The 56479-nt window shown below is 53.0% G+C and carries 56 protein-coding genes and 1 riboswitch (2 of these 57 running past the window's edge); of the genes, 10 read left to right on the top strand and 46 right to left on the bottom strand.

The window, feature by feature from the left end; translation table 11 throughout:
- Positions 1 to 680, bottom strand: partial view of a MerR family transcriptional regulator gene (locus FYJ53_RS07690; protein ID WP_073382579.1) — the 5' portion only. The gene continues 79 nt to the left of window position 1, outside the view; 680 of the gene's 759 nt are visible here — the first part of the coding sequence; it begins with the start codon at positions 678 to 680; its stop codon lies off the left edge, out of view.
- A 135-nt stretch (positions 681 to 815) separates the two neighbouring features.
- Here FYJ53_RS07690 and FYJ53_RS07685 point away from each other — a divergent pair, with 135 nt between their 5' ends.
- Complete coding sequence (locus tag FYJ53_RS07685; RefSeq protein WP_013379983.1) at positions 816 to 1817, top strand: DUF3089 domain-containing protein; 1002 nt, start codon at positions 816 to 818, stop codon at positions 1815 to 1817.
- Between the two features lie 43 nt (positions 1818 to 1860).
- On the opposite strand, the gene FYJ53_RS07680 is transcribed toward FYJ53_RS07685, so the two are convergent.
- Positions 1861 to 3024 (bottom strand): NADP-dependent malic enzyme, encoded by a 1164-nt coding sequence (locus tag FYJ53_RS07680; RefSeq protein ID WP_013379982.1) that lies wholly within the window; start codon positions 3022 to 3024, stop codon positions 1861 to 1863.
- Between the two features lie 421 nt (positions 3025 to 3445).
- Here FYJ53_RS07680 and FYJ53_RS07675 point away from each other — a divergent pair, with 421 nt between their 5' ends.
- Positions 3446 to 3871 (top strand): hypothetical protein, encoded by a 426-nt coding sequence (locus FYJ53_RS07675; RefSeq protein WP_013379980.1) that lies wholly within the window; start codon positions 3446 to 3448, stop codon positions 3869 to 3871.
- A 192-nt stretch (positions 3872 to 4063) separates the two neighbouring features.
- Here the strand turns inward: FYJ53_RS07675 and FYJ53_RS07670 are convergent, their stop codons facing one another.
- The 12 genes from FYJ53_RS07670 to FYJ53_RS07620 all read right to left on the bottom strand — a co-directional run bounded on the left by FYJ53_RS07670 (position 4064) and on the right by FYJ53_RS07620 (position 13821).
- A complete protein-coding gene (locus FYJ53_RS07670; RefSeq protein ID WP_013379979.1) occupies positions 4064 to 4807 on the bottom strand; it encodes a GH25 family lysozyme in 744 nt (247 codons plus the stop codon).
- A gap of 82 nt (positions 4808 to 4889) precedes the next feature.
- Positions 4890 to 5015 carry a hypothetical protein gene (locus tag FYJ53_RS21645; RefSeq protein WP_013379978.1) on the bottom strand — a complete coding sequence of 42 codons (126 nt, stop codon included), beginning with the start codon at positions 5013 to 5015 and terminating at the stop codon, positions 4890 to 4892.
- 11 nt (positions 5016 to 5026) lie between these two features.
- Positions 5027 to 5191, bottom strand: a complete 165-nt coding sequence (locus FYJ53_RS07665) for a hypothetical protein (protein WP_013379977.1) — start codon at positions 5189 to 5191, stop codon at positions 5027 to 5029.
- Positions 5192 to 5544: 353 nt separating this feature from the next.
- Complete coding sequence (trpA, locus tag FYJ53_RS07660; RefSeq protein ID WP_013379975.1) at positions 5545 to 6345, bottom strand: tryptophan synthase subunit alpha; 801 nt, start codon at positions 6343 to 6345, stop codon at positions 5545 to 5547.
- A complete protein-coding gene (trpB, locus tag FYJ53_RS07655) occupies positions 6338 to 7522 on the bottom strand; it encodes a tryptophan synthase subunit beta (RefSeq protein WP_013379974.1) in 1185 nt (394 codons plus the stop codon). The genes trpA and trpB overlap by 8 nt, the downstream gene beginning before the upstream one ends.
- Positions 7519 to 8148: a phosphoribosylanthranilate isomerase gene (locus FYJ53_RS07650; RefSeq protein WP_013379973.1), complete on the bottom strand. Its 630-nt coding sequence runs from the start codon at positions 8146 to 8148 to the stop codon at positions 7519 to 7521. The genes trpB and FYJ53_RS07650 overlap by 4 nt, the downstream gene beginning before the upstream one ends.
- Positions 8145 to 8933, bottom strand: coding sequence for an indole-3-glycerol phosphate synthase TrpC (trpC, locus tag FYJ53_RS07645; protein WP_013379972.1), 789 nt, complete (start codon positions 8931 to 8933; stop codon positions 8145 to 8147). Before trpC ends, FYJ53_RS07650 begins: the two co-directional genes overlap by 4 nt.
- On the bottom strand, positions 8920 to 9948 hold the full coding sequence (gene trpD, locus FYJ53_RS07640) for an anthranilate phosphoribosyltransferase (RefSeq protein ID WP_013379971.1): 1029 nt from the start codon (positions 9946 to 9948) through the stop codon (positions 8920 to 8922). The genes trpC and trpD (FYJ53_RS07640) overlap by 14 nt, the downstream gene beginning before the upstream one ends.
- The gene (locus FYJ53_RS07635) at positions 9945 to 10526 is read right to left on the bottom strand and encodes an aminodeoxychorismate/anthranilate synthase component II (protein WP_013379970.1); all 582 of its coding nucleotides are present in this window, start codon (positions 10524 to 10526) and stop codon (positions 9945 to 9947) included. The genes trpD (FYJ53_RS07640) and FYJ53_RS07635 overlap by 4 nt, the downstream gene beginning before the upstream one ends.
- A complete protein-coding gene (gene trpE, locus FYJ53_RS07630) occupies positions 10526 to 11992 on the bottom strand; it encodes an anthranilate synthase component I (protein WP_013379969.1) in 1467 nt (488 codons plus the stop codon). Before trpE ends, FYJ53_RS07635 begins: the two co-directional genes overlap by 1 nt.
- 751 nt (positions 11993 to 12743) lie before the next feature.
- Entirely contained in the window at positions 12744 to 13238 is a 495-nt protein-coding gene (locus FYJ53_RS07625; protein WP_013379967.1) for a hypothetical protein, read from the bottom strand.
- Positions 13239 to 13263: 25 nt separating this feature from the next.
- A complete protein-coding gene (locus FYJ53_RS07620; protein ID WP_013379966.1) occupies positions 13264 to 13821 on the bottom strand; it encodes a lipoprotein in 558 nt (185 codons plus the stop codon).
- A 126-nt stretch (positions 13822 to 13947) separates the two neighbouring features.
- Here FYJ53_RS07620 and FYJ53_RS07615 point away from each other — a divergent pair, with 126 nt between their 5' ends.
- Positions 13948 to 14493 (top strand): phosphatase PAP2 family protein, encoded by a 546-nt coding sequence (locus tag FYJ53_RS07615; RefSeq protein WP_013379965.1) that lies wholly within the window; start codon positions 13948 to 13950, stop codon positions 14491 to 14493.
- Here the strand turns inward: FYJ53_RS07615 and FYJ53_RS07610 are convergent.
- Complete coding sequence (locus tag FYJ53_RS07610; RefSeq protein WP_013379964.1) at positions 14477 to 14998, bottom strand: GDSL-type esterase/lipase family protein; 522 nt, start codon at positions 14996 to 14998, stop codon at positions 14477 to 14479. The two genes, FYJ53_RS07615 and FYJ53_RS07610, sit on opposite strands and share 17 nt — an antisense overlap.
- Positions 14999 to 15250: 252 nt before the next feature.
- On the opposite strand from FYJ53_RS07610, the gene FYJ53_RS07605 reads away from it, so the two are divergent.
- Both FYJ53_RS07605 and FYJ53_RS07600 read left to right on the top strand, forming a co-directional pair.
- Complete coding sequence (locus FYJ53_RS07605) at positions 15251 to 15691, top strand: LytTR family DNA-binding domain-containing protein (RefSeq protein WP_013379963.1); 441 nt, start codon at positions 15251 to 15253, stop codon at positions 15689 to 15691.
- A 10-nt stretch (positions 15692 to 15701) separates the two neighbouring features.
- Complete coding sequence (locus tag FYJ53_RS07600; protein WP_013379962.1) at positions 15702 to 16157, top strand: DUF3021 domain-containing protein; 456 nt, start codon at positions 15702 to 15704, stop codon at positions 16155 to 16157.
- A 192-nt stretch (positions 16158 to 16349) separates the two neighbouring features.
- Here FYJ53_RS07600 and FYJ53_RS07595 read toward each other — a convergent pair whose 3' ends face one another.
- Entirely contained in the window at positions 16350 to 17774 is a 1425-nt protein-coding gene (locus FYJ53_RS07595) for an ATP-binding protein (protein WP_013379960.1), read from the bottom strand.
- A gap of 210 nt (positions 17775 to 17984) precedes the next feature.
- On the opposite strand from FYJ53_RS07595, the gene FYJ53_RS07590 reads away from it, so the two are divergent.
- The gene (locus FYJ53_RS07590; protein ID WP_013379959.1) at positions 17985 to 19133 is read left to right on the top strand and encodes a 1-deoxy-D-xylulose-5-phosphate reductoisomerase; all 1149 of its coding nucleotides are present in this window, start codon (positions 17985 to 17987) and stop codon (positions 19131 to 19133) included.
- A 72-nt stretch (positions 19134 to 19205) separates the two neighbouring features.
- Here the strand turns inward: FYJ53_RS07590 and FYJ53_RS07585 are convergent, their stop codons facing one another.
- The 12 genes from FYJ53_RS07585 to FYJ53_RS07530 form a co-directional block, all read right to left on the bottom strand.
- Positions 19206 to 19970, bottom strand: coding sequence for an electron transfer flavoprotein alpha/beta-subunit (locus tag FYJ53_RS07585; protein WP_013379958.1), 765 nt, complete (start codon positions 19968 to 19970; stop codon positions 19206 to 19208).
- A 231-nt stretch (positions 19971 to 20201) separates the two neighbouring features.
- A complete protein-coding gene (locus tag FYJ53_RS07580) occupies positions 20202 to 22403 on the bottom strand; it encodes an ABC transporter permease (RefSeq protein WP_013379957.1) in 2202 nt (733 codons plus the stop codon).
- Positions 22404 to 22405: 2 nt separating this feature from the next.
- Complete coding sequence (locus tag FYJ53_RS07575; protein ID WP_041690155.1) at positions 22406 to 23095, bottom strand: ABC transporter ATP-binding protein; 690 nt, start codon at positions 23093 to 23095, stop codon at positions 22406 to 22408.
- 32 nt (positions 23096 to 23127) lie between these two features.
- Entirely contained in the window at positions 23128 to 23799 is a 672-nt protein-coding gene (locus FYJ53_RS07570; protein WP_013379955.1) for an ABC transporter ATP-binding protein, read from the bottom strand.
- 70 nt (positions 23800 to 23869) lie between these two features.
- Positions 23870 to 24892 carry a sensor histidine kinase KdpD gene (locus tag FYJ53_RS07565; protein WP_013379954.1) on the bottom strand — a complete coding sequence of 341 codons (1023 nt, stop codon included), beginning with the start codon at positions 24890 to 24892 and terminating at the stop codon, positions 23870 to 23872.
- A 1-nt stretch (position 24893) separates the two neighbouring features.
- Positions 24894 to 25565 carry a response regulator transcription factor gene (locus tag FYJ53_RS07560; RefSeq protein ID WP_013379953.1) on the bottom strand — a complete coding sequence of 224 codons (672 nt, stop codon included), beginning with the start codon at positions 25563 to 25565 and terminating at the stop codon, positions 24894 to 24896.
- Between the two features lie 341 nt (positions 25566 to 25906).
- Positions 25907 to 26218, bottom strand: coding sequence for a hypothetical protein (locus FYJ53_RS07555; protein WP_013379950.1), 312 nt, complete (start codon positions 26216 to 26218; stop codon positions 25907 to 25909).
- A 249-nt stretch (positions 26219 to 26467) separates the two neighbouring features.
- A complete protein-coding gene (locus tag FYJ53_RS07550) occupies positions 26468 to 28270 on the bottom strand; it encodes a YfjI family protein (protein WP_013379949.1) in 1803 nt (600 codons plus the stop codon).
- A 252-nt stretch (positions 28271 to 28522) separates the two neighbouring features.
- Entirely contained in the window at positions 28523 to 29464 is a 942-nt protein-coding gene (locus tag FYJ53_RS07545; protein ID WP_013379947.1) for a radical SAM/SPASM domain-containing protein, read from the bottom strand.
- Between the two features lie 445 nt (positions 29465 to 29909).
- Complete coding sequence (locus FYJ53_RS07540) at positions 29910 to 31667, bottom strand: ATP-binding protein (RefSeq protein WP_013379945.1); 1758 nt, start codon at positions 31665 to 31667, stop codon at positions 29910 to 29912.
- On the bottom strand, positions 31664 to 32365 hold the full coding sequence (locus FYJ53_RS07535) for a response regulator transcription factor (RefSeq protein ID WP_013379944.1): 702 nt from the start codon (positions 32363 to 32365) through the stop codon (positions 31664 to 31666). Before FYJ53_RS07535 ends, FYJ53_RS07540 begins: the two co-directional genes overlap by 4 nt.
- A gap of 183 nt (positions 32366 to 32548) precedes the next feature.
- A complete protein-coding gene (locus FYJ53_RS07530; RefSeq protein WP_013379943.1) occupies positions 32549 to 33019 on the bottom strand; it encodes a hypothetical protein in 471 nt (156 codons plus the stop codon).
- A 123-nt stretch (positions 33020 to 33142) separates the two neighbouring features.
- Positions 33143 to 33318, top strand: a riboswitch (cobalamin riboswitch).
- 95 nt (positions 33319 to 33413) lie between these two features.
- Here FYJ53_RS07530 and FYJ53_RS07525 point away from each other — a divergent pair.
- The 3 genes from FYJ53_RS07525 to FYJ53_RS07515 are packed head-to-tail and all read left to right on the top strand — an operon-like array spanning position 33414 to position 35796.
- Positions 33414 to 34451, top strand: coding sequence for an alcohol dehydrogenase catalytic domain-containing protein (locus tag FYJ53_RS07525; protein ID WP_013379942.1), 1038 nt, complete (start codon positions 33414 to 33416; stop codon positions 34449 to 34451).
- Between the two features lie 24 nt (positions 34452 to 34475).
- Positions 34476 to 35585 carry an anthranilate phosphoribosyltransferase gene (gene trpD / locus FYJ53_RS07520; RefSeq protein ID WP_013379941.1) on the top strand — a complete coding sequence of 370 codons (1110 nt, stop codon included), beginning with the start codon at positions 34476 to 34478 and terminating at the stop codon, positions 35583 to 35585.
- Between the two features lies 1 nt (position 35586).
- The gene (locus FYJ53_RS07515) at positions 35587 to 35796 is read left to right on the top strand and encodes a hypothetical protein (RefSeq protein WP_013379940.1); all 210 of its coding nucleotides are present in this window, start codon (positions 35587 to 35589) and stop codon (positions 35794 to 35796) included.
- A gap of 42 nt (positions 35797 to 35838) precedes the next feature.
- On the opposite strand, the gene FYJ53_RS07510 is transcribed toward FYJ53_RS07515, so the two are convergent.
- The 5 genes from FYJ53_RS07510 to FYJ53_RS07490 all read right to left on the bottom strand — a co-directional run bounded on the left by FYJ53_RS07510 (position 35839) and on the right by FYJ53_RS07490 (position 40481).
- Positions 35839 to 36300 carry a GNAT family N-acetyltransferase gene (locus tag FYJ53_RS07510; protein WP_013379939.1) on the bottom strand — a complete coding sequence of 154 codons (462 nt, stop codon included), beginning with the start codon at positions 36298 to 36300 and terminating at the stop codon, positions 35839 to 35841.
- Positions 36301 to 36356: 56 nt separating this feature from the next.
- Positions 36357 to 37676 (bottom strand): ribosome biogenesis GTPase Der, encoded by a 1320-nt coding sequence (gene der / locus FYJ53_RS07505; protein WP_013379938.1) that lies wholly within the window; start codon positions 37674 to 37676, stop codon positions 36357 to 36359.
- An 11-nt stretch (positions 37677 to 37687) separates the two neighbouring features.
- Positions 37688 to 38986 carry a DUF512 domain-containing protein gene (locus FYJ53_RS07500; RefSeq protein WP_154557243.1) on the bottom strand — a complete coding sequence of 433 codons (1299 nt, stop codon included), beginning with the start codon at positions 38984 to 38986 and terminating at the stop codon, positions 37688 to 37690.
- Between the two features lie 101 nt (positions 38987 to 39087).
- Positions 39088 to 39765: a DUF975 family protein gene (locus FYJ53_RS07495; protein ID WP_070081172.1), complete on the bottom strand. Its 678-nt coding sequence runs from the start codon at positions 39763 to 39765 to the stop codon at positions 39088 to 39090.
- 23 nt (positions 39766 to 39788) lie between these two features.
- Complete coding sequence (locus tag FYJ53_RS07490; RefSeq protein WP_073382426.1) at positions 39789 to 40481, bottom strand: 4Fe-4S double cluster binding domain-containing protein; 693 nt, start codon at positions 40479 to 40481, stop codon at positions 39789 to 39791.
- A gap of 87 nt (positions 40482 to 40568) precedes the next feature.
- Between FYJ53_RS07490 and FYJ53_RS07485 the strand changes: the two genes are divergently transcribed.
- Positions 40569 to 41099, top strand: a complete 531-nt coding sequence (locus FYJ53_RS07485) for a DUF4364 family protein (RefSeq protein ID WP_013379932.1) — start codon at positions 40569 to 40571, stop codon at positions 41097 to 41099.
- Between the two features lie 47 nt (positions 41100 to 41146).
- Here the strand turns inward: FYJ53_RS07485 and FYJ53_RS07480 are convergent, their stop codons facing one another.
- The 13 genes from FYJ53_RS07480 to FYJ53_RS07420 form a co-directional block, all read right to left on the bottom strand.
- On the bottom strand, positions 41147 to 43834 hold the full coding sequence (locus FYJ53_RS07480; RefSeq protein ID WP_013379931.1) for a calcium-translocating P-type ATPase, PMCA-type: 2688 nt from the start codon (positions 43832 to 43834) through the stop codon (positions 41147 to 41149).
- A gap of 389 nt (positions 43835 to 44223) precedes the next feature.
- Positions 44224 to 45480: an ABC transporter permease gene (locus FYJ53_RS07475; protein WP_013379930.1), complete on the bottom strand. Its 1257-nt coding sequence runs from the start codon at positions 45478 to 45480 to the stop codon at positions 44224 to 44226.
- On the bottom strand, positions 45467 to 46195 hold the full coding sequence (locus tag FYJ53_RS07470) for an ABC transporter ATP-binding protein (RefSeq protein ID WP_013379929.1): 729 nt from the start codon (positions 46193 to 46195) through the stop codon (positions 45467 to 45469). The genes FYJ53_RS07475 and FYJ53_RS07470 overlap by 14 nt, the downstream gene beginning before the upstream one ends.
- Positions 46185 to 47174, bottom strand: a complete 990-nt coding sequence (locus tag FYJ53_RS07465; RefSeq protein ID WP_013379928.1) for an efflux RND transporter periplasmic adaptor subunit — start codon at positions 47172 to 47174, stop codon at positions 46185 to 46187. Before FYJ53_RS07465 ends, FYJ53_RS07470 begins: the two co-directional genes overlap by 11 nt.
- Positions 47175 to 47345: 171 nt before the next feature.
- Entirely contained in the window at positions 47346 to 48365 is a 1020-nt protein-coding gene (locus FYJ53_RS07460) for a HAMP domain-containing sensor histidine kinase (protein ID WP_013379927.1), read from the bottom strand.
- Complete coding sequence (locus FYJ53_RS07455; protein ID WP_013379926.1) at positions 48355 to 49059, bottom strand: response regulator transcription factor; 705 nt, start codon at positions 49057 to 49059, stop codon at positions 48355 to 48357. Before FYJ53_RS07455 ends, FYJ53_RS07460 begins: the two co-directional genes overlap by 11 nt.
- A 90-nt stretch (positions 49060 to 49149) precedes the next feature.
- Entirely contained in the window at positions 49150 to 51786 is a 2637-nt protein-coding gene (locus FYJ53_RS07450; protein WP_041690150.1) for a valine--tRNA ligase, read from the bottom strand.
- Between the two features lie 166 nt (positions 51787 to 51952).
- On the bottom strand, positions 51953 to 52378 hold the full coding sequence (gene fabZ, locus FYJ53_RS07445; RefSeq protein ID WP_013379923.1) for a 3-hydroxyacyl-ACP dehydratase FabZ: 426 nt from the start codon (positions 52376 to 52378) through the stop codon (positions 51953 to 51955).
- Positions 52379 to 52380: 2 nt separating this feature from the next.
- Positions 52381 to 53616 (bottom strand): beta-ketoacyl-ACP synthase II, encoded by a 1236-nt coding sequence (fabF, locus tag FYJ53_RS07440; protein ID WP_013379922.1) that lies wholly within the window; start codon positions 53614 to 53616, stop codon positions 52381 to 52383.
- On the bottom strand, positions 53613 to 54350 hold the full coding sequence (gene fabG / locus FYJ53_RS07435; protein ID WP_013379921.1) for a 3-oxoacyl-[acyl-carrier-protein] reductase: 738 nt from the start codon (positions 54348 to 54350) through the stop codon (positions 53613 to 53615). Before fabG ends, fabF begins: the two co-directional genes overlap by 4 nt.
- Before the next feature lie 14 nt (positions 54351 to 54364).
- Positions 54365 to 55282 (bottom strand): ACP S-malonyltransferase, encoded by a 918-nt coding sequence (gene fabD / locus FYJ53_RS07430; RefSeq protein ID WP_013379920.1) that lies wholly within the window; start codon positions 55280 to 55282, stop codon positions 54365 to 54367.
- Positions 55279 to 56364, bottom strand: a complete 1086-nt coding sequence (locus FYJ53_RS07425; protein ID WP_013379919.1) for a nitronate monooxygenase family protein — start codon at positions 56362 to 56364, stop codon at positions 55279 to 55281. Before FYJ53_RS07425 ends, fabD begins: the two co-directional genes overlap by 4 nt.
- Positions 56348 to 56479, bottom strand: the 3' portion of a protein-coding gene (locus tag FYJ53_RS07420; RefSeq protein WP_013379918.1) for a DUF561 domain-containing protein. The gene runs 825 nt beyond the window's last position; the window shows 132 of its 957 coding nt (coding positions 826–957); its start codon lies off the right edge, out of view; the stop codon is at positions 56348 to 56350. The genes FYJ53_RS07425 and FYJ53_RS07420 overlap by 17 nt, the downstream gene beginning before the upstream one ends.

Genomic DNA, 56479 nt, shown 5'->3' with positions numbered 1-56479 from the left:
AAACGTTTATCTTCTGTGTACATCTGGACCAGCCCGCGGTGTGCGTCCGGGCTGTAGCTTCCCCACGCCAGCGTAATCCACTGCTTATGAAGCCGGGCAATCTCCTCACCTTCCAGATTATCAATGGTTCCCAGCCGGGTTACTTCCTTTAAAAGGTCGAGGATTTTTTCTTCCAGGCCGGCAAATTCACTGTATTTTTCAGGTGACATGTTCTTAAACTGGGCGTTGCTTCTGTCAATCGCCTCATCGCCATATTTTTTGCGGATCTCCTCACCGTAACGGTTCTCATTTTCTTCAATCTTATTCTGGATAAAGCCTTTGAACTTTTCGTGATCTTTCATTATCGTTTTTCCTTCCCTGCTCTCAATCGTTTTGGTCACAGTATTGATCAAATCGTCAATTTGCTTCTTTTTAAGAAGGAGCTGTTCCCTGTGGGTTTTTAAAGCGGCCAGGCTGTCAAAGCCCGGGGCGTCCAAAACCTGCAGGATTTCTGCCAGCTCAATCCCCAGCGCACGGTAAAATAAAATCTGCTGAAGGCGGTCAACCTCATTCTTCCCGTAGATCCGGTAGCCTGAACTGTTGATACGCGCCGGCTTCAACAGCCCAATCTCATCGTAATAACGCAGTGTTCTCGGCGAAACCTTTGCCAGGGCCGCCAGCTTTTTAACCGTATATTCCATCATTCTGCTCCTCCTGCCACCCATTATAGACGTTGACGCCGCGTAAAGGTCAAGGCCTTTTTGATTTGCTGTAAAAAAATATTTAAGCTATAATAGATGCTGATAATACAATCCTATAAAATAAAAGGAGTCCGTATGAAACAGCATCCATATCTCCCTGATTTAGATACCCCGGTCGACTACAGCCTCACTCAAAACTGGCTGTGTCTTCCTAAAAAAATAGCAAAGCCTGACGACAAGCCCGTCGATATTTTTTACCTCTACCCCACAGCCTACTATAAAACCCCGCATGGCCCCAGTATCTGCGAGATAAACAACGAGGCCATGCGTATCCGGGCCACAGAGCATCTCCAGACAAAGGCCTCTGTCTTTTCAGCCTATGGCAATTTTTACGCGCCCGCGTACCGCCAGGCTGCCCTCGAATGCCTTCTTGACAATACGCCGGAAAACAACCTGCTCTTCACAAAAGGGCCTGTCACCTGCGTGCTGTCAGCCTTTGATTATTACATTAAGCACCATAACAACGGCCGCCCCTTTATTCTGGCCGGCCATTCCCAGGGCTCACTGCTGCTCCAGTTTATCCTCAGTCTCTATTTAAAAGAACATCCAGAGGTTCAGGAGCGTATGATCGCCGCCTATGTGATCGGCTATTCCATCACCCGGGGATATTTAAAGGACAATCCTCATTTAAGCTTTGCGCAGAGAGCAGAAGACACAGGCGTTATCATTTCATACAACACAGAATCCCCAGGTGTCACGGGCCACAACATCACCCTGCTCCCAGACGCGGTATCCATCAACCCCATCACTTGGACTCTTACCGGCAAAAAAGCCGAAGCATCCCAGAGCCTTGGCTCGCGCCTCGTCATACGTGACAGCGCCGGTGCGCTCGTCGGCATGCAGGACCTTCCCCACTATGCCGACGCGGCCCTTGACCTGGAACGCGGCACAGTGATCTGCAGCACCGCAGACCCCGATGCCTTTAGGGTCATCGGCCAGGAGGATGCCTTCCCTACCGGTGTTTTACACACCGGCGATTACCCGCTTTACTACTACGATCTCCAAAACAATGTCAAAACACGTATAAAATCCTACTTCTCAAGCCATTCTCAGACTGGCAGAAAATACGCTCTTTAATCAAAAAGCTCCCTCAGCCTGAGAGAGCTTTTTTCTTATTTTTTTATTTTACTTCCTTCATCCAGGCATCGTAAACAGCCTTTGCAACCGCCGGAGCCACACGTTTATCAAACGGGCTCGGCATCACATAGTCTTCATTCAGTTCCTCTGCGCTTACGAGGTCAGCAATGGCATAGGCTGCCGCTACCTTCATGCTTTCAGTGATGCGTGACGCTCTTGCGTCCAGCGCGCCTCTGAAAATCCCCGGGAACGCCAGGACATTGTTGATCTGGTTTGGAAAATCAGAGCGGCCAGTGCCAATGACACGCGCGCCCGCCTTTTTAGCCAGATCCGGCATAATTTCAGGAATAGGATTCGCCATGGCGAAAAGAATGGCGTCTTTATTCATGGAAGCGACCATTTCCTCTGTGACAATACCAGGGCCAGACACGCCGACTAAGACATCCGCGCCCTTGATGGCATCCTCCAGGCTTCCGGTAATGTGTTCCTGATTGGTGTGCTCAGCCAGCCAAAGCTTATGGCCGGTCAGGCCGTCACGGCTGATATCAATGATGCCGGTGCGGTCACACATGACGATATTTTTTACATTTAAGGACATCAGCATTTTTGCAATGGCTGTTCCAGCAGCCCCCGGGCCGCTGATGGCTACCTTGATCTCAGAAATATCCTTCCCAACAATTTTAAGAGCGTTGATGAGCCCAGAGGAGACAACAATGGCCGTACCGTGCTGGTCATCATGGAAAACCGGAATATCCAGGGCTTCCTGAAGCTTTTCCTCAATTTCAAAGCATTTCGGCGCAGAGATATCCTCCAGGTTAATTCCTCCAAAGGTCGGCGCGATATTGATGCCTGTCTGAATAATCTCATCAGCGTCCTGTGTACTCACACAGATCGGGAATGCATCGACATTGCCAAAGGATTTAAACAGCACAGCCTTGCCCTCCATAACCGGCATAGCGGCTTCACCGCCGATATTGCCAAGGCCTAAAACCGCCGAGCCGTCAGATAAAACCGCGACCAGGTTCCCCTTGGCGGTATATTTATAAACATCCTCTTTATTCTCCGCGATTTTGCGGCAGGGCTCTGCAACACCCGGTGTGTAGGCGATGCTCAGATCATCTTTATTTTCAAGTTTCATCTTAGAAACGACTTCTACTTTGCCTCTGCACGCTTCATGAGCTTTCAGCGCTTCTTTATTGTAATCCATATTTTCCTCCGGTTTCTACATTTATGTAATGAAATAACGGCCTTATTATAACATAACCCTATGTGGGTTTAAAGCCGATTTGCCAGAAACTTTCAATCTTACAAGCAGCAAAAGAAAAGGCTCGCTTGGGGATGCGAGCCTTTTCCGGGTTAGAACAAGTTATGAATGGTAAAAATTCATAAAATCAAGGAGTATAGTTGGAGTTAGAAAAATTAATTTGTTATGTTTAACTAACTTTAATTATATTATAGTGCCTTCTGTCTGCTTTGTCAACCCTATTTTTTAGAATTTTTTTAATTTAAGTTTCAGAGGCTTATCAAAACCTTATTGTTCATGAACAGAACCTGTTTTTTCTTTTTCTTTTAATAAACTTCTGGTATAATTAATAGAAACAAATAAAACACTTTTGATGAGAGGACACATGAAAAAGCGATTATTGATATTGTTAATGATTTTCACTACCCTGTTTACAGTGAGCAGCTGCGGCCAGTCCGAACCTCTGGTAAAATTCGATGAAGGCAGTGGGCTTTTTATCACCTATGGATTTGTCCCCGTCGATGCTAAGAACACGCAGATCATCAGTACAGCGGTCAACAATTCAGACTATGAGATTACAGACCTGAAGGTTACCTACGGCATTAAGGATTCTTCACACACCATTGAGGAGAGCACAGACAGCGTCAATTCCAAATCCAGCCGAGACCTCTCAAAGGTCACCCAGAGCTATGTGCATTCCCTGGATGAAGAAAAACTCTACATTTCTCAGATTGACTATACCGTAAAGAAAGATAAAAAGACTCAGAAAATCACTTATCATCCGGATTCCGACACCTACGACCTGAATTGAAAATACCCCCGGCGGGAAATGACCGGGGGTAAGCAAGAAGAGGTATCAGACTTGTTAGGAGATCACAGTAATAAAATCTGTCTTTACTGTTATACCCATCTGGCTGTTCTGTAAACATCTTGCACACGTAACCCATATTATTTTCTGTTACTTATCCAAACAAAAAACAGGCGTTTGACGCCTGTTTTCTTTTTATTCAAACTGTTTTTTAAATTGACGGAGGTCACCATTGTAAAGGTCCATATCAATAAACCGTTCCTCGCCGCTGTAGCCGTTGAGGATTTCTCTCTGGGAATACTGCCAGAACAGCCACTCATGGCCGCCCTTCAGATCAGGCTCCTGGTCCGAAATATCGCAGATCCAGATCGGAATCTCAGCGAAAGCGTCGGACAGATAGGTATTGTAGGTATTGTAATTGGTATAGATGATCGGTGTCTTTTCATAATAATCCTTAAACCTTACGATCATATCATTGACAATGGCCTGTACCTTGTTCTTATCCATCGGTTTATTCAGATAGTCCCCATAAAGCTCAAGGTCGATAACCGGCGGCAGACTGTCGTTTTCCTTGGGAACTGTATTGATAAAATGATCGGCCTGTGTTTTTCCATCCTGGTCAAAATTCACAAAATGGTAAGCGCCGACCTTCAGATGAGCCTTGCGCGCTTCCTTCCAGTTCTTCTCAAAATTTTTGTCCACATGGTCTTTTCCCTCTGTAGCTTTAATAAAGGCAAAGTATATGTCCTGGTCCGCCAGCTTTTTCCAGTCAATATCACCCTGATAGGCCGAAACATCTACACCCTTTACGTGATTTCCGCTGTTTCGCACACTGTTAATCGCAAAGAAAAGGACCACTGCCACCAATACCGCTGCGGCTGCACCAGCAACGATGATCAGGCCCTTTTTGCTCAAAAATGTTTGTTTAAATTTTTCCATATAACCGCTACTCCTTTAAATTCTGCATTACAGTATATCGATTCATTCTTAATATTAGCTGGTAAAAGCCCCTGCCGGCACCTTACCAGTGACGGTGATGGCGGTCTTCGTTGTCGTCATTGTCATCGTCCTTATGCTTGTTACGGTAAAAAATCGCAACACAAAAGCACAAAAGCACAACGCCCCACATCCATGCCGGTAGCTGCATTTTTCGCCTCCTCAGAACTCACGGTGCTGGCTTTCATCGATGGCGATGGCCTCCAGCTGTGTTCTCAGCCAATGTAAATATTCTGCCTTATTAGGGTCTGTCTCCTTGCGCTCCGCGTGGTTGACCACCATCACCAGTTTATCAAACTGCATTTGTATCTTAGGGAATTCTTCCACTTATTATGTTCCTCCTGTTCTCTATTTTCGGCTCTATTGTAACACAAGTTTTCCAAAAAACAAAGAAGATGTCACAGCCGGATGACACCTTCAGATGATTGAGAATATTGTAAGCAAGCTGTAAAGTTAAGATAAGAGGCGATTTTATAAATGGAGAATACAGAATTGAGAATGGAGAATTATATGAATCCTTTTCTACCTAAAAAGCGATTAAAACAGCGGCCTTTGGCCGCAAATCCAATCAAAAATGCGGCAGCATTTTGCTCCTGTAATTCTTCATTTTCCATTCTCAATTCTCCATTGACAATCCTCTCTTTAACGTTTCGCCTTCTCATGATAAAATTTAAAAAATTTTAACGCTTCAAATCATTGTTATTTTTCATGCAGGCTGCTTTCATTTTCCGGACGTACTCCTCGATAACCGGTCCTGCGGCTTCACCGTTCGCTTCGATCATCTTCACAATGGCCGACCCTACAATCACTCCGTCTGCGTATGCGCTGATGCTCTCTGCCTGCTCCGGCTCAGAGATGCCAAAGCCGACAGCTGCCGGTGTGCTGGTATTTTCCCGTATAACCCGGATCATCGACTGAAGGTCTGTTGTGATCTCAGACCGGACGCCGGTAACCCCGAGGGAGGATACCGTATAGATAAAGCCCGAAGCCTCCCTGGCAATTTGTCCGATGCGCTGTTCGGAGGTCGGCGCGATCAGCGAGATGACATCCACATCGTATTTCTCTGCGATGGGCCGTACCTCCCCGTTTTCTTCAAAGGGCAGGTCTGGAATGATGAGGCCGTCGATTCCCGCCTCCTGACACCTGGCGCAGAACCGGTCAATGCCGTAGGTAAAGATCGGATTGACATAGGTCAAAAAAACCAGCGGCACCTGAACCTTTTTACGCACCCGGGCCACCATGTCAAAAATTTTGTCGGTTGTGGCGCCCTGGCTGAGCGCGCGGATATTTGCCCGCTGGATCACCGGTCCCTCAGCGATGGGGTCAGAAAAAGGAATCCCCAGCTCAATGAGGTCTGCCCCTGCCCGCTCCATGAGCGTGATGAACTCCTCTGTTTTTTCAAGGGTCGGGTCACCCGCTGTAATAAAACCAATGAAGGCTTTTCCGTGGTCAAAGGTCTTTGCGATGCGATGGTTACTCATGTAAATCTACCCCCTTATAACGTGCGATGGCTGCCACGTCCTTATCTCCGCGGCCCGATAAACAGATAATGATGCTCTCATCCGCTGACATGGACGGCGCCAGCTTTCTGGCGTAAGCGACAGCGTGAGCGCTCTCAACTGCCGGGATAATCCCTTCTGTCCGCGAGAGGTATTCAAAGGCGCTGATGGCCTCGTCATCGGTGACTGGCACATACTCCGCCCTGCCAAGATCGTGCAGGTGAGCGTGCTCCGGGCCGATACCGGGATAATCCAGCCCGGCTGAGATGGAGTATACCGGGGCGATCTGGCCGTAGACATCCTGACAGAAATAGGATTTCATGCCGTGAAAAATGCCGGGTGTGCCCTTGGCGATGGTGGCTGCGTGTTTGTCGGTGTCCACGCCCTTTCCTGCCGCCTCACAGCCGATGAGCCGCACATCCCGATCTTCTATAAAATGGTAAAACATCCCCATGGCGTTGCTGCCGCCGCCCACACAGGCCAGAACTGCCGCGGGCAGTTTTCCTTCTCTTTCCAGAATCTGCTCTCTGGCCTCTCTGCTGATCACAGACTGAAAATCGCGCACCATCATGGGAAAGGGGTGCGGTCCCATCACTGAGCCCAGCACATAGTGGGTATCAATGATCCGGCTGGTCCATTCCCGCATGGTTTCATTGACGGCGTCCTTTAAAGTCATGGTGCCGCTGGTCACCGCGTGGACCTTTGCGCCGAGCAGCTCCATCCGGTAAACATTCAGAGCCTGGCGGTCGGTGTCCTCCTTCCCCATGAAGATTTCACATTCCATATCCATGAGCGCCGCGGCGGTGGCGGTGGCGACACCGTGCTGCCCGGCCCCTGTCTCTGCGATCACGCGGGTTTTGCCCATTTTCTTTGCCAGAAGCACCTGCCCCAGCACATTGTTAATTTTATGTGAGCCTGTATGGTTCAGGTCCTCACGCTTCAGATAAATCTTTGCGCCTCCAAGATCCCTTGTCATTTTTTCTGCATAGTATAGTAATGAAGGGCGGCCTGCGTAATTTTTCAGCAGGTCATTCAGCTCGGCATTGAAGGCCGGGTCCTTTTTATAATGCTCGTAGGCCTCCTCGAGCTCAATCACCGCGTTCATTAATGTCTCAGGGATATACTGGCCCCCGTGCTGTCCGTAGCGTCCTTTTGTCATTGATCGAATCTCCTTATTTTTTTAATGATTTCCTCTATTTTACCGGGGTCTTTGCGCCCGTTTGTCTCCACACCGCTGCTGATATCCACACCATATGGCCGGACGGTCCTTATGGCCGTTTCGATGTTTTCAATATTCAGCCCGCCTGCCAGGAAAAAGGGCTTACCGCTCGTATTTCCTCTCAGCAGCGCCCAGTTGAAAGCCCTGCCGGTGCCGCCGTAGGCGTTCTTATTATAGGTGTCCAGCAGCAGGTAATCCGCCTGGTCATAGGCTTTAAGCGCCGCCAGGCTTTCTTCTCCCCTGATTCTAAAGGCCTTTACCACCGGGCAGCCGGTCTCGCGGCGCACCCTCTCGGCAAAGGCTGGGGGCTCATCGCCGTGAAGCTGGACAATGTCAAGAATATCCCGGCTGGTAATGTCCAGAACCGTCTCCAGACTGGGGTTGACAAAAACACCCACACTCTGGATTTCCGGGTCGAGCTGTCTTTTCAGCGTGATGGCCTGCTGTGGTGTGAGGCGGCGTCTGCTCTCGGCAAATACAAAGCCGATATAGTCTGGCCGGGCCGCATTGACGGCCTCGACATCCTGTGGCCTTGTCAGGCCGCATATTTTAATCTTTGTCTTCATGCCAGACGCTCTCCCCGCAACCTTGCCAGCTCCTCCGCCTTGCGGCTGCTGCGCATCAGAGTCTCACCGATGAGCACTGCGTCGGTGCCGTTTTTCCTGAGCGCGTCAATATCCCCGGGGGTTTTAATGCCGCTTTCAGAGACAAAAGTGATATGCTCTGGCACCAGCTGCCTGAGTCGCGCACTGTTTTCGATGTCGACCTCAAAGGTTTTAAGGTTCCGGTTGTTGACGCCGATCACCCGGGCGCCTGCCTCAAGGGCCGAGCAGACCTCTGCCGCGTCGTGGGCCTCCACCAGGGCGGACAGGCCCAGTCTGTCGGCAATGCGGATATATTCCGTCAGGGCTTCTGTGTCAAGGAGCGCGCAGATCAGCAAAACAGCGTCTGCCCCGATGATTCTGGCCTCGTAAATCTGATAGGGGTCAATGGTAAAATCCTTTCGGATAACCGGAATGCTCACCGCCCTCTTGACAGCGCTCAGATAATCGTCACTGCCTAAAAAGTATTGGGGCTCGGTGAGGACTGAGATCGCGTCTGCGCCGGCAGCCTCGTAATCTCTGGCGATATGCACATAGGGAAAATCCGGAGCGATAAGCCCCTTTGAGGGGGACGCTTTCTTGACCTCACAGATAAAAGCAATGTCCTCTTTTTTTAACGCCTTTTCAAAGCAAAAGGGCTTTTCGGGCTTTATGGACAGGGCTTCCTCTCTTACGCTTTCCAAAGGCCGCTCTCCCTTTAACCGGTCGACCCGTACCCTGGCGCTGGCCGCTAATTTATCTAAAATCATCACGCTGCACCTCGTTGGACAAAGCGATAAAACGATTCAGCTGTTCCATGGCCTTGCCGCTGTCAATCAGGTTCTCCCCATAGCGCACACATTCCCGGAGGGTCATCTGGTTATAGGTCATATACAGGCATACCGCCGCGTTTAAGAGCACCACGTCGCGCTTGGGGCCGCGAACACCACTCAGGATCTCCCGGGCGATCTCAGCATTTTCCTGAGGGTCTCCGCCCACCAGCGCCTCCTTTGTGCAGCGCGCCAGCCCCAGCTGCTCCGGTGAGAGGAAAAAGCTGTTGAGCTGGCCATCGTTTATCTCGCAGATGGTAGTTGTATCGCACAGGGTAATCTCGTCCAGCCCGTCGTGTCCGTGGACCACCATGCCCCGTTTAACGCCAAGGTTTGAGAGCACTCTGGCGAGGGGCTCTACCAGATTCTCGTCGTAGACGCCCAGCAGCTGCATATTTGCGCCGGCCGGGTTGGCCAGAGGCCCCAGGATATTAAAAATAGTGCGGACTGCGATTTCCTTGCGGACTGGGCCGGCATACTTCATGGAGGCATGGTAAACCGGCGCAAACATGAAGCAGATGCCTGCCTCTCTCAGCATCCGCGCGTTCTGCTCTGCGTTCAGGTCAATCTTTACGCCCAGGGCTTCCAGGCAGTCCGCGGCGCCGCATTTGCTGGAAACACTCCGGTTGCCGTGCTTGGCGACTGGCACTCCGCCGGCTGAGACCACAATGCCGGAGACGGTGGAGATGTTAAAGGTGTTGGCCTCATCGCCCCCGGTGCCCACAATTTCCAGCACGTCCATGCCCGGGTCCAGCTTTGTGCATTTTTCACGCATCACCGCTGCACAGGCTGTGATCTCCTCAATGGTCTCGCCCTTCATCCGCATGGCGGTAAGGAAGGAGCCGATCTGCGCGTTGGTGGCCTTCCCCTCCATAATCTGGTTGAAGGCCTCTTTAGTGGCGTCCAGATCAAGATCATGTCCGTTTAAAACCGTATAGATCGCATCCTGTATCATTGTATTTTACCTCCCAGCGCTAAAAAATTTTCAATGATGATATTTCCCTGTGGTGTCAATATGGATTCCGGATGAAACTGAAGCCCGTACACATCAAAATCCCGGTGCTTGACGCCCATGACCTCATCGGCATTGTCCTCAGCGATGATGAGCAGCTCATCGGGCAGGCTGCTCCGACTGACTGCCAGCGAATGATAGCGGGCCGCGTCCATAATGGGCGGCAGGCCTTTGAACAGCGGGCTCCCGTTGGCAATGTGAATGCTGCTCCTTTTCCCGTGGATCAGCTCACTGGCGTAGGTGACCTCTGCGCCGAAGGCCTCACAGATGGCCTGATGCCCGAGGCACACACCTAAAACCGGAAGCTTTCCGGAAAACCGCCGGACCACCGCCTCACAGACTCCCGCGTCAGCAGGCCGCCCAGGGCCCGGGGACAGAATGATGTGGGATGGGTGCAGCGCCTCGATTTCGTCCACGCTCAGAGCGTCATTCCGGATGACCTTCAGGTCCGGGTTTACCCTGCCTACCTGCTGCACAAGATTGTATGAAAAGCTGTCGTAGTTATCTATGATTAAGATCATCAGTCCATTACCTCCACCGATTGTTTTACCGCTTCAACCACAGCCATGGCTTTGTTGATGCTCTCCTGGTATTCCTTTTCCGGATCGCTGTCTGCGACCACACCGCCGCCCGACTGGACATAGACCCGGCCGTCCTTCTTCACTGCTGTCCGGATGGCAATGCAGACATCCATGTTTCCGGTGAAGTCGATATAGCCGATGGCACCGCCGTAAATGCCCCGCCGTATCCCTTCAAGCTCGTTGATGATCTCACAGGCTCTTATCTTAGGCGCACCCGAGAGTGTGCCCGCTGGGAGAACTGCCGTAACCGCGTCAAGCTGATCCATGTTTTCTCTCAGCTGCCCGGTTACCACAGAGGTAATGTGCATGACATGGGAATATTTCTGGACTTTCAGATATTCCTGCACCTTAACGCTGCCGTACCGGCTTACCCTACCGAGGTCGTTTCGCCCCAGGTCTACCAGCATATTGTGCTCTGCCAGCTCCTTGGGATCTTTGAGCAGGCGCTCCTCAAGCTCAGCATCCTCCTCACTGGTTCTGCCCCTCGGGCTGGTACCGGCAATGGGAAAGGTTGAGAGCTCACCGTCCTGAAGCTTTACCAGCGTCTCGGGGGATGCCCCGGCGATTTCGAGGTCATCGCATGCGATATAATACATGTAGGGCGAAGGGTTGATGGTCCTCAGCACACGGTAGGTATTAAATAGGCTCCCCTCCATCTCAGCGGTCAGTCGGTTGGAGGGCACTGCCTGGAAAATATCGCCCTCGCGGATATAGCCCTTGGTCTTCTTCACGATCTCACAGTAGGCTTCCCTGTCAAAATGGGGCTTGAAATCGCTGAGCAGTCTTGGCAGCTGGCCGCTCGCCGGCACGTCGCTGTGGATCAGGCCCACCAGGTAATCCAGCTCCCTGACGGCCCGGTTATAGTTCACCGCCAGATGATCGGTTTTGATGGTAACCATAATCACGATCTTCTGCCGCAGCTGGTCAAAGGCAATGACTTTCTCAAACAGCATAAGGTCCAGATCGTTAAAGCCCGCGCTGTCGTCGCCGTCAAATCGCAGGGACGGCTCGCTGTACTTCAGATAGTCGTAGGAAAAATATCCGACAAAGCCGCCGGTAAAGGGCGGCAGCTCAGCCACCTTAGGGCTTCTGTACTCGGACAGGATGCGTCTTATCTCCTGTCCCGGATCATCGGTCTCTAACCTGACCGCCGTACCGTTTTTGATTTCCATGAGCCCGTCCTTGCACTTCACCTCGACCACTGGGTCAAAGCCGAGAAAGGAGTAGCGTCCCCACTTCTCAACACCCTCGACACTCTCCAGCAGGTAGCAGCGTGAGCTGATACTCTTTAATATTTTCAGCACCTGAATCGGTGTCTTGATGTCCGCAAAGATTTCGCAGCTGACAGGAAAGGCCGCAAAGCCCTCGGATTGTCGCTGTACTGTTTCTAATGATGGTATTTTCATGGGATACTCCTTTTATGATGATGATAAGATTGGTCATTAGCGGGCAAAGCGGTGTGAAGAAGGCTGGCTAATGGAGAATTGAGAATGCAGAATGGAGAATTTTTGAACCCTTTTACTCACGTAAAAGCGATTAAACAGCGGCCTACAGCCGCAATCCTAATCAAAATGCGCAGCATTTTGTTCCTGTAATTCTCCATTCTCAATTCTCAATTCTCCATTGAAAAATCCTCTTTCTTTGACTTTGAATCAAACTTCCACTTTCCTCCAACGCTCTCCCCCTGCCAATTTTTTTCAAAAATTGGACAAAACATCAAAAAAACACCCGCCCTGTAATATAAGCTCTATATTAAAGGACGAGTGTTGTAAGTTCTATGAAAACACCCGCGGTGCCACCTTTATTCACGGGACGCAAAAAGATCCCATGCTCTTTGCAGCGGTCCATCAACCGCCTCTTCAATAACGCAGAAGGTGCGTCGCAGAGTAATGGGAGCTTGCGCTCTGTTCACTGCGCCCTCGGTGATCCATTTAACAGGCTGCGTTCTGCCAAGCTCTCAGCATTCCCGGCTCTCTGTAAGTGCACGAACTGTTTTTATCTTCACGTCAATGGTTTTTAAGGCAAGTATTCAGTTGTTGTTTTAATTGTGATTTATTTTAGCACTCAAGATTTATGCTGTCAAGCTTTTATGGATTAAAGTTTTTGTTCTTTTTTTAGAGCAATCTTGTTTTTGGGCTTTAATCCCCCTTACCAAACTCAGTCATAGCGATAATACGCTTCGTACAAGCTGCATTTTTTGATTTCTCCGCGGTGGAAGGTGCCGGTCAGAAAGACGCCTGGCGTCTCTCTTTTTTCCTCTGATTCATAGAGATACAGCGTATCGCCGTCGATTTCATAATAGCGCTGAGTACGGTCGGGGTACGCTTCACGCATTCCGGACTGGTACAGATCGCTGTAGGAGTCGTCACTGGCATAGCCTGAGACGCCCGTGACGGTAAAGACCAGGTGGTTATCGGCGATGGCGTAGGTGCCGGAAGGGCCGTAACCGTAATAATCGTGTTTGCCAAACACAAAATTCCTGACAGCGTCGTACTTTCCAACATCATTGAATTTAATTTCCAGACTCTCCACTGGCAGCTCGCCGGCGTTATCCTTATGCCAGACACCCACTAAGGGGGATTTCTCAGGCACGCAACCCGCAAGCAGGGCCAGGAGCCCCACCATCACCATGATTAGCATTCCTCGTTTCATTTCAGCCTGCCTCCTCTCCATACCCTTATCGCACAAACGTATATATTCCATTGACCATACTGCCCTTCTCAACATTTACTTTTTTGCTCATAATGTAGAGCTTATTGCCCAGCAGCTTATAGTAAAATTCGCGATTATCCATTCTTCTGGCATAGTTCGTCAGGGCCAGTCCCTCGTCAAATTTACCGGGAGGCGCGTCGATCAGAGGCTTCTTCTCCCAATCGTCTGACCCTGTCATCTGCTTTTCATAAAACGCAGTCGCGTCCTTGTCAATAAACAGGGCTTCCTCAGACGGCAGGTAGGATATTCGGCTTAATTTCAGATAACCGGAGTCGGGATTGCTGCCGTAGCTGCCTTCAAAGGACAGAACTTTGTAGTGCCCGTCCACATTAACACCCCGTCCGTCTGAAAACGTTCCGTCGTCGTTGAACACGATTTGGTGGTTCTGCATATCATCCTTTATCGGGCAGGTCTTCTCAAAATATTCTTCCTTCCAGGTTCCGACGATATCGCCGCCCTGCCCGCACCCGGTAGAAACAAAGCACACAGCCAGCACCGCCATTCCAATCAACAGCTTTTTCATTCCGCTCACCCCTTTCCTTTCTCTCATTATAGCACATCTGAAAACGAACGTCATTCTGCTTTTAATGAAAACTTATCCATTTTCAGGTATAATGTGCTTTACGATATAAGGAGAATACACCACTCTATGAAAAACATCACGAAATTTGATCTTAAGATACTAAAAAAAATACAGAAAAACCTCTGCTCGCCGACGCTGGACAAGGTGATGATCGGGGCCACAAGGCTCGGGACTGCCGGCGCTGTCTGGATTGGCATCGGCGGCCTGATGATGCTCTCAAAAAAATACCGCCGTTGCGGGTTTACGCTCGCAGCGGCGGTATCCTTTGACGTTTTCGCCAACAATATTCTGGTTAAAAATCTTTTCCACCGCGCTCGGCCCTGTGACGTTGACCAAACAGTAGCTCTGAAGATCCGGCGCCCCTTTGGCGCATCCTTCCCCTCCGGCCATACACTGACCTCAGTGACTGCCGCCACCATTCTGACTCTGAACAAAAAGTCCTTTGGCCTTGGCGCCATTCCGCTGGCCGCACTCATCAGCTTTTCCAGAATGTACCTTTTTGTCCACTATCCCTCGGATATTGCGGCGGCTACCGCTCTGGGGATCGGGCTGGGTTCTGCGGCCTATGCCCTTGAGAAAAAGGCGCTGCCAGCCCCTAAAGAAGAGGCTTAAGCCTGCCTGCCCACAGCGTGTAGGCCGACGCTGTCAGGTGTACACCATCGGTGGTGTACTCGGGCAGCAGCTCTCCGTTTTTTGTCAGGACATCCCACAGATCGACGCATTCCGCGCCGTATTTTTTTGCCAGCCTTTCAATTTCCCGGTTGAGAGCTGTCACCCGGCTGTTGTCAAAAACAAAAAAAAGCTTTTCAGGACTGCAGGGCAGCGCCTTGTGCACAAAGACGGCGCTTTCAGGCGAGAGTGCCCTTATTTTCTCCAGGATCGCCTCGTAATTGCGGGCGATAAAGCCAGTGCTCTCCCCGCTGATGATGTCATTCACGCCGACCATCAGAAAGATTTTGCCCGGCTCCCGCTTCAGGCTTCTGCCGACGCGCATGAGCACGCCCTCTGTGGTATCGCCGCCCATGCCCCGGTTGATAACCTCTGTTCCCAGCAGATCGTCCCAGTCGCCGTATTCGATCAGGCTGTCGCCAATCATTAATATTTCATCGCTTTTCATTTCTCACCTCAGAATCCATTATCCGCGGCACTGCCGCTATACAGTATGACAAAAAAACAAAGCCTTTCTTATCTGGATAAAAGGCGCAGTCTGCGCACATCTGCTCTTAAAAGTTTACCCTACCCTCTGCCCGCCGTCAACCTGCCACTTACCGGCTGTTTACGACCATTTAGCGAAAAAGCCTTGCGTCCGGGCTGGTTTCACGTATAATTAAATCAACCGTTAACGGAAACACCAAGGAGGCTTCTCAAAATGGATGTTGAAATAAAAATTGACCCTGGGCTGCAAAAACCCCGGATAATCATCTGCACAAACGCCCTGACCGCTGAAATCACTGCCCTGGCTGAGCGCCTTTCGGCTGACCACCCCAGCATGATCACCGCAATTTCCGGCGACCGGATTTATTTGCTGGACAAAAAAGAGATTTTCCGTTTTTACACGGAGGAGCAGAAAACCTTTGTCCGCTGCGCACAGCAGACCTACCGGGTAAAGCTCCGGCTGTACGCGCTGGAGGAAATGCTGTCGGGCAGCAGCTTTGTCCGGATTTCCAACTCGGAAATTGTCAATTTCGGCCATGTCACTAGCCTGGACACCAGCATCAGCGGCACCATCAGCCTGCGGATGACCAACGGGGACAAGGCTTATGTGTCAAGGCGCTATGTCTCCAAAATCAAAAAATACTTAGGATTGTGAGGTAATTAAAATGACTGTAAAAAAAGCACTGGGCTTCGGACTTCTGGGCATCCCCATCGGCATTGCCATCTCCACGACCATCGCGCTGGCGATTTCTCTGTTCTTTGGCAGCTACTCCCCGGTATCCCCCCCGCTCATCGACCTGATGGGCGGCCTGATGAACGCGGCTCTTTTCCAGTACCTGGCCAGCGTAGCCCTTGGCTTTATCTGCGGGTTCGGGTCTGCCATCTGGGCAGTGGAGCGTTGGAGTCTTCTGAGGAAAACGCTCATCCATTTTCTGCTGCTGACCTTTACCCTGCTGCCCATCTCCATTGCCTGCCGCTGGGTAGCTCCCAGTTTTATCAGCATACTGATCTATTTCGTGGTTTTCGCGGCGCTCTACCTGATTATCTGGATTGTCCAGTACCTGATTATCCGGCACAAAATTTCCAAAATGAACGACCGTCTTTATGAAAAAAGGCCCTAAACGTGTTATAATAGAGGTATCTACTTTATCGAAATGAGGTGTTAAAATGAAAGTGGCATCCTTTGTGCTCAGCATTGTGGCACTGGCGGCGGGCACGACCGGTCTGGTTCTCAGCTGTGTGGCCCTTGGCAAATCCAAATAATAAACAAATAAAAAATACGCAGGCAGCTCCTGGGGCTGTCTGCGTGTTTTTTATTTTCTGGAATAAACCGTGATCCCGTTAAACAGATAGACATCGGAGGTGATCATGGCGTAATCCATAAGGGCGGGGTCAAAGGGGTTGGCGGTAAAGACGCCGTGTGTCCAGTCATAGTCCTTAAAGACCTTAAACTCTCTTATATCGCTGCAGTTTTCCACAAAATCATCGTAGGCTTCCATGGTATAGGGCTTGTTGCTGTACAGACAGTCGCCTAGAAAGATGCGCTTGCGCTGTTCATCCACTGCCACAATGTCCACGGTTTCCTCATTTTTGTTCCAAAATGTGCCGATGCGGTCAATTTTAAAGGGGATGCCCCCCTGCTTGCAGGCCGCAGCAAAAATCTCCTTGCAGGCTGTTTTAAACCAAAATTGGATATAACCTGGAAAAGCGCGCTTGATGGCTTCAAAAATCTGAAGCTCCTGGCCTGCCTCCAGGTGTTCTTTATTCTCAAAAATGAAGGTATACCAGAAATCCATAAAGGGATCGGAGAAATAGTACTGGACTTTGCGGTTAGAAGGACCAGCCTTTTTCTCGGTGATGGGCACTCTGGCCTCCAGGTAGCCAAGGACCGCCAGGTTGCTCAGGCAGTGGTTCACTGCGCCTGGCTTCATTTCCAGATACCTGGCGATATCGGCCGGGCGGTGGTAGTTGTCGGCTACAGCCTTTAACACCGCGTTGTAGTAGGATGGTTCCCAGACATCCCGCTCGATCAGGTTCATGGGCTCCTCGTATAAAAGGCTGTTTTGGTCCAGCATATCCTCACGGACCACGCCCATGTAGTCAATGGTCTTCTCGCAGGCGGCAAAGAATTCCCAGTATTTGGGAACCCCTCCCGCAATGGCGTACAGGGTCATGAGCTGGTTAAAATCCTGATGGGGGTAGTCCTTGATCATCTCTACAAAGCTGATGGGCTTCAGCTTCAGCTGGGTGGTCACGCAGCCGATCAGGGTGTTGCTCTTGCCTTCAAGATTGACTAAGAGGCTGTTGTTGGGCATTACCACGATCAGCATCACGGAAGCCTGCTTGAAGTAACGTTCCCACGCGTATTTTAAAGCTCTGGCAAAGGAAGGGTCTGCCAGCATCAGGTAAGCGACATTATCGATGACCAGCACTTTTCTGGAGGTCTCTACCCGCTCGGCAAAGGCCTTGAAAATTTCCTTCCAGTCCGGCAGCTTTGCCGAAGAGCTGAGGGTTTCTCCGCAATATTCTGCAAAAGTTTTAAGGAAGCGCCGTCGGCTTAAAACATCAACCTCTTCTTTCGCGGTAAAGTAAAGCGCCCGCTTGCCTTTCAAAAAATGACGGACCAGGGCGGTTTTGCCAACACGGCGCCGTCCGTTCACCATGACAAAGGCATTTTTACTGGTATACGCGTTTTCAAGAAGCTGAAGCTCCTGCTTTCTGCCTATAAAAGGTCTCATATTCGATGCCTCCTAACAAAAAATTATCCTATGATAATTATACGCTTAAACCCGCAGAGGTTCAAGGTTTTTATGGACTCTGGCGACATTTTAAGAGAAACACAAGCAATTCAGCCTCACTTAGCAGGATGAATTTTACATCTTTTTTACTAAGTGGGGCCACATTATGCTATAATAAAGAGATAAACAAAGATTATTCGAGGTGACACGATGAAAAATATCAGTATCATAGGCTCTACGGGGTCCATCGGCACACAGGCGCTGTCGGTGGTGGACGAATTTCCTGAGGAGCTGAACGTTGTCAGTATTTCCTGCTTCAACGAAATTGACGCCCTGGAGGAACAGATCCGCCGATACCAGCCTGAGCTGGTGGGCGTGATGGACCCGGACGCTGCTTTTGACCTGAGAAAGCGTATCCAGGCGGAGTTTCCGGACATCGAGGTGCTCTCCGGCATGGAGGGGCTCATCGCTGTAGCGACCTGCGACTCTGCGGAAATGCTGCTGACCGCTGTGTCCGGCATGGTCGGGCTGCGGCCCACGCTGGCCGCCATTGAGGCCGGGATCGACATCGCCCTGGCCAACAAGGAAACCCTGGTGGCAGGCGGCTCCATTGTCATGGAGGCTGTGGCGAAAAAAGGCGTGGCCCTGCTGCCTGTGGACAGTGAGCACTCCGCCATCTTCCAGTGCCTCATGGGCAATGCGCATGAGGAGCTGAAAAAGGTCATCATCACAGCCTCCGGCGGCCCTTTCCGCGGCAAGGACCGCGCTTATCTGGAGCAGGTGACCCTCGCCCAGGCGCTGAAGCACCCCAGCTGGTCCATGGGGCCGAAAATCACCATCGACTCCGCCACCCTGATGAACAAGGGGCTGGAGGTGATCGAGGCCAAATGGCTCTTTGACTTGGAGCCGGACCAGATTGACGTGGTGGTCCACCCCCAGAGCATTATCCACTCCATGGTGGAATATAAGGACCGCGCGGTCATGGCGCAGCTTGGCCTGCCGGACATGGCCCTGCCCATCCAGATCGCTTTCTTCTACCCCGGCCGTGTCGAAAACACCAAGCCGTCTCTCGATCTCGCCGAGGTGGGCACCCTGACCTTTGAAAAGCCGGACAAGGATACCTTCCGCTGTCTGGCGCTGGCCTATGAAGCCCTGAAGGCCGGCGGCTCCATGCCCGCGGCCCTGAACGCTGCCAATGAGGTCGCAGTCGCCCGTTTCCTGAAGGAGGAAATCGCCTTCCTGGATATTCCGAGAATCAACGAGGCGGTCATGCACCAGCACGTTCCGGTTAAAGCGCCGACCCTTGAGGACATTCTGGACGTGGACGAGTGGGCCCGGACCGTGGCTAAAAGCCTGTAAAACAGCATAAACCCTGCCGCACAGCATCATCCGGCTGTGCGGCAGGGCTTTTTATTTTTTCAGACGGCCCCGCTAGAGCAGGCCCTCGCCCCGGATAAAGGACAGCAGCTGGTCTGCCGCCGCCTGGGGGGACGGACCCCTCAGGATTTTCCCTTTTCTGCCGCGCTGGCGGTTCATGACCGTCTTTACACGGAGGGCTTCCTCCCCGGCGGCTTCTCCCTTATCTTCAAGGTGCAGCAGCGGCTTGCCGTAGGCTTCGCGGATGCCCGCAAAGGTGGCGTAGCGCGGCGCGGCCAGCTTATCCGTCACCGTGGCCAGGCAGGGCAGCGGCGCTTCCAGAAGCACCTCCCGGCCATCGAAAGGACACTGCGCGCGCACCTGCCCTCCCCTCATAGAAAGCCTCTGGGCCTGGGTGAGCTGGGGAATGCCTAGCGCCTCTGCCAGCAGCGCGGGGGTCTGGGCCACATCGCTGTCAATGGCCTGCCCGCCCATCAGGATCAGGTCCCAGCTCCGGTTTTCAAGAGCGGCCTTTAAAGCGCTGGCCGCCGCCCCGGCGAAGGCAGCGTCTGGAAATGGCACCTCTGCCCGGACTGCCTCGTCACAGCCCATGGCCAGAGCCTCCCGCAGGATTTCCTCTGCTTTTTCTGGGCCAGCGCAGAGGACCGCAACCGTGCCGCCACCGGCCTCCCTCAGCCGGAGAGCCGCCTCCACCGCCGCCTTATCGTCCGGGTTCATGGCACCCGGTGCGGACAGGGCTGTCATCTTTCCCTCCTTCTGATCGGCCTGCACAGGCACACTGTCTGAGAATGGCCGTATACACACCACACATTGGATCATTTCACGCTTCCCTCTTTCATCAGAAATTTGAAGCTTCGCTTAAAATAAACCCCTCTCTCTGGCCTTATGCCCCTTTTCCTGGCAGGGGCACCTTTAGTGGTAAGCTTCTTTTGTAATACTAATATTTTGCATGCTAATTGTCAAGAGGTTTTGATGGAAGCTGTAAAAGGAATACCAAAAAAGCTGAAGCTGTCCACAAAAACAGGATGTCGCTTCAGCTTTTTAATTTATCTAAAACAGGGTGTCGTCCCTGAGGGTATCTGCGATGTTGGCGCGGCAGATGATGCGCCCGCCGATCAGGTAGGCCAGGCCGACAGCGGCCAGCACCGCAGCTGCGGCGGCCAGCAGGGGCAGCAGGGGCATCCGCCCGATAAACATCGTCAGTTTAAGCTTGCTGGCTGTCACGGAAAAAATCACGAACAGCACATTCAGGGGAAGGCTGAGGAGGATGGGCCGCAGGCCGATGATCAGGGCCTCCATGAGCAGTACCTTATTGACGCTTTCAGGCGTCATGCCAATGGACTGATAACGGGCAAATTCCCTTTTGCGCTGGCCGATGTGCCCCAGTATGTTAGAAAACACATTGGCAATGCCGATGAGAGCCAAGAGCCCGCAGAGGATGCCCATAAAAATGTTGAGGGCTTTGCGCGCGGCCACGTTATAGGCAGCCTCGGCCTGCCGGTTTTCCATGGTAAAGTCTACACCCGCTGTGTCCAGAACCCGGGTAACGGCAGCTTCAGCCGGAGTGATCTGATCCTCTGATACAGCCTTTATGTTAAAGTACACCGTATCCGCCTCCAGCTCTGGCACCAGCTGCTGCCAAGCGCTTTCCGCCATGATCTGAAGCAGGGCAAAATCGTCATATTCCTCTCGGAGTTCTGGGGTTTTATCGGTGTAGGCGGCAATGTCCAGGCTGGCCGCTGCGTTGCCGGACGAGTCGTAAAGCTTAAGAGACTGGCCCTCCCGTGGGTTGATATAGGGCAGGTAGGCCCGCTCTCTGAAATGACTGTGGGCGCTGTCCCATATCTGGTTAACGGTCACTGCTGAAGGCGGCGCGCCGGCTGGCGCGGTGATGCCTGCCTGGGCGCAGTAGTCCTCAAAGCTCGCGTCATCCAGGACGACAATGGGCACCTTGATCTGATAACTGCCGTTCTGGGCAGTGATGCCCGTATCCTTCAGGGCCTCAAGGCCGCCCAGGGCTCTCAGCTCTGGGCTGAGCATATCCTCTGTGAGCTGGGTGTAAGCCGTAGCCTTCCGGTAGGCGGTGCAGCCCGCAGCCTCTGGGAGGGCCCGGATTTCGCCGAGAAGGGCGTCCTCACGCCCCTGGGTATCCTCCACAGCTGCCAGCAGGTCCCAGCGGTCTTTATAGCGCTCAAAATAGGTGAGCTGTGTGCTGATATCAGAAAGGGTCATGAAATTGAGAAAGACGCCGAACACCAGAAAGGACAGGGTCAGAGACACTGTGGCGGTGCGGAAGGCCTTTCTGCGGGTGTAAAGGGATTTCCGGGCCAGCTCGCCCTCTATGCCAAAGAGCTTTGACAAAAACCGGAAGGACCGGACTTTTTTCACGGGCAGGCTGTCCCCGCCGCGGATGGCCTCCAGGGGCGTCATGCGGCTGAGGCGCCGGGCTGGCACCCAAGCAGATACGCCGACTGTGATGAGACAGACTGCAAACCCCGCCAGAAAAACCCAGAGGCTGTAGTCAAACTCAGTGGGCACTGTCCCCATGCCGGTGCTGATGGCATTGGCGGCGCGCACAAACAGGATATTGAGCCCCACCCCGGCGGCGATGCCTGCCAGCAGGGGAACCAGGCTCAGGGCCAGGGCCTCCTCCAGCAGGGCGGTTCTTATCTGGCCGGGCGTGGCGCCCACGCTCTGCAGGATGCCCAGCTGATGGATGCGGGCGTTCATGGAAACGTCAAATGCGTTATAGATCATGAGCACCAGCGAAAAACACACCACAAGCATCACGCAGACATAAAAGGACAGCAGCAGGGGCGGTTGCTTTTGCTGCTCGGGGGAGTAGATATAGTACTGAATGAGAAGCTCGGTGTGGTACTGGACCCTTGTCTCATCGGCGCTGCTGAGGCCAAAGCTCTCCGCCAGGAGGGGAAGCTCGCTGTAGACCGCCCTGGGATTTTCGAAGCGGATGAGCATGGCCTGGCGGCCGGGGCCGGCCTCTTCCAGCACAGCCTGGGCCACACCGGGCGTTTCCTCTGCCCGCCGGGCGTCCTCCTCAGTGAAAGCGCTGATTAGTCTGCCCTGCCAGTCGCCCTCCTCCCGGACGATCCTTCGGATATTGTCTGTCCACAGATTGTAAAAGATAGCGGTGATGGTCGAGATCAGAGTGGCGGCGATGAACACAGCCACCACGATGGCGGCCGCGGCGGCCCGGTTGTTCCGGACTGCGCTCCCGGCGTATGCTTTCCACATGGTCAGACCTCCCCTGCCGCCGGCGCATTGGAGACGATGCGGCCGTCCTCAATCCAAATCACGCGGTCTGCCGCTCTGGCCACCAGCTCGTCATGGGTGATGACCAGAATGGTCTGCTTGAGGGTCTGGTTAAACCGCTTCAGCATTGCCATGATCTCCCTGGAGTTTTCCTGATCCAGGTTGCCGGTGGGCTCGTCGGCCAGCAGCAGGGCTGGCCGGTACAGCAGAGACCGCGCAATGGCGGTGCGCTGCTGCTGCCCGCCGGACAGCTGGCTGGGCAGGGCGTTCAGCTTATCCTCCAGCCCCAGGGCCCCGACAATGGCCTCGAAGTCCTGGGATTGGGGCTCGGTCCTGTCCAGAAGCAGGGGCAGCTTGATGTTCCGCTCCACCGTGAGAGTGGGGATCAGGTTATAAAACTGGTAGATGAGCCCCACGCTCCTGCGCCTGAAAAGAGCTGCTTCTTTTCTGCTCAGAGCAGAAATTTCCTCCCCGCCGACCCACACCCTGCCCTCGGTGGGGCTGTCCACCGCGCCGACAATGTGCAGCAGGGTGGATTTCCCCGAGCCCGATGCTCCGATAATGGATACGAATTCGCCCTTGCGGACGGTAAAATCAATGCCTCTCAGGGCGTGCACGGCGTTTTCGCCGGCGCCGTAGACTTTTGTAATTCCCTCACATCTTAAAATTTCCACTTTTTCCCTCCTGTGCTTATACTTTCAGTCCATCACCACTCTCCTGCAAGGCGGCCGTCGCGTAGCTCGACGCGGCGGTCGGCCTGTCTGGCAATGTCCCTGTCATGGGTCACGATGACAATGGTCTGCCTGTATTTTTCTCTGGAAATTTTTAAGAGAGCCATGATTTCCTGGCTGCCTCTGCGGTCAAGGCTGCCGGTGGGCTCGTCGGCCAGCAGCAGGGCCGGGGCGGCTATGAGGGCCCGGCCGATGGCCACGCGCTGCTGCTCGCCGCCGGACAGCTCCCTAGGCAGACACTTGGCGCGGTCCTCAAGCTTTAGCAGGCACAGCAGCTCCTCGAGGTAATCCCTGTTCACTCTGCGCCCGTCCAGACGCATTGGCAGCAGGATATTATCCTCGACACTTAGGGTTGGGATCAGGTTGTAAAACTGATAGACCAGCCCGATCTGCCGCCGCCTGAAAACAGCCAGCCCGGCTCTTGTCTTGGTATGGATATCCACGCCGTCGATCCGGACGGTGCCCGCTGTAGGGACTTCCACGCCACCCAAAAGGTGCAGTAGTGTGGACTTTCCTGAACCCGATGGGCCAGTGACTGCCACCAGCTCACCCTTGCCGGCTGAGAAGCTGATGCCCTTCAGGGCCTCCACTCTGGCGTTTCCGTTGCCGTATATTTTACTCAGGTTTTCCGTTCTTAAAATTTCCATTTGTATTCTCCGCCTCCTAAGCATAGCACAGTTCTCATGACACCTCAGTGACCCGTTAATGACAAATATGTCACTTTCGCCCGCTGTCCGTCCAGCCCCTGTAAACCTTGATCCGGAACAGCGCACCGCCGCCCGCCGGACTTTCGGCTGTAATGCTGCCGTGCTGGCGGCTGAAGATGGCCTGGGACAAAGCCAGGCCAATGCCTGCGCTGTCATCCCCGGAATCTTTTCCCTTGTAGAACCGCTCAAAGAGATGTGGCCTGTCCTCAGGCGCGATGCCGGGGCCAGTGTCTGCGATGAGGATCTCTGTGGCCAGGGGGTTTTCTTCAGCGCTCACCCGGATCTGCCCGCCGCGGGGCGTGTGCTCCATGCAGTTTTTCAGGATATTGCCCACAGCCTCCGCTGACCAGTAAAAATCGCCGGTGAAGGTGATGTCCCTGTCCACCTCCGCCCAGAGGGTTTGTTCTCTCAGCTCCATGGGGATCTCCAGAGGGGCGGCGGCCCTGGCGATGAGCTCAGACACCCGCACGGGCTCGCGCTTAAAGCCCACGGTCCCGGCCTCCAGCCGGGAGAGCTTGAGCAGCGCGTCGATAAGCCACTGGATGCGGGCCAGCAGGCTGCCTGCCTCGGCGGCCAGGCGGCTGCGGGCTTCTCTGCCGGTATCCTCACTGCACAGCCGGGGTACCAGCAGGCCAAGCGTTGTGAGGGGAACACGGAGCTGGTGGGAGATGTCGGCCAGGGCGTGGCTGAGGGCAGTCTTGTCCGCCTCCAGTGCAGCCGCCTGCTCCCGCAGGCGAAGGGTCATTTTGCAGACCGCGCTCTGCAGGACCGCCAGCTCACCCTCGTTGTCGGGGATTTCTTTCAGAGCGTCCCCGCCGTGCAGCACCTGGTCCAGCTGGAGGCTCAGGGCCGACAGGCGGCGGTAACGCCTGGCCGTGAAGCCGTAAAAGAGCGCGCCTGCCCCAGCACATACGCAGAGCACATAGGCCGCGCAGGCCGCGCTGATCCACAGCCCGCCCGCGGCCACTGCCAGGGTGAGCAGCGTGTAAAGCCCTGCCAGCCTGCGTATTTCCGGATTTCTGAGCAGCCCCATCTCAGTCCTCCACCTTGTAGCCAAGGCCCCTGACCGTCTTGATGATCCGGGGCTCGGCGGGATCTTTCTCAATCTTTTCACGCAGGCGCTTGATATAGACGGTAAGTGTGTTGTCATTGACAAAATCCCCTGAAGCGTCCCAGATTTCCTGGAGCAGGCGGCTTCTGGACAGCACCTCGCCCCGATGACTCAGGAGGGTGAGCAGCAGGCGGTATTCGAGGGCTGAGAGCACGATCTCCTGCCCGTCTCTGCGCACAGACGCTCCGGCAGTGTCCACGCTTAAGTTTCCGAGCTGAAAGACCGACTGGGCCCTGCCGCTCCGCCGGAGGCTGTTCTTAACCCGCGCCACCAGCTCCATTGGCTTGAAGGGCTTGGTGATATAGTCGTCGGCCCCCAGATTGAAGCCAGTGACAATGCTGGCCTCGTCGTCCAAGGCGGTGAGGAAGATCACCGGTGTGTTTCCCCTGTGCAGGATTTCTGTACACAGGGCGTAACCGTTTCCGTCGGGCAGCATTAAATCAAGGAGTATCAGGTCAAAGCGATCTCCCTCCAGGGCGCTCTCGGCCTCAGCTCTGGTGGCAGCGGTGTCCACAGAGAAGCCTTCCTCCTCCAGCAGGGCTCTCAGGTGCTTTACAATCTGCCGCTCATCTTCTACGATTAATATTCGTCGCATATTCGTTCCCCCATTGTGGTTAATTTCAAGATTTTGCTTTCATTTTACCTTAAAACCCAGATCGGAACAATCCCTTAAACTTTGTCCCAGCCGGCGCAGGAATGCCCTGAATGGGCGGATTGATCAAAAACGACACTCGCGTCATTTTTAAACATAATTGTTGAATCCCTTTCGCCACAGCCTTTTCCGGGCATACAAAAAGCAGGGGCGCCGAAACAGCGCCCCTGCTTTTTCAATTTCTATAATCATAAATCCTGTCAGAGATGGCATGCCGAAACAGCACATCATGTCCAATCTGCTGGGACGAGACGTCGTTTCATCGCACCGTCTCCGCACCTTTCTTATTTTTCGTCAGGAGCGTCAAAGCGGAAGCGGTCATCCTTTTCGGCGTTGACGTCATCGTCAGCATCGGGGTTAAGCTTTGCACCGAAGAAAACCTCGTCCTCGCGTTCCCGTTCGTTTTCGGATTTTTCCTCGCGCTGCTCGGCTTTCTTTTCTTCAGTTGCGGTCACTGGCGCTCCGAAGCGGAAGGCGTCGTCCTCCTGGGTATTGACATCGGTGTCGCGCTGGTCCTGGTTGACCTTTGCTCCAAAAAATATTTCATCATCGCGTTCTCGGGCGTCTTTTTCTGGTGAATTGTTTTGATCCTTCATGGTAAATTCTCCTTTCGGTTTGTTGTTTTTCTATTTACCCGAAAGCGCTTTCTCTAAGCAGCCGTTGCCGAAAATCTTACTTTTTAACACAAGGTTTCTCTTATTGCTACCCGGAGGGCTTTATTTTTCATAACGCAAAATTTCCGGGCCTGCCCATGCGTTATGAAAAACCGCGCAAACCACCTGTTTATGCGGGTTTGCAAGACATCAAAACTCATAACCTCATAACGCACATCGTCCGGGCCTTTTTTAGGCGGGGCGATCCTCAGACTGAGCGATCCATTTGGGATTGACGATATATTTGTAAAAAACACGCCTGCCATTCTGGTCCCGCTCTATTTTTAAATAACCATAATCTACCAGGATATTCAGGAAAATTTCCGCGTCCGCGCCTTTTTTAAAGCTCAGGTCTCTCAGATTCCTCGCAGCGTCGTAGGCGGTAAAGACCTCAAAGTTATGCTTATCAATGGCCTTGAGCAGTTTTCCGGCTTTCTCCATGTTTTTGTCATCGCCCATGATCTGGTGGGCGTGCCGGGCGTGGTCGATATAGTAAGTCCAGGCCAGATCACAGGCCTCCTTCATGCTAAAATAGTCCACAGGCGTTTTTCCTGCCTCTTTTCGGTATTTGGCCACATGCATGAGCCCTGCCAGGCGCAGCACCTGTCCGGGCAGCTTGGAGGTCCACTCCTTGAGGTTGGCGAGATCGCCGTTGTTCCGTTCGTCCGCGGCTTTTCGGAAGCCCTTGAACAGCTCGGCGGCATCCTCACTCAGGGTCAGCATCTCATAGGCATCCTCCTCGGCCAGGGCAATCAACTCTTCCAGCAGATTTTCATAACGTTTTTTCACTTCCTCATCGAGCTTGGGCGCGCCCTCAATTTTGCGCTTGCCCAGCTTGCTCTCCGGCAGGCTGAACAGGAAACGGGCGGGCAGGCCCCTTTCCAGCAGGATTTTATTCTTGACCACCCGGTCCAGCACATCGGGCTGAACCATGAGGTTCATGGTCAGGCGGGGATCGTTGATATACTCCCCGGGGCGGCCAACCCGGTCCACGATGATGGTCTCTCCAGAATAGGCCTGGAGGTAGTTGGTAAAATTGGGCTGGCTGTCGTAAAGGCCCGCGATGTTGGAGAATACTGCGCCCTCAGCGGAGATAATGCTGATCCGGCCCTTGTTCTCCTGGAGCAGGCCGGCCAGCTTCTGGGAGGTGACGTCGTTGGCCACCAGCCTGGGCGGCGCGGATTTTTCCAGGGCTTTGATCTCGCGCAGCTGATCCTCCATCTCGATGAGCTTGGCCTCCTTTTCATCCCCCTTAAGACCGCCGCACGCCTTGCGCATGGCCTCGTAGGCGCTGCGGGCCATGTCCAGCCGCACCTCCACCGAGATGGCCTTGTCGGCATAGTCTCTAAAGAGCTTTGTCTGGTGCTTAAAAAGGGGATTGGTCACGGCTTTCATAAGGTGGCTTTTCCCCTCTCCGGGCCGGGCCACGCCTAGGACAAAGAGTCCCAGGGGCTCGTACCATCCGGTTTCGGGGCTGATACCATAACGCCCCTGCAAAAGGGCCGCCAGGGTGCCCAGCATGGCGGTGCCGGCCAGATCAGCGGACATCTCCATGGATTCGGACAGATTCTTGCAGTACTCGAAAAGCTCGATGGGCAGATTCTCCATCGGGAACCTGGGCAGGGTAGTATTCTCCTCCAGGGGACGCAGCGGCTTGAAGCCGTCTTTCCAGGCCTGTGCCTGTTTAATGGACTCAAGCGTTCGCTTGTATTCTTCCTGGTCAAGCTGGCGGCATTCCCCTTCGTAGTAGATTTCTCCCTGATATTCCTTTATTTCCTCTTCGCCATAGCGGTACCGGGTCTCACCGTTCTCATCAATTTCCTCGATGATGGGCAGACTGACGGTTCTTCTGGGCGGCACCACTGTGATACCCGCCTTGTCCTTCCACCGCTCACGCTCTTCTTCCTCATCATCAATCATCACCACCTCCAGCATCTCCTCAGGCGGCTTGGGCGCTGTTTCCAGGCGCGCGTCTTTTTCATCTGTTTGCATCATTATTTCCTCTCTTCAAAACGCGCCTTGCTATGTGCGTTATGACGTTATGTATTTTGACAGGCCGCAAAACGCCTGTTTATGCGGGTTTTGGCCATTTCTCATAACACATGGGCTGACTTCGGAAAATTGCGTTATGAAAAAAGGCTTCCCCATTATCCATTTTTCACTTTCCATTTTCAACTAAACTGTCCTCTATTTAACACTTTGCCTTTTTTGAAACGCTGGCTCTGCTTTTCATCAGGGCTTTGTTCTTTATTTAAGCTGCCGGGCCGCCGCTCGGCAGAGCGCGCAGGGTGAATCGTAGTCCCCGGGGCTCACCTCGATCCCGCAGTCTCTGGCGGCAGCGATCAGGCCAGGGATACCCTGCTCAAGCAGGGCGCGCATGAGGGGCTGCCGGTTGGGATTATAGCCTCCCAGTATATCGGCCATCGCCTCCCGGTGCAGATTTCCGATGACAAAGCCGCACACCCGTACGCTACCGTCCGGGTCCACCGCCAGGGATGTGGGGGCGTCCAGGCGCTCGGTATAGGCAGCCGTGCCGCACTGAAAGCCGGCATCCAACGGCGTCCTCTGGAAATAATCGGCGAGGTAAATCCTGGCGTTTCCGCCCGGAAAAACGCGGTTTCCCACCCCCACAGGCAGGCGCAGAGACTCGAAGCGCCTGAGGCATGCCCTGGTTTTCGCGTCATAGGGATCGCGGCTCTCCGGGCCCTTGAGCCACGTGGGGTGCAGAACGGTGACGCTGCCCAGCCCGGCTTCACACAGGGCGCGGGCAAAGGCGTACTGCTCGGCGATTGGCAGGTGCTCGGTGTGAAAGGCGTCCACAGATAAAAGGATTTCATTAACGCCGCTGGCCTCCAGCCGGTCGGCCGTATGCTCCCGGAGCGCCTTGTCGTGGGTAAAGCAGCCGCTGGTGATCAGCTGCCGCCTGGGGATGCTACGGTCCTCTGCCTGCTGGTGCACAGCGCAGACAGTGGGCACGCACAGCAGGGGCTCGCCGCCAAAGGTCAGCACCGATTCCAGCGCGCAGGCGCGGTCCACCGCCTCAAGGGCAGCGGCGGCATCCTCTGGCAAGAGCTCCCCGTCAAGCCTGTCCGGGCCCAGCGCACAGTGCGCGCACCGGCTCCGGCAGCGGTGTGTCACGCTGAATTCTAGCCGCTTTACATGTTTTAAATAGGGATTCCTCTGGTTCATATTATCCTCCTCCCACGCCTGATTCTCAGGGCCTCACGCTGGCTTCTGCGCTGGCTGTTGCAGCTATGCCATTATAAGAATTTTTATTCAATCTAATAATTTATTATATCCATTATAGCACCCAACGTCCTGCTGGTAAAGCTTTATTTGAATTGATATTTTTTTAACTTTCCAGACCGGCCCAAACCGCCCTCGGCCATAAAAAAAGATGATGTGCTGAAACAGCACATCATCGGTGGGGGGGACGTTAGCCTTACGAGAAAAAGTGTTCCGCAGAGGTTTATTAATGGAAAATGAAGAATTGAGAATGGAGAATTAAAAGACCCCTTTTGCTGCCGCAAAAGCGATTAAGACAGTGGCCTTCGGCCGCCGTTTCATTCAAAATGCGCAGCATTTTGTTCCTCTAATTCTCCATTCTGCATTTTCAATTGGTTCCGCCTTTGCATCACGCGTCACAATTCTTTGGCAGGGTCACCTTAAAGGTGGTGCCAATCCCCACTGAGCTAGTCACCTCGATGGTTCCCTTGTTGTTCTGGACAATGTGCTTGACAATGGCAAGGCCCAGGCCAGTGCCGCCGTTTTCCTTGGAACGGCTCTTATCCACACGGTAAAAACGCTCAAAGATCCGCGGGATGTCCTCCTCGGGGATGCCACAGCCGGTATCCTCCACCAGGATGCAGAAATGCGCGCCATTTTCGTAGACCGACACATCCACCCTGCCGCCTTCGTCCGTGTATTTGATGGCGTTGTCCACCAGGTTGATCATCATCTGCCTGAAATCGTCCGGGTTGATGATAACGCTGATGTCGCCCTCCTTCTGATAGCGCAGCTCGATACGCTTGGACTCAGCCGTCATTTTGAGAATGTCGAAGATCCGCAGGATTTCCTGGTTCACACCGATGACCTCGCGCTTGTCCTCGCCGCTGCGCTGGTTGTTTTCCAGGTGAGAGAGGATCAGAATATCGTTGACCAGGCGGGTCAGGCGTTCACTCTCATCGGCGATAATGCTGTAAAAACGGCCAAGGGTGGCCTCGTCGGTAATGTGGTTTTCCTGAATGGTCTCGATGAAGCCGCGGATGGTGGTAATGGGGGTTTTCAGCTCGTGGGACACATTGGCCACAAAGTCCCGGCGGATATTTTCCAGCCCCTTGATCATGGTAATATCCTCCAGAATGATGATATTGCCATTGTAGGTCTGGTCGCCCTTGTCCAGCATCTGGGAGCTTGTGACCTTGTAGATACGCTCCTCGATACGGGTTTCGTAGTCCAGCCGCCCGTCCTCGGTCTCTGCCAGCTTGTCCTGAAGCTCGTACACAAAGGGGTCGCGGTAAACCTCCAGGATATTTTTCCCCTTGATTTCCTTCTTCAGGTCGATGTTAAAGATGCCCCGGGCCGTATCGTTAATCAGGATGATCTTATTATCCCGGTCTACGGCGATAATGCCCTGGTTCATGCTGGACAGCACAGAGGACAGCTCAATATTCTTGCGGTTGATCTTGCTGAAGGAGGCATCCAGCTGCTCGGCCATGGTATTGAGCGAGTCGACCAAATCGCCGATTTTATCGTCCCTGAGCATGGTGAGCTTTGTCTTATAATCGCCCCGGGCAATCTTTCTGGCGAAAATGGTGACCTCGTCCAGGGGTCTTGTCTCGTTATTTAAGAGGAAGGCAAAAATCACAATGGCGATGAGGATACTGGCCAGCGCCACAAAAATCAGGTTGTTAATAATGCTGTAGCTCACATCCTCCATGACGTCAAGAGGCACTGCGATCCTTACAATATGCGTTATCTGCCCATCCTGATAGTATGGCGCTGCCAGGTAGAGCATATTCTTCATAATGGTGTCGGAATAGCGCACCGAGGTGGTGGGCGTCCCCTTCATGGCGCCCTGGACCTCGGGCCGGCTCAGGTGGTTGTCCAGCGAACCGATACCGCTCAGGGACTCAAACAGGACGTTCCCCTCCACATCTATGATGTTGATGCGCTGGTTGGTGCTGTTTGCATAATGCTCGAGCCCGGTGACGTCGCCGGTCTTGATGTAGCCGGGCATCAGGTCCTCGACAATATACTCGCTGTTGCTTTTCAGGTTGCTCTCGGTGGATTCATAGTAGGCGTTTTTGAAGATCACATAGGAGAAAACGCCTGAAAAGGCAGTGACCAGCACGATCAGGATTGAAAAGACAATGGTGATGCGTTTTTTCATTGATCACCTCCCAGGTTTTCTACCAGGCGGTAGCCCACGCCGCGCACGGTTTCGATGTATTTTTCCTGGTCGTCCTCAATCTTCTTCCGCAGGTAACGGATGTGGACATCCACTGTCCGGGTCTCGCCGTAATACTCATAGCCCCAGATTTCGTCCAGCAGCTGATCCCGGGTCAGCACCTTGTTCTTATTGTTTGCCAGATACAGGAGCAGCTCGTATTCCTTCAGCGTCAGCGACAGCTTTTTGCCGTTTTTGTATACCTCGAAGGAGCCGGGCAGAATGCGCAGGCTGCCCACTGCGATCTCCTCTGTGTCTGAGCTTTTGATCATCTCGGTGCGCCGCAGGACAGCCTTTACCCGGGCGTAGAGCTCCTTCACGCTGAAGGGCTTGGTCATATAGTCGTCTGCGCCCATTTCTAGGCCAAGGACCTTGTCAAACTCCTCGCTCTTGGCGGTGAGCATGATGACTGGAATGTAAGACAGGTTTTTATCCGCCCGCACCTCGCGGCAGATGGTGAGCCCGTCCTTGCCCGGCAGCATTAAATCCAGAATGATCAGATCCGGCCGGATATCCACGATTTTCTCAACCGCGCCGGTCCCCTCGTGGACCCCCGCCACCTCAAATCCCTGGGCTTCCAGATTGAATTTAATCAGCTCAAATATATTAAGTTCGTCTTCTATAATCAGAATTTTTTTCATTTTCTCTCCAATTCTCGCTCAATTTTAACATAATATGATTATAGCATATGTTGTGTTAAAGGCATGTAAAATCTAGATTAAATTTAGAAGGCAAATCTGTGACTGTTAAAAAAGCGGCGCAAACCGAGACTGCGCCTTTTGTCCAGATAAGAAAAAGGCTTCGTCTCTCAAGATCCTTACCTGTCACTCCTTAAGCTCCCGGAAATGCTGCCAGTGAATCCCGATATGCCCAATGCCCAAAATCACCACAAACACCACCATCAAAATGACCCTCCCGTAGATCCCCAGGAGCAGAAACGAAACCACCGGCAGCGTTGCCCCTGCCAGCGGCACACCGCAAAAGCTCGAATAAAAATCTTTTAGCTTCTGCCCACTTCTAAAATACCGGACCCAGTAGCCCTCGTACAGCAGCATCAGCCCAAAGGACAGCGCCAGCCACAGGCTCCAGGGCGTCAGAGGGCGGAGGTTAAAATCCGTAAAGATCAGGGCGCAGCAGCTCACCCCCACCTGCCCCACACGCTCACACCACACCAGCAGTTTATGCTCATGTCTGAAATCATAGCCCTCCGGCTGCCTCCTTGTCCAGATCAGGTTGGGGATAAACAGCATCAGCAGATACAGTACACCGATGTATGAAAATCCAAAATGTCCCATTTTTTCCTCCTCATTTTTTATAAACAGCGTCGCCGCACAGTTAATACCGCTATTATATCACGTTTGGATTAAAACTTTTACATTTTGTCTTGACACCCAAAACAAATGTGATATGATAATAAAAAAGCATAAAACATTTCAGGTGCTGCATGGCAGATAATAGGGAACTAAGTGAGATTCTTAGACGGGCCCGCCGCTGTAAGTGGATTGCCCGGCTCATCACCACTGTCCAAAAGGATGGGAAGGGAGCCCGGCGTTAATCCTCAGTCAGAAAACCTGCCTGAAATGTGTCGACGGTCTTTATCTGAGCGGTGGAGGCCTGTGGGAATGATGGAAAGTTCGCACCTTAGATTAAGGTCGGGCTTTTTTTGTTTGAAAAATAAGGAGATACCAAATGAAAGCAGTTGTTTTAACAGGCCCCGGCCAGCTGGAAATGACCGAAAGGCCCATTCCGGCCTGCGGCGACCACGAAGTCCTTGTCAGGGTCATGGCCTGCAATTTATGCAAAACCGATCTCAAATGCCTGACCATGGGTCAGCGTGACCTGGTATACCCGCGTGTGCTGGGCCATGAAATTTCCGGTGTTATCGCCGGTGTGGGCGCTGCAGTCACAGGCTACCAGGAGGGACAGCGGGTACACGTGCACCCGGGGATTGCCTGCGGCGCGTGCGCCTATTGTAAAGAGGGCGATGATAACCTCTGCGACCACGTGCGCATCATGGGCTTTAACTATGATGGCGGCTTCCAGGAATACCTGGTGGTGCCTGCGGAGGGCGTCCGGGGCCAGATCATCAACATCATTGAAAATGACGCGCTGAGCTTTGAGGAGATATCCTTTATCGAGCCTCTCTCCTGCTGCGTCAACGTCCAGGAAAAGCTGAAGCTTGCGCCTGACGACACCCTGCTGATCATCGGCGCAGGCCGTATGGGCATCCTCAACCTGCGTGTGGCAAGAGCCCTGGGCGTGCGTAAGGTCCTTCTGCTTGAGTCTGACCCCGAACGGGCCGCCCGCGCCGAGACGCTGGGCTTTGACGCTGTTTTCGCGAGCGGGCAGGAGGCCGAGGGCGCCATTAGGGAACTGACAGACGGCCAGGGCGTGGATGCGGTGATCCCCTGCTGCGCAGCCGCAGACGCCATGAACCTGGCGCTCCGGGTGCTTAAAAAGCAGGGGCGCTTCGGCCATTTCAGCGGTATTATCCCAGACGGCGCCACCCAGCCCGAGATCAACACCATTCACTACAAGGAGCAGATCATGACCGGCGCCTACGGGTGCAGCATTGCGCACAGCCGCCGGGCCAAGGCACTGCTGGAGAACGGCAGTCTGATTGTAAAAGACCTGATCACTGAGCGCATTCCGCTCGAGGAGCTGCGGCACGGCCTTGAGCGCGTACGTCAGCTTGAAACCCTGTCGACCATCGTCGTTTTTGATTAACACACCATATGGAGGAGTAAAACAATGGAAGCAGTTACTATGAAAGAATATGGCCAGGTGATCACCGGCCTCATCAACCGTGAAAATCTGACCAAGGAAGAATCAAAGGAAATGTTTATGGAGATCCTGGGCGACCGCCAGACGCCCATGCAGCAGGGGGCTTTTCTGGCCGCCCTCAGCGCCAAGGGCCCGACCGCCGCAGAAGTAGCCGGCAGCTTTGAGGCCATCTACGAAATTGACACCTGCAAGGTCACGCCTCAGACCGCTGTGCCTGTGGTGGAAAACTGCGGCACGGGCATGGATACCTTTAAGACCTTTAATATCAGCACGGTCGCCGGCATCATCGCCGCCGCAGACGGCGTCCCCATGGCCAAGCATGGCTCACGGGCGCTCACCTCTGTGTGCGGCACCATCGACGCGGTGGAGGCCCTGGGCGTGGATGTGGACTGCAGCGTGGACGTGGTAAAGGCCAGCATCGAGAACGCGGGCATCGGCATCTTTAACGGCATGAGCTCCGAGGTCCATCCCACTGCCCTCGGCCGGGTGCTGTCACAGATCTCCTTCGGCAGCGTTTTAAACATCTCCGCCTCTCTGGCCAATCCCGCCCTGCCAAAATACGCAGTCCGCGGAGTCTACTCCCTGGATATGCTGGAATTTGTCCCGGACATCATGCGTGAAATCGGCTATGAGCACGCACTGATCGTCTACGGCGAAGCCGGAGACGGCTGTATCGACGAAGCCTCCACAGTCGGCGCCACCCACATGGCTGAGCTGATGCCCGACGGCACTGTAAAGCGCAGTATCCTGACGCCGGAAAGCCTTGGGATTGAGCCGGGCAGACTGGACGAGCTGGCTCCCTGGGGCTCTGTGGACGCGGCCGCCCAGGGCATTGTCCGTATCCTGAAGGGCGTCTCCACCCCCACCCGCACCAACATCGTCTGCCTGAACAGCGCGCTGATTCTCTATGTTGCGGGAAAAGCTGCAAGCATTCCGGAAGGCTATCTGCGCAGCCATGAGCTCATCGCAAGCGGCGCGGCCTACAAGGCGCTGGAAAAATGGGTCGCTGCCCAGAACCGCGATCCCCAGGCCGGTCTCGCGAAGCTGAAAGCCCTCACCCTGGCCGCCGAGGTGTAAAATGAATCTCTACGCCTTTAAAGCTGACAATGGTTACCTGAAAATAGCTCCCGACGGCGCCTACATTCTGGTCGGCATCCATAAAGCCAGCGTCTATGATGACAGCAGACTTGACAGCCTGAAGGAGCAGCTCGCCGCCCTGAAGCCCGAGCTCGAAAATCTGAGGATCGTAAAACTCGTGCTTGAGGAAGAGGATTATTTTCTGCAATAGAAAAAAGGACCGCTGAGCAGCGGTCCTTTTTTAATAATCGCCTTATTTTTCTTCTCTTTCCATATGTAAAATCGGAAACTCCCGCCCCTGCTCATCTAAGGGCGACCTTGATGCTACGCGAAAACCCATATGCTCGTAAAAACCTCTTGCGCCGGGATTCTGCTCATTCACATCTACGGCGGTGGCACCGCAGTTCTCAAGGGCATGGCAGATAAGAAAACTGCCGGCGCCCTTTCCAAACCAGTTCGGCTCCACAAAAAGCATTTCAATTTTCTGTTTGTCAATCCCGATAAATCCAACGGTTGTGCCCAGGTGGTTACGGGCCAGCATCAGCTGCTCCACGCCCTTCAGGCCGGCCTTCACCTCAGGGACCAGTCCCTGAATATCTTCCTCTCCCAGAAAATCATGGGTGGCCCGCACAGAAGCCTCCCATATTTCAGCCAGTTTTTCGATCTCCTGATCGGTTCTGCGGCCGATCCTTTCAATGCTGTATTCCTGTTTCATTTTATCCTCCCTATAAAAAAGCCCTCTCCACCGCAATGAAGAGGCCTGTGTTTGTGTTAGTCGTTTCGTTCCCGCACAAAAAACCGGATGGGCGTGCCATCGAAATCAAAGGTATCGCGGATTTTGTTTTCCAGATAACGCTGATAGGAAAAGTGCATCAGCGTCGCGTCGTTGACAAATACCACAAAGGTCGGCGGGTTCACACCAGTCTGTGACGCGTAAAAGATTTTGAGACGGCGGCCACTCTTGGTCGGCGGCTGCTTCATCATGATGAATTCTGTCATGGCCTCGTTGAGCTTACCGGTGGTAATGCGTTTTTCCGTCTGACTCTTGACAAAATCAATGGTTTCGTAAATCTTGCTGACCCGCTGCCCGGTTTTGGCCGAGATAAACAGGATGGGCGCATAGTCGATAAAGGAAAGGGTATCGCGGATTTCCCTTTTCATTTTATCCATGGTCTTGGTGTCCTTTTCCACAATATCCCATTTGTTGACAATGATGATGGACGGCTTGGAGCGGTTGTGGGCGATACCGGCAATTTTAGCGTCCTGCTCGGTCACACCCTTTTCCCCGTCAATGAGCACCAGAACCACATCGCTTCGGTCAACAGCGGCGATGGCGCGCACAATACTGTAACGCTCAATATCCTCATAAATTTTTTTCTTCTTCCGCAGCCCCGCAGTGTCGATGAGGGTGTAATCCCGTCCATTAAAGCGCACCTCTGTGTCGATGGCGTCCCGGGTAGTGCCGGGTACATCGCTGACGATGAGCCGGTCATGGCCCACCATTTTGTTGATCAGGGTGGATTTACCCGCGTTTGGCTTTCCAATCACCGCGATTTTCAGGTTATCATCCTCCTGCGCGTCCTCATCATAGACCTTTTTAACCCGTTCGATTACCTCGTCCAGGAAATCGCCAAGGCCAAGGCCCTGCTCGGCGGAAATGGCGATTGGCTCACCAATGCCGAGATTGTAAAATTCAAAAATATTGTTTTCCAACTGCTGGCTGTCCACCTTGTTTACAGCCAGCAAAACGTTTTTGCTGTGCTTGCGGATCATGTTGGCCACCTCTAAATCGGAGGCAGTCATCCCCTCACGCCCGTCCACCAGCAGCACGATCAAATCTGCCATGTCGATGGCCAGTTCTGCCTGGACACGCATCTGCAATAAAATATCATCCTTAGTGTGGGGCTCGATCCCACCGGTGTCGATGAGTGTAAAATGATGGTTCTGCCACTCCGCATCCGCAATGATACGGTCTCTGGTAACGCCGGGCGTGTCTTCCACAATGGCGATACGCTCGCCCACCAGCTTGTTGAACAGGGTGGATTTGCCCACGTTCGGGCGTCCCACCACTGCGACAATCGGTTTTGCCATAGTATTCCTCCTTATTTCATCGCTTCCAGAAAGGCCGCGCCGTCCACCGGGACAATGCGCACCTCTGCCTGAAGCGCCTTTTCAATATCTTCTGTTGTCACATCGTCCAGCAGGTCATGGGACTGACTGCGGACCATATTTTCCGGGATCAGGTAACAGTCTGCCCCCGGAGGCACCTGCCTGATAATATCCGTCCCCGTGATCAGCCCGGACACTGTGATGTCCTCGCCAAAAAAATCATTGGTGACCGGATAAACAGACAGCTCCACGCCGCAGACGGCGCTTGCCTTTTTGGCGCAGTCCCGCATAAAATCCGCAGCCAACTGCCCGGTGATAATGCCGACTCTGCGGGATACGTCGTTTCCACGTACCCCGCGGGCTTCGCTCAGGGCGGCGTCCAGGCTTTCCCTAAAATCTGTCATCATGCCCACGCCGTTTTCAATCTGCGGGAAACCGTCGTAATAGCTGGAATCCGGCAAGGCTTCGCCGGCCAGCAGGAAAAACTCGTCGCTGGCGTAGACAAAATTTGTACCATACTGGCTCCGCATCTGATCCTGAATATCGCTGATGATGGACAGGGTCTCTCTGGCACCCTCTGCGTCAAATTTATCGAGTTTTGCCAGCCCCTCACGGTATTTGGACAGGCCCACAGGCACCACAGAGACGGAGGCCATCTGCGGGTAAAAGCCCATTAGGTCATTCAGGGTCCGTCTCAGCTCATCGCGGTCATTATAGCCGGGGCACAGCACAATCTGTCCGTTCATGCCAATGCCGTTATCGGCAAAATACCGCAGGGATTCCACAATCGACCCGGCAAAGCGGTTGTGCAGCATGGCGCACCGCAGCTCCGGGTTTGTCGTATGCACAGAGATGTTGATGGGCATAATCCGGTAGCGTACAATGCGCTCCATTTCCGCCTCGGTCAGGTTGGTCAGCGTGACATAGTTGCCCAGCAGAAAGGAGAGACGCTCATCGTCGTCCTTGACATATAAGGTTTCCCGCATTCCCGGGGGCATCTGGTCAATGAAGCAGAAAACGCAATTGTTTTTGCAGGTCCGGGTTTCCAGCATATTTTCATCAAATACCAGCCCCAGATCCTCCTCAAAATCCTTTTCCACATCCAGCTCCCAGATCTCGCCGCTTGGCTTTTCAATTTCGATCATCAACTGCTCGTCTGCCTGCAGATACCGGTAGTCCATGATGTCGGCCACAGGCATTCCGTTGATGGTGAGCAGTGTGTCGCCCTTTTCAATTTCCAGTTCTTCAAAGATGCTGCCCGGGGCAACACCCTCTATTTTAAATTTACCCAATGTTTTTCTCACTTAATCTATTTTTCTTCTATTCAAGGCCTCTGTCAAAGGCCTGCAGCGCAGTTTTTTATTATACCATACTTTCCCCTTATTTGGAAAGCTTAGTTTTGCTTCCTAGCCATAAAATGATCAATAACCGCCTGCCGCTCTTCCTTCAGGCCCATATAAAAATTGGCGAAGGTGGCATTCAGGTAAGGCCCCACCACAATGATGGCAATGCCCAGAGTCACGATGACCAGAAGCCACCACCCGATAAAGGTCAGGCACAGCAGAAAATATTCCAGCTTGTAATCCCGCATCATCAGCTTGCTCAGGGTGATGGCATCCATAAAGGACAGCTCCTCATAATCGTTCAGCAGGTAGTAGGTCTGGGAGTAGCTGATGGCAGCGATAATCCCCGGAATAATGAGCAGCAGCGCCCACAGAAAGGTAAAGACGCCCATGGCCAGATTGGCTAAAAAGCATCGGGCAAACCGGTTGAAGCCTGTGAACAGATCTGCCGCTCCTGCCTCCCGGCCGTGGTACAGGTTCATATAAAAGCGCGCGGCCCCATAGGACAGCGGGCCTGCCAAAACAAACGATACGATGTTTGAAACCCGGTCATAGATTTCCGCGTCCAGATCCACGTTAAAAACCACCTTTTCCAGCAGGAGCATAATGGTCGGCACCCCCGCGATGGCCAGCCATGTGATGAACATGATCAAAATCGCCGGCCCCCAGTGTCCTCTGAGCTGTACCTTAGCAGACAGCTTCATGTCCTGGCTTGTCCTGTTTCTCATTTATTTCTCCTTCTTAAGCGCACTCACAGGTTTTTCCCGAAATGCGGACAGCTCACCATACACAGCCCGCAGACCGAGCCGCGGCCAATGTGCTGGTAGGCTTCCTTCATATACTCGCTGCAGCTGTGGGCGTCTAACAGATAGCTGCGCTCCATGCCCGGCTCCCAAATCGTTCCCTCGATGGACATGGACGGGCAGGCCTTCACGCAGTCCTGACAGCTGCCGCATTCACTCTTTCCAGGAGCGGCCACAATGTCAAGCGGCGCGTCGGTCAGTACGGTTCCCAGCCGCACCGCGGGGCCGTAATCCCTGTGGATAAACAGAGCGCTCTTCCCGATCCAGCCCATGCCGGCAATGACGGCTGCGGTTTTGTGGGCGAAGAGCCCGCGGTATGGGTTCTCGCCCTTTACAGACGGCAGCGACTGTGAAGCCGGAACGGCTACCGCCATCGCGCCCCCTTCCTCGAGGGCCAGCGCCACCCTCAGGGTAATCTCATCAATCAGACGGTTGACAATGCGGTAATGGCTGAAATAGGTGGCTGTGGGCGCGTCGTCCATCTGGGCTAAAATCCCCTTTGACAGGCGCACCACCACCGACACAGCGCCAGGATAGCCCAGGTTTAACCCGTCCGGCAGGCCGCTTAAATCCGCAAAGCCAACCTGTGCCGCCCCAAGCCCCTTTCCCAGAGCCTCTATTTTTTCGTTTAATGGATTCATAAAAATCTTCTCCTTTTACCACATTTGTTTTTAAATCTGTGCTATAATGATAGGGTAACTTCAATTTTTCCAAGGGAGGTTCATCGCGTGCTTAACACTCAACATCAGGCTGAAGATAAGCTTATTATACTATACGTACTCAATAAAATCAAAACCGGCATCACCCGCGAGCAGGTGGCCTTTATCATTATTGAAAACCTGCAGATGAGCTATTTTGACATTCAGCTCTATATCGACAACCTCATCGAGGATGATTTTATCCGTTTATACCAGATGGATGATGATAAAACCGTGGTCGCCATCACCGCCAAGGGGCGGGAGACCCTGAATATTTTTGAGAAGGACATCCCAGCCTATATCCGCGAAATGCTGGAGCTCTACATCTCACAGAACCGGGACCGCATTTTCAGAGAAGTCAAGGTCATCGGCAACTATACAAAAAATACCGACGGCGATTACCAGGTACAGCTCAAGCTCCATGAAAATAACATTGTCCTGATGGAACTGAACATCAACACACCGTCCCAGAAACAGGCGCTGAATATCTGTGACAACTGGAAAAATGACACTCAGAACCTTTACGCTTCCATCATCAAGCTGCTCACGCAGACCAGCTAGCTCAAATAGAAAAGCCCGCAGACCCTTACTGTCTGCGGGCTTTATTTTTATTTGTCCCGGCGTACAAGCCGGCCGATGAGCTTCGTGATTTCCACAACCACCAGCGGCGCCAGTGACGCGGCCACAATGATCAGCCATTCCTGAGGGTTCAGGAAGGTCACGCTGAACAGCGGGTGGGCTGCCGGTATCAGAATGACGGACAGCTGCAGGACCGCTGAAATCAGAATCGCGCCCCACAGGTACCGGTTGGTGAAAAACTGCTTGCTGAACACCGATTTGCTTTCAGACCGGACATTGAGCACATGGGTCAGCTGGGATAAGCCCAGAACCGCGAAGACCATGGTACGTCCCTCGTCCAGGCCAAAGTGGGAATTGCCGTAATTAAAGACAAACAATGAGATGGCCGCCAGCACAACGCCCTGGAAAATAATGCGTCCGCCCAATCCGTGGGCAAAAATGCTTTCCTTGGGATCTCTTGGTTTTTTGGTCATAATGTCATCGTCGTTCTTTTCAACCCCCAGCGCCAGCGCCGGCAGGCTGTCGGTAATCAGGTTGATCCATAAAATATGCACAGGCAGCAAAGGCTGAATCCAGCCGATGAGTGTGGCGATAAACAGGATCAGTATTTCTGCAATGTTACAGGAGAGCAGGAAGTGGACAGCCTTCTTGATGTTCTCGTAGATTCCACGGCCTTCTTTGACCGCGGAGACAATGGTGGAAAAATTATCGTCTGTCAGAATCATTTCAGCCGCCTCCTTGGAGACGTCGGTGCCCGTAATGCCCATGGCACAGCCAATATCGGCCTTCTTCAGCGCCGGAGCATCATTGACCCCGTCGCCGGTCATGGCAACCACTGCACCTTTCTTCTGCCAGGCGTCCACAATGCGCACCTTGTGCTCAGGCGACACCCGGGCGTACACGGCCACATGGTCGATCTTTTCCTCCAGCTCCGCATCCGACATACTGCTCAGCTCCGTGCCGGACAAGGCGATACTGTCCTCGCCGTAGATGTCCAGCTCCTTTGCGATGGCCACCGCGGTATTCTTGTGGTCCCCGGTGATCATAACGGTTTTAATGCCTGCGGTGTGGCACTCATGGATAGAGTCCTTGACCTCCACACGCGGCGGGTCAATCATGCCCGTCAGCCCCACAAAGGTCATATCATTTTCGAGCTCTTCCATGGTCACTTCTGGCTCGCTGTCATAGCGTTTAAAGGCAAAGCCCAGCACACGGAAGGCGTCATCGGACAAGGTTTCGTTGGCCTTTTCAACCTCGGCCCTGGCTTCAGCGTCAAAGGGAAGAGCCACACTTTCGTAGGGAATACTTCCCGTCCCTTTGAGATAATTTCTGCATCGGCTCAGCAGCACATCCGGCGCGCCCTTGGTAAAGCTGTAATAATGCTCGCCGTCCTTATGCACTGTGGTCATGAGCTTACGGTCCGAATCGAAGGGGATTTCATTGACCCTTGGATATTTTTCAAGATACTCGTTTTTCTGATAGCCGAGGCTGGCCGCATAGGCGACCATCGCCACCTCTGTGGGATCACCGATCTCCTTCACGCCGCTGCCGTCTGTCACGATGGACGCGTCATTGCAGAGCAGGCCGATCCGCACAACCAGACGCTCACTGTCGGTAAAGCCATCATCCTTGATATCCTCGGCGCTTACGATCCCGTCATTGGCATAGACCTTCTTGATGGTCATCTTATTCTGAGTCAGCGTTCCGGTTTTATCTGAGCAGATCACAGACGCTGCGCCCAGTGTTTCGACCGCGGGCAGCTTTCTTATGATGGCGTGCTTGGCCACCAGCCGCTGGGTGCCCATGGCCAGCACCACGGTAACGATGGCGGGTAGGCCCTCTGGAATGGCAGCCACAGCCAGACTTACAGCGGTCATAAACATTTCCAGCATATCGCCGCCCCGCACCAGGCCGATAAAGAAAATCACAATACACGCGCCCAGACAGCCCACCGCCAGGATTTTTCCCAGCTCCGTCAGCCGTTTCTGCAGCGGCGTCTGCATGGATACTGTTCCCTGGATCATCCCGGCGATCTTGCCGATTTCTGTGTCCATGCCAGTCTTCGTCACAATAAATTTCCCGCGGCCATAGGTTACGGTGCTGCTCATATAAACCGAGTTCAGCCGGTCGCCCAGCGGCGTCTCGGGGTTGCTCAGATCAGAGAGGTTTTTCTCAACCGCCACCGATTCCCCTGTCAGGGCAGATTCCTGTATCTGCAGGGCTGCGGCCTCGATGAGCCGGCCGTCTGCGGGCACGTTATCCCCGGCGTCCAGGTAAACCACGTCCCCCGGCACCAGATCCTCGGCCTTAATGACCGTCTGCACGCCGTTCCGCAGCACCTTGGCTTCGGGTATGGTCAGCTTTTTAAGCGCCTCCATGGAGTTCTCAGCCTTATTTTCCTGCACCATCCCAATGACAGCGTTGAGGATAACAATGATTAAAATTAAAATGGCATCGCTGATTTCTCCCAGAAACCCGGATATGACCGCGGCAGCGACCAGTACCAGAATCAGAAAATCCTTAAACTGTTCCAGGAACATCCGCAGCAGCGATTTTCGCTTTCCCTCAGCCATTTTGTTTTTGCCGTAGGTCTGCTGCCTGGCGGCTGCCTGGGCATCACTGAGCCCGGTGCGCGCATCGGTGTCATAAACCTTCTCGGTTTCCGTTACGGATAGTAAGAAAGATTCCCTTGACTTGTTGCTTTCTTCGTTTGTCATTCTGTCCTCCTTGAATTATAAATAAAAGACCCTTATCTCTAAATTACCCCGCCTGCCCAAAGACAAACGCGAAATTAGAAATAAAGGTCTTACTCTCAAGTATAACGCTTGATGCTTAGCCGGAGCTTTCGCTCGAAATGACGACTAAGCAGCTCCTTAATGGTTGAGTTACTCCCCTTCAGGGTGCTTTTTATTTAGTTAATTTACTATATTTTAGCACTTTAACCACAGGAAGTAAAGATAAAATTTAAAAACACATAATCCAGGAAATCCAGATGGAGTGTTTAAGCCTGTCAGGGGCAATCCAATAGCGCGGAACCACGAGGGCGTGGTTCCCTACGCCAAAAGGAAGGCAACAGCCAAACTATCCGAAGATCACGGTTTTGCTCTCACTCATACCTCAGGGCTTCGATGGGATCAAGCTTGGCGGCTTTATTGGCCGGGTAGTACCCGAAGAACACGCCGATCGCCATTGAGAAGCCTACAGCCAGAGCAATGGAGCCAAGGGACGGCACCACCGCCGTCTTGAGCAGCAGACCGCCAAGAGCGCCAAAGCCCGCACCCAGCAGGATGCCAAGGATACCACCGATGATACAGATGATCATAGATTCAACAAGGAACTGTATCCGGATGGCGCTGTTGGGCGCTCCCAGAGCCTTGCGCACCCCGATCTCCCGCGTACGCTCGGTAACAGATACCAGCATGATATTCATAACCCCGATACCGCCAACCAGCAGCGATATGCCCGCGATCACCGCAATGGCCATGGATACCTGAGACATGGCAGTGTTCATTTCCTTCATGATGCTTTCCATACTCTGGGCTTCTACCTTGCTGTTGCTGCTTTCAGGATAAAATTTATTGAAATAGGCTGCCGCCTTAGTGGCAAGCTCTGTGGAGCTGACATTTGGAGAAGCCATGAGCATGATCATGCTGTAGCCCTTTGTTGTATCGTTTGTGATGTTCTTGGCGGTTGTGTAGGGAATATAGGCCGTCGAACGGCCGCTGCCGCCCATCGCCACCATCATGGCGCTCTGGGTCGCATCCTCCATGGGGTCCTGATAAACCCCTACCACATAAAAGCTCTCTGTTCCATAGGTGGTTTCCACCTTTATTTCCTTACCGATAGGATCGCTTCCCTCGCCGTACAGATTTTTTTGCATAATACTGGAAATGACGATGACGTTTTTCTCGCCCTCAACATCCCGGTCGCTGATGGCGCGTCCCTGGACGATCTTAACATTTTCAACGGTGAAGTAATCATGATTGGCGCCCGTGATTTTCATCTCCTGCTGTGGGATAACATCAACGGTTTTGGCCGCCCCCACGTTATTGCTGATCTCAAGGCCCTCAATCTCATCGCCGTAGCGTTGTCTGAAACGTTCAATCATCTCATCGGTAATGTTGTCCTCATCACTGTTGGAGTAAGTACCGTCCACATCCTTGGGCATGACGTACAGCTGAATGTTGCGCCCACCCACGTTGGAGAGCGTCTCGTTCAGGGTATTGGACATGGCATCACCAAGAGAGGTGATGGCAATGACCGAGGCGATCCCGATAATGATGCCCAGCATGGTCAGCAGCGCCCGCATCTTGTTGGCGCGCAGCCCTTCCAGGGCCAGTTTAATATTCTCAAGCAAGTTCATGGTGTCGCTCCAATCTCACTCCTGTGCCCGCCCGGGTGCCGACAATATTGCCGTCACTCAGGGTGATAATCCGCTCGGTTTCATCAGCCAGCTCTGGATTATGGGTGATCAAAATAATGGTTTTGCCCTGCTTTTCATGCAGCTCATGGAAAATATCCATGACCATGCGGCCGGTTTTACTGTCCAGCGCGCCGGTGGGCTCATCGGCCAGAATAATGGACGGGTCGTTGGCCATGGCGCGGGCGATGGCGATACGCTGCTTCTGTCCGCCGGAAAGCTCGTTGGGACGGTGCTTTGCCCTGTCCGACATATCCACCAGAGCCAGAAGCTCCTCTGCCCGCTCACGGCGTTCCGCCTTGGGCACGCCCGCGTAAAGCATGGGCAGCTCAACGTTGCTGAGCGCTGTGGAGCGCGGAATCAGGTTAAAGGTCTGGAACACAAAGCCGATTTTCTGGTTGCGTATTTTAGAGAGGCCACTGTCCTTAATGGTGCTGACCAGCAGCTGATCCAGATAATACTCGCCTTCTGTGGGCCGGTCAAGGGCGCCGATGATGTTCATCAGCGTGGACTTGCCTGAGCCTGATGCCCCGATAATGGATATAAACTCGCCATCTAAGACTTCCAGATCAAGGCCATGAAGGATTTCAAGCTCATTGGGCGAACCCACATAGAAGCGCTTCACAATGCCCTTCATCTCGATGATCTTATTGCGCATTGGTGTCTCCTTGGGCAGTATCTGCCTGGGCTGTACTGTTGTTATTTGCCTGCTGCAGTGTGACAGAATCGCCGGCCTTAACCTTGTCAATATCGGTGATGATCTGCATCCCCTCTGTCAGCTGGTCGCCTGAAATTTCAATGGCGAAGTCCGTTTCCGTACCAGTGGTGACAGGTACTTCCTTCACAGTATAGACGCCGTCCTTGGGGTCAGCGGCTACCAGTACACAGCTTTCATTGTTCGCACCTGTGGTCAGCACATCGAATGGAACACTGTAAACGCCGTTTCTTTCCTCAACAATGATGTTGAGACGCGCCTTCATCCCGATCAGCAGACCGCTGATGTCCGAGTCAATGCGGACCCTGGTTTCAAATTCCGGGTTCTGGTTTCCCGAGGAAGCCGCGGCTGTCGCACCTGTGCCGGACGCGCTGGACTGCTTGACAGCAGTGGGGGCGATGCTCTGCACAGTACCGGTATATTCCTTGTCTCCGGTCGCGTCGGTTTTAATGGTTACCTTCATTCCCGGCTGTACAGTCCCCACATCCGCCTCCTTGATATTCGTGACCACACGCAGGCTGTTGGTATCCTCAATGGTAAAGAGCACACCGTTAGCCGGGGCGCCGTTCTGGGCGCTGATGGCTGTCACTGTACCGGAAGTCGTGGCTTCTACACGTTCCCAGGTATCGCTTTTTTCATCGTACAGGCGGCAGAGACGGTCGCCCTTTTCAACCCATTCGCCGACAGATACATCAATATCCCACACCGGAATGCCGGTCATATTGCTGACCTGCTCTACATAGGTGCTCTCAACCGTACCGTTGGTCGAAACCGTTCTCTGAAGATTGGTCTTCTCGAGGGCTGTGGTTTTGACAGCGGCCGCCTGCGGCTGGCTGGTGCGCGTACAGGCCCAGACGCCCAGTGCTACGACAACGACTGCCAGTATGACAAGCGTAATAATGATACTTTTTTTCTTATTCATGGTGCCTCCATTATTTGTTTTGTTGTGAATCATTTTAACATAAAAACATGAAGAAATTCGGGCTGAAATCTAAAGATTTTATTAATATTTGATCTGTAATCGTACATCATGTGTTCTTTTTGCGGAACAAAATAAAAAACAGCACCGGACCGCCTGACGGCAGGGTTTTGGCTAATACAGCGGCAGAGTCCAGATCGCCACAAACTCACCTTTCTCAATCCAGCTTTTAAAGGTCCCTTCATGGCGCTCCGCAATTTTTTCACAGGTTTTCAGTCCTATGCCAAAGCTCTCGCCGCCACTGTTTTTGCGCACCTGGTTTGTCTGGATAATCCGCAGGGTATCCGGCTCCAGCATGACGTCAAAGCTGATGGGCCGCCGGGGATCAGCGTATTTCAGGGCATTGGAGCAGAGATTATCAAAAACGCGCCGAAACTGCTGAATATCCACATTGATGGCAAAGCCCTCCGCAATGCTGTCCTTTACCTGGACGGTAAGTCCCTTTTCCTCCAGCAGAAAAACGCTCTCTGATAAAACCTGTGCCAGCAGCTCGTTGCCGTCGATCAGCTCGTAATGGAACATGACCTCCTCATTCTCTGCCACTGAATGGCTGAAAAGGGCTGTGGTAAGGTTTTTGATCTGACAGGCCTTTTCCAGGGCGTTATTGATATAAACTGCTTCCTCCTCCGGGCTTTTGACTTTGCCGTCCCTGATCAGATCCAGATAGCAGATCACTGAGGTCAGCGGTGTGCGGATATCGTGGGATATGGCGGTGACCATCTCATGATTTTCACGGATCGCGGTCTCACGCTCGTTTATCTGCTTTTGCAGTGTGCGCCGCATATCGTTGAGCTGTATGGCCAGCGCAGTCAGCTCATCATCTCCTTCCACAGGAATGGGATACTCCAGCCCGCCGCCCTCAATGATCTCAATGCCATGCTCCAGGGTATGAATATAACGGATCTTTTTATGAAACAGCTTTAAAAACACGACGAAAAGCACCGCGATGGTCACCATGTAGGACAAAAGCTCCACCGTCTCGCCTGAGATACCGTTCTCACGGATAAAACAGTTCAGCAGCAGCGTGGTGGCAACCCCTGAAGCCAGCGCAATGACAAAGGAAATGCCAAAGTATTTCATGATTGTCAGCCCGAGCTTCGACCTGAAAATACTTTCCTCCTGCTTAGTCAACATAGTAGCCTTTTCCCCAGGCGGTTTTAATATACTGGGGCTCCTGAGAATTATCTTTGAGTTTTTTGCGCAGGTTTCGGATATGCACCATGACCGTGTTGTTGGCAGAGTAGAAATAGGGCTCGTTCCAGATGCTTTCGTAAATATTCTGGGCAGAGAATACCTTTTTCCGGTTGTCCATCATGAGTTCCAGTATCCGGTACTCAATGTCGGTCAGGGTGACGATCTCCCCGCCTATCTCGACATTCTGCGCATCCTTGTCCAGCACCAGGTCGCGGATCACCAGCTTGTTGCTCTTTTCCGCCGGCGCGCTGCCCTGGTACACATAGTAGCGGCGCAGCAGGGATTTCACACGGGATACCAGCTCGGTATAGGAGAAGGGCTTGGACAGGTAATCATCACCGCCCACAGAAAAACCCATAACCTTGTCGGAATCCTGGTCCTTGGCTGTTAAAAATAAAATGGGCACCCGTGTCTTTTCCCTTATCTCTGAACAGGCCTTGTAGCCAGATTTCTGGGGCATCATGACGTCCAGTATGATCAGATCAATGGAATCATCTGTCCTGTCCACTGCCTCCTGACCGTTTTTAGCCTGAACGACCTCAAAGCCTTCTGCTGTCAGCAGAATTTCTACCAGCTCACAAATATCCTGATTGTCGTCTGCAATCAAAATCCGTTTCTTTCCTTCTTCGTTCATGGGAACTCCTTTCATTTAGTCGGCAATAAATACAACTTTCCTTTAAAGAAAAGGCGGAAGTCTCCTTCCGCCCTGTTCTGTTTTATTTTCTTACTGATTGTAATAGGCCAGGCGTTCCAGCACTTTATCCAGCATTTCCTGATATTTGCGCTGTTTTTCACGCTCGCCCTCCACGACCTTTTCAGGCGCCTTATCTGTAAAGCCCTTGTTGGACAGCTTTTTGTCCACACGGTCCAGCTCCTTCTCAAGCTTGGCCTTCTCGCCGTTCAGACGCTCAATTTCCTTTTCCTTGTCTACCAGCTCGTCCATGGACAAAAACAGCTCTGCGTCTTCGACAACAGCGCTCACATAGTTTTCCTGAACGTCATCTTTGACAATGGCGGAGATTCCAGAGACAGAGGCCAGTTTCTCGAAGTAAACAGCCGACTTAAGCATCAGCTCCCCACGTGCCGCATTGTCTGTGATGACAAAAAGCTGCGTTTTCTTGGCGTTTGGCACATCCATCTCGGAACGGATATTGCGGATGCTCTTGATACAGGCCATCAGGAAGCGGACATCCTCCTCTTCCTGCTTAAAATGCAGGGCTTCGTCATATTCCGGCCACTCAGACACAATGATGGCCTCGCCGGCACCTGGCAGGTAGCCATAAATTTCTTCGGTGATAAAGGGAATGACCGGATGCAGCAGCTTAAGGATGTTGGTCAGTACCAGGTTCAGGGTGTACTGCGCCGCTGCCTTGGTGGTTTCATCATCGCCGTACAGTCTTGGTTTTACCAGTTCGATATACCAGTCACAGTATTCGTTCCAGGCAAAATCGTAAACTTTCTGGGCTGCGATTCCCAGCTCGTATTTATCCATGTTCTGGGTCACATCCCGTACAACGTCGTTCATGCGGCTCAGAATCCATTTATCAGTATTTTCCAAATTGGCAAGTGCAGCGTCCTGCTGATCCATGATATTTTCATCCAGATTCATCAGCACAAAGCGAGCGGCATTCCAAATTTTGTTTAAAAAGTTTCTGCTGGCTTCCAGCTTTTCGTCCTGCCAGCGGATATCGTTACCCGCAGAATTCCCTGTGATGATCGAGAAGCGCAGCGCGTCTGCGGAGAACTGCTCAATGATTTCCAGCGGATCAATGCCGTTGCCCAGAGATTTGCTCATCTTGCGGCCCTGGGAATCACGGATCAAACCGTGGATATAGACATCGGCGAAAGGAACCTCACCCATGTTGTACAAACCCATGAAGATCATGCGGGCAACCCAGAAGAAAATAATGTCATAGCCAGTCACCAAAACATCGTTGGGATAGAATTTTTCCAGATCCGGGGTTTTCTCCGGCCAGCCCAGGGTTGAGAAGGGCCACAGCGCAGAGCTGAACCAGGTGTCCAGAGCGTTTTCGTCCTGTGTAAAGTGGGTGCCGCCGCATTTCGGACAAACTGCCGGCATTTCCTTGGCGACAACCATCTCGCCGCAGTCATCACAGTAATAGGCGGGAATCTGATGTCCCCACCACAGCTGACGGGAAATACACCAGTCGCGGATATTTTCCATCCAGTTAAAGTAAATCTTACTGAAACGGTCCGGCACAAACTGGGTGTCACGGTTTCTGACTGCCTCGATGGCGGGTTTTGCCAGAGGCTCCATCTTTACAAACCACTGCTCAGAAGTCATGGTTTCAACGGTAGTGCCACAGCGGTAGCACTCGCCGACATTGTGGACGTGATCCTCAATTTTTTCAAGAAGGCCCAGCTCCTTGAGATCCTCCACAACCGCCTTGCGGCATTCATAGCGGTCCATACCAGCGTATTTTCCAGCCAGCTCGTTCATGGTGCCGTCCTCATTCATGACATTGATTTCTTCAAGGTTATGGCGTTTTCCGACTTCATAGTCATTGGGGTCATGGGCAGGGGTCATCTTGACCACACCGGTTCCAAATTCCACATCCACATAGTCATCGGCAACTACCGGAATCTCCTTGTTCACCAGCGGCAGGATAACGGTTTTGCCTACCAGATCCTTATAGCGTTCATCATTTGGATTGACCGCTACGCCGGAATCGCCCAGCATGGTTTCCGGACGGGTTGTGGCAACAATAACGTAATCGTCGCTGCCCGCGATGGGATAACGGATATGCCACAAATGGCCTGCCTGCTCAGCGTACTCTACCTCCGCATCAGAAAGGGCGGTTTTACAGTCCGGGCACCAGTTTATAATACGGCTTCCCTTGTAGATCAGGCCCTCTTCGTATAAACGGACAAAGGTTTCCTTGACCGCCTCGCTGCAGCCTTCATCCATGGTAAAGCGCTCGCGGTCCCAGTCACAGGAGGCGCCGAGCTTTTTAACCTGCTCACGGATACGGTCCTTATAGGTCAAAGCCCAGTCCCAGGCACGCTTGAGGAACTCCTCGCGTCCCAGTTCTTCCTTGGTTTTGCCTTCCTCATTACGAATTTTTTCAACAACCTTTACCTCGGTGGCAATGCTGGCGTGGTCCATCCCCGGTACCCACAATGCCGCATAGCCCTGCATTCTCTTGAACCGGGTGAGCACATCCTGAAGAGTGTCATCAAAGGCGTGGCCCATGTGCAGCTGCCCGGTAATATTCGGCGGCGGCATCACAATAGTAAAAGATTTTCCGCCTTGGTGTACCTCGGGCTTAAAATAGTCCTTTTCCTGCCACCAGGCATATATACGGCTTTCTACGTCCTTCGGATCATAGACTTTTGACATTTCTTTTTTCAATCTGCTTACCTCTCTCTATGTTAATGTTTTTAAACCGTGATAAATTTTTCGATATTTTATTATTATACCAAACCATCGGCTATTTTGAAAGGGTGGACTGAAAATTAGTTGTAAAATTAAAGACCGCTTCAAAAATGGAAGCGGCCCTTTTTTATTACTGCTGAACCGCGAACATCAGCTCACATTTCACAGCCTTTTCGCCGTCCACGGTTGCCAGCGCATCCGCAAAGCCGATCCCTGCCCGGAACCCTTTGAAGGTGACATCCAGAGTCAGTTTATCCCCTGGAATGACCTGACGGTGGATACGTGCTTTGTTGATGCCTGCAAACAGCGCAAGCTTACCCTTGTTTTCCTCTTTGGACAAAAGCAGCACCGCGCCCGCCTGGGCCAGCGCTTCAATGACCAGAACGCCGGGCATGACATGCTGCTGCGGAAAATGCCCCATAAAGTGCATTTCATTGGCCGTGACACATTTGACACCCACGACATGGTCGTCCTCCATCTCAATAATCTGGTCTACCAGTAAAAATGGATAACGATGCGGAATAATTTCCTGTATCTGATTTGAGTTTAACAGCATTTTCAATCCTCCCATTTCGCAAACGCCAGAGTTGCGTTGTGTCCGCCAAATCCAAAGGAATTGGAGATGGCACAGTGAATATCCTTTTTCACGCCTTCGTTTGGCACCACATTCAGGTCGCATTCGGGATCGGGCACCTGATAGTTCAGAGTTGCCGGCACAAAGCCATCCTGAAGGGCCTTAACTGTGATAACCGCCTCTACAGCCCCGCTGCCGCCCAGCAGGTGCCCGGTCATGGACTTGGTAGAGGAAATCATCAGCTCTTTGGCGTGATTGCCGAAAAGTGTCTTTACTGCCGCTGTTTCACCTTTATCATTCAAGGCAGTGCTGGTGCCGTGGGCATTGATATAATCCACATCGCTAACCGCCAGTCCGCCGTCCTTTAACGCATTTTTCATGGATTTTACTGCACCGCTGCCGTCCTCAAGAGGAGCGGTAATGTGGTGCGCGTCACAGCTGGTGCCATAGCCCACGACTTCGGCGTAAATCTTCGCGCCTCTGGCCTTTGCGTGCTCCAGCTCCTCGAGCATCAGGATACCTGCACCCTCACCCATGACAAAGCCGCTGCGCTCCTTATCGAACGGAATGGACGCGCGTCTGGGGTCATCGCCGCTGTAAAGTGCGCGCATAGACTGGAAGCCCGCAATGCCGAGGGGCGTGATGGTGGATTCGCTGCCGCCGGCCGCAATAACGTCCTCGTAGCCAAAACGGATGCGGTGGAAGGCTTCCCCGATAGAATTCGTTCCTGAGGCACAGGCCGTCACACTGCTGGAACAGATACCTCTTGCCTGTAAATCAATGGCAATGTTTCCCGGCGCCAGGTTGACAATGGCCATGGGGATAAAAAACGGCGATACCCGGCCCGGTCCCCGGCTGTTCAGTGTTTCGGTGGATTCCTCAATCTTGCGCAGTCCGCCGACACCGGAGCCCACAATAACGCCAAAACGGTCACGGTCGAGCCCGGAATCCTCAAGACCTGCATCTGCATAAGCCTGCCTGGCTGCAATGCGGGCGAACTGCGTAAAGCGTTCGTTAAACTTCATCTCCCGTTTACTGAAATACTGCTCAGTGTCCAGATCCTTAACCTCAGCGGCCAGCTTAACCTTGTAGTCACTGGTATCAAAGGCGGTGATCTCGCCCACGCCGCAGCGGTTTGCCTTTACGCTCTCCCAGGTTTCGTCAAGGGTGTTTCCAATCGGGCAGACAATGCCCAACCCTGTTATCACAACACGTCTCATATGCTCATACCTCCATCAATACTGAAGACCTGCCCGGTCATATAGCTGCTCTTATCCCCTGCCAGAAAAACGGTCAGGTCGGCCACATCCTGAGGGGTGCCGTAACGTTTAAGCGGGATCTGGCTCAGGATCTCTTCCTGCACCTTTTCGGACAAAGCGCCACTCATATCACTCTCGATAAAGCCCGGCGCAATGGCGTTGGCGGTAATATTTCTGGACGCGAATTCCTTGGCGGTTGTCTTTGTCAAAGCGATGACCCCGGCCTTGCTGGCCGCATAGTTCGCCTGTCCGGCATTGCCGCCGATACCGACGACTGAAGCCATATTGATGATTTTCCCCTTCTTTTTCTTTAGCATGACCTTGGATACATACTGTGTGCAATTAAAGCAGCCTTTGAGATTCGTGTCGATAACCCGGTCAAAGGCTTCTTCCTTCATGCGCAGGATCAGCGCGTCATCGGTAATACCCGCATTGTTGACCAGCACGTCAATGGTCCCAAACTCAGTGACCACCTGGTCCACCATCTCTTTGACCGCTGCGTTATCTGCCACGTTGCACTGGCAGATCATGGCACGTACGCCGAAGGCTTCGCATTCTTCTTTAACGGCAGCGGCCTTTTCAGCGTTTCCGTTGTAGTTGATGGCTATGTTATAGCCTTCCTTTGCCAGATTCAGAGCAATGGCTCTGCCGATTCCCCGGCTGGCACCGGTGATCAATGCTGTTTTATTTTCCATTTCTATCTCCTGATTTAACGAAGCGCTTTACACACCGCTTCAAAAGTCTCCATATTTTCCACGTTCATCACTTTTACAGACCGGTCAGTTTTCTTGACAAAACCGCTGCATGCCTTGCCCGGACCCACCTCGATAAAGGTATCGACGCCCATGTCAATCATGCGGCGGATGCCCTTTTCAAAATAAACCGAGGAATGGATCTGCTGTACCAGTACAGCTTTCACAGGCCTTGTCTCAACATCGCCGCTCACGTTGGAAACCACCGGGATCGACGGCGTTTTGATCTCAACCGTATCCAGTAAATCGGAGAGCTCCTTTGAAGCCTCCAAAAGTAATGAGGAATGAAAAGCGCCGCTGACATTAAGCGGCATGACACGCCGCACACCGCGTTCAAGGAGCAGTGCCCTGGCCTTTTCTACTGCCAGGGTTTCACCGCTGATCACGATCTGTCCCGGACAGTTATAGTTCGCCACCTCGCAGACGCCTAAATCAGAGGCATCTGTGCAGGCCTGCCGGATGGTCTCGGCGTCAGCTCCCAGCACTGCCGCCATCATACCGGTGCCCTTTGGCAGCGCGTGGGCCATGAGCTGGCCTCTTTTGCGTACAACCTTCAAAGCGTCCTTCAGCGTAAACGCCCCGCCGTAGGTCAGGGCTGTGTACTCGCCAAGGCTCAGCCCTGCGGTAATATCCGGGATAACGCCCTCCCTTTTAAGGCAGCGCGCCATCACATAGGATGTGATCAGCAGACAGCTCTGGGCATAAGCGGTATCATTGATCCTGTCCTCCGGCCCTTCAAAGCAGCACCTGGCCAAATCAAAATCCAAATCATTATCTGTATAAAAATCCCGGACCTCTGGAAAAGCATCGTAAAAATCCTTTCCCATGCCTGCCTTCTGGGCACCCTGTCCGGCAAATAAAAATGCAGTTTTCATATTTCCTCCATCAGTCTGCTGGCTTCATCCACACAGCTCTCCATGATCTCTCTGACACTGGTCAGCGCCTTCATACGGTACGCGTTGGTTCCGCAGAAAAACAGGCCCTTGTCCGCATTCCCCTCAACAGCAGCTATCAGCGCGCTCTGAATACAGTAGGGCGCCTTTGCCGGATCGCAGGGCTTCAGACAGTCCACACATTTGTCCGGTGGAATACGGCCCTCGCGGGACAGCCGCTCAATCAAATCTGTTTTCACAGCTCTCCCCGGAAAGCCGACCGGGCTTTTGACAATTTCGATGTCCTCTTCCTCTGCGTTCAACAGCACAGCCTTGTAGGCCTCCGCGCCGTCACATTCATAGGTTCCGATAAACCGGGTAGCCATCTGTACGCCGTCTGCGCCCAGCTTCAGAAAACGGGCAATATCCGCTCCGTCGTAGACACCGCCTGCTGCAAAGACAGGAATCTTCCGCCCAAACTTTTCTTCAAAGCCGGCGGTTTCCTTTTTAACATCCGCGAGAATCTCCTCAAGGGACGGGCATTTGCCTTCAAGCAAGTCGGCTTCCTTAAATCCAAGGTGGCCGCCTGCCAGGGGCCCTTCAATGACAATAAAATCTGCGGTCCGCCCGTAGTGCTTATCCCAGGCTCTTAAAATGAGCTTGGCTGCCCGGCCGCTGGACACAATGGGCGCAATGGCGATGCGGTCATCCTCCACATATTTAGGAAGCTCCAAAGGCAGCCCTGCCCCAACGATGATGGCGTCCACAGCGGCGTCTGCCGCAGCCCGCACATAGGCCTCAAAATTTTTGAGGGCCGCCATGATATTAACACCCAAAAGTCCTCTGCCGCCTGCGGTCTCACGCGCTTTTTTTACTTCTCCCGCAAAGCCGCGGATATTGGCAGCCAGGTTGTCCGCCAAAAAATCGGGCTCACGATAGCCGGGATGGGCCATGGATAAAACACCCATGCCGCCGTTTTTCATCACATTGCCCGCCAGATTCGCGAGGGAGACGCCAACGCCCATGCCGCCCTGAATAATGGGAATCTCCAGCATCTTATCTTTAATCTTAACACTCTTTACCATAGATCAGTTCCTGACTTTTTTTCTCAAAGGCCTTCTTATCTTCTGCCGCTTCCGCCAAAAGGGTGTCGATAATCTGTGAGAAAGGCTTGACTTCCTTACACATGGCTGCAACCTG

This window comes from Eubacterium sp. BL-380-WT-2B (assembly GCF_009696115.1).
Lineage (GTDB): Bacteria > Bacillota > Clostridia > Eubacteriales > Eubacteriaceae > Eubacterium > Eubacterium callanderi.
The sequence above is the reverse complement of the archived record's forward strand: the minus strand, read 5'-3'. Positions and strand labels throughout refer to the sequence as shown.

Bases quoted from the DNA above. Each gene is read 5' to 3' on its own strand.
- FYJ53_RS07685 (WP_013379983.1), top strand. From the start codon at position 816: ATGAAACAGCATCCATATCTCCCTGATTTAGATACCCCGGTCGACTAC.
- FYJ53_RS07680 (WP_013379982.1), bottom strand. From the start codon at position 3,024: ATGGATTACAATAAAGAAGCGCTGAAAGCTCATGAAGCGTGCAGAGGC.
- FYJ53_RS07675 (WP_013379980.1), top strand. From the start codon at position 3,446: ATGAAAAAGCGATTATTGATATTGTTAATGATTTTCACTACCCTGTTT.
- FYJ53_RS07670 (WP_013379979.1), bottom strand. From the start codon at position 4,807: ATGGAAAAATTTAAACAAACATTTTTGAGCAAAAAGGGCCTGATCATC.
- FYJ53_RS21645 (WP_013379978.1), bottom strand. From the start codon at position 5,015: ATGCAGCTACCGGCATGGATGTGGGGCGTTGTGCTTTTGTGCTTTTGT.
- trpA (WP_013379975.1), bottom strand. From the start codon at position 6,345: ATGAGTAACCATCGCATCGCAAAGACCTTTGACCACGGAAAAGCCTTC.
- trpB (WP_013379974.1), bottom strand. From the start codon at position 7,522: ATGACAAAAGGACGCTACGGACAGCACGGGGGCCAGTATATCCCTGAG.
- FYJ53_RS07650 (WP_013379973.1), bottom strand. From the start codon at position 8,148: ATGAAGACAAAGATTAAAATATGCGGCCTGACAAGGCCACAGGATGTC.
- trpC (WP_013379972.1), bottom strand. From the start codon at position 8,933: ATGATTTTAGATAAATTAGCGGCCAGCGCCAGGGTACGGGTCGACCGG.
- trpD (WP_013379971.1), bottom strand. From the start codon at position 9,948: ATGATACAGGATGCGATCTATACGGTTTTAAACGGACATGATCTTGAT.
- FYJ53_RS07635 (WP_013379970.1), bottom strand. From the start codon at position 10,526: ATGATCTTAATCATAGATAACTACGACAGCTTTTCATACAATCTTGTG.
- trpE (WP_013379969.1), bottom strand. From the start codon at position 11,992: ATGAAAATACCATCATTAGAAACAGTACAGCGACAATCCGAGGGCTTT.
- FYJ53_RS07625 (WP_013379967.1), bottom strand. From the start codon at position 13,238: ATGAAACGAGGAATGCTAATCATGGTGATGGTGGGGCTCCTGGCCCTG.
- FYJ53_RS07620 (WP_013379966.1), bottom strand. From the start codon at position 13,821: ATGAAAAAGCTGTTGATTGGAATGGCGGTGCTGGCTGTGTGCTTTGTT.
- FYJ53_RS07615 (WP_013379965.1), top strand. From the start codon at position 13,948: ATGAAAAACATCACGAAATTTGATCTTAAGATACTAAAAAAAATACAG.
- FYJ53_RS07610 (WP_013379964.1), bottom strand. From the start codon at position 14,998: ATGAAAAGCGATGAAATATTAATGATTGGCGACAGCCTGATCGAATAC.
- FYJ53_RS07605 (WP_013379963.1), top strand. From the start codon at position 15,251: ATGGATGTTGAAATAAAAATTGACCCTGGGCTGCAAAAACCCCGGATA.
- FYJ53_RS07600 (WP_013379962.1), top strand. From the start codon at position 15,702: ATGACTGTAAAAAAAGCACTGGGCTTCGGACTTCTGGGCATCCCCATC.
- FYJ53_RS07595 (WP_013379960.1), bottom strand. From the start codon at position 17,774: ATGAGACCTTTTATAGGCAGAAAGCAGGAGCTTCAGCTTCTTGAAAAC.
- FYJ53_RS07590 (WP_013379959.1), top strand. From the start codon at position 17,985: ATGAAAAATATCAGTATCATAGGCTCTACGGGGTCCATCGGCACACAG.
- FYJ53_RS07585 (WP_013379958.1), bottom strand. From the start codon at position 19,970: ATGATCCAATGTGTGGTGTGTATACGGCCATTCTCAGACAGTGTGCCT.
- FYJ53_RS07580 (WP_013379957.1), bottom strand. From the start codon at position 22,403: ATGTGGAAAGCATACGCCGGGAGCGCAGTCCGGAACAACCGGGCCGCC.
- FYJ53_RS07570 (WP_013379955.1), bottom strand. From the start codon at position 23,799: ATGGAAATTTTAAGAACGGAAAACCTGAGTAAAATATACGGCAACGGA.
- FYJ53_RS07565 (WP_013379954.1), bottom strand. From the start codon at position 24,892: ATGGGGCTGCTCAGAAATCCGGAAATACGCAGGCTGGCAGGGCTTTAC.
- FYJ53_RS07560 (WP_013379953.1), bottom strand. From the start codon at position 25,565: ATGCGACGAATATTAATCGTAGAAGATGAGCGGCAGATTGTAAAGCAC.
- FYJ53_RS07555 (WP_013379950.1), bottom strand. From the start codon at position 26,218: ATGAAGGATCAAAACAATTCACCAGAAAAAGACGCCCGAGAACGCGAT.
- FYJ53_RS07550 (WP_013379949.1), bottom strand. From the start codon at position 28,270: ATGATGCAAACAGATGAAAAAGACGCGCGCCTGGAAACAGCGCCCAAG.
- FYJ53_RS07545 (WP_013379947.1), bottom strand. From the start codon at position 29,464: ATGAACCAGAGGAATCCCTATTTAAAACATGTAAAGCGGCTAGAATTC.
- FYJ53_RS07540 (WP_013379945.1), bottom strand. From the start codon at position 31,667: ATGAAAAAACGCATCACCATTGTCTTTTCAATCCTGATCGTGCTGGTC.
- FYJ53_RS07535 (WP_013379944.1), bottom strand. From the start codon at position 32,365: ATGAAAAAAATTCTGATTATAGAAGACGAACTTAATATATTTGAGCTG.
- FYJ53_RS07530 (WP_013379943.1), bottom strand. From the start codon at position 33,019: ATGGGACATTTTGGATTTTCATACATCGGTGTACTGTATCTGCTGATG.
- FYJ53_RS07525 (WP_013379942.1), top strand. From the start codon at position 33,414: ATGAAAGCAGTTGTTTTAACAGGCCCCGGCCAGCTGGAAATGACCGAA.
- trpD (WP_013379941.1), top strand. From the start codon at position 34,476: ATGGAAGCAGTTACTATGAAAGAATATGGCCAGGTGATCACCGGCCTC.
- FYJ53_RS07515 (WP_013379940.1), top strand. From the start codon at position 35,587: ATGAATCTCTACGCCTTTAAAGCTGACAATGGTTACCTGAAAATAGCT.
- FYJ53_RS07510 (WP_013379939.1), bottom strand. From the start codon at position 36,300: ATGAAACAGGAATACAGCATTGAAAGGATCGGCCGCAGAACCGATCAG.
- der (WP_013379938.1), bottom strand. From the start codon at position 37,676: ATGGCAAAACCGATTGTCGCAGTGGTGGGACGCCCGAACGTGGGCAAA.
- FYJ53_RS07495 (WP_070081172.1), bottom strand. From the start codon at position 39,765: ATGAGAAACAGGACAAGCCAGGACATGAAGCTGTCTGCTAAGGTACAG.
- FYJ53_RS07490 (WP_073382426.1), bottom strand. From the start codon at position 40,481: ATGAATCCATTAAACGAAAAAATAGAGGCTCTGGGAAAGGGGCTTGGG.
- FYJ53_RS07480 (WP_013379931.1), bottom strand. From the start codon at position 43,834: ATGACAAACGAAGAAAGCAACAAGTCAAGGGAATCTTTCTTACTATCC.
- FYJ53_RS07475 (WP_013379930.1), bottom strand. From the start codon at position 45,480: ATGAACTTGCTTGAGAATATTAAACTGGCCCTGGAAGGGCTGCGCGCC.
- FYJ53_RS07470 (WP_013379929.1), bottom strand. From the start codon at position 46,195: ATGCGCAATAAGATCATCGAGATGAAGGGCATTGTGAAGCGCTTCTAT.
- FYJ53_RS07465 (WP_013379928.1), bottom strand. From the start codon at position 47,174: ATGAATAAGAAAAAAAGTATCATTATTACGCTTGTCATACTGGCAGTC.
- FYJ53_RS07460 (WP_013379927.1), bottom strand. From the start codon at position 48,365: ATGTTGACTAAGCAGGAGGAAAGTATTTTCAGGTCGAAGCTCGGGCTG.
- FYJ53_RS07455 (WP_013379926.1), bottom strand. From the start codon at position 49,059: ATGAACGAAGAAGGAAAGAAACGGATTTTGATTGCAGACGACAATCAG.
- FYJ53_RS07450 (WP_041690150.1), bottom strand. From the start codon at position 51,786: ATGTCAAAAGTCTATGATCCGAAGGACGTAGAAAGCCGTATATATGCC.
- fabZ (WP_013379923.1), bottom strand. From the start codon at position 52,378: ATGCTGTTAAACTCAAATCAGATACAGGAAATTATTCCGCATCGTTAT.
- fabF (WP_013379922.1), bottom strand. From the start codon at position 53,616: ATGAGACGTGTTGTGATAACAGGGTTGGGCATTGTCTGCCCGATTGGA.
- fabG (WP_013379921.1), bottom strand. From the start codon at position 54,350: ATGGAAAATAAAACAGCATTGATCACCGGTGCCAGCCGGGGAATCGGC.
- fabD (WP_013379920.1), bottom strand. From the start codon at position 55,282: ATGAAAACTGCATTTTTATTTGCCGGACAGGGTGCCCAGAAGGCAGGC.
- FYJ53_RS07425 (WP_013379919.1), bottom strand. From the start codon at position 56,364: ATGGTAAAGAGTGTTAAGATTAAAGATAAGATGCTGGAGATTCCCATT.